Raw genomic sequence first — 57,671 nt, 5'->3', positions numbered from 1 at the left:
AAGTTCAGAGCTTTTCATTTGTATTCCATGAAACAAGCCATTGAAGAAGGCTTCATAATGGATGTTTTACAGAATTATACTACGTATCAAAGTTATTACGCTTTGCTTAAAAAAATTGAAGATGACCCCGAATACGACAAACTTAGAGCCCAAAAGAAATTAAAAGCTTATGTAGAAAGTCACGAACATGCCATAAAAAAGAAAGCTATTTTGATTATAGAGCATTTTATGGAAAATGTAATTCGTAAAAAAAGAATGGGCGGTTTTGCAAAAGCAATGTTGGTAACTAGCACAAGAGCTAACGCAGTAAAGTATAAAAAAATATTTGACAGTTATTTGAACAAGATAAATAGTCCGTACAAGGCTATTGTGGCGTTCTCTGGAGAAATTGATGAACAAACAGAAGCAAAACTAAACGGATTTTCAAGCAGCTCAATTCCTACGGAATTTGAGAAAAACGAATATCGCTTTTTGTTAGTTGCTGATAAATTTCAAACTGGATTTGACCAACCTCTTTTGCATACAATGTATGTAGATAAAAAATTAGGAGGTGTAAATGCGGTTCAAACTCTTTCAAGACTTAACAGAAGTCATCCGCTAAAAAAAGACACGTTTGTTTTAGACTTTGCAAACTCAGTAGATGACATTGAAAAGGCCTTTAAGCCATATTTTGAAAGCACCTTTTTAGGTGAAGCAACAGACCCAAATAAATTGTTTGACTTGCAAGATGCTTTGGATAATCATCAGGTTTACACAAAAGAACAAATTATTGAATTTTCAGAAAAGATTTTGGCTAGTGTTCCCATTGACCAACTTCATGCAATGCTTGACAGTTCATCAGCAATTTTTAAAAAAGATTTATCAGAGGAACAACAAATAGATTTTAGAGCAAAAGTTAAGACTTATGTTCGCTTGTATATTTTCCTTTCTCAAATTGTAGAATTTGAAAACCCATACTTAGAAAGACTTTACATTTTTTTGAATCACCTGCAAAACAAGTTAGGTGGCGATACCCCAAATGATTTAGGAAAAGGTATTTTAGATAATATTGACATGGATAGTTATCGACTTCAGTTGCAAGGGACAACGGAAATTGCATTGGGGAAAGGAAAAGATTTGAAGCCAATCCCCACCGACATGAGAGGTGGAATAAATCAAGCTGAGACTGATAGACTATCAAATATTCTACAGTCATTCAATGACCGTTATGGTACTCAGTTTGAAGATGCTGATAAGGTTCGGCAAATGGCTGAAAACATTGCAAGTAACGTAGCTAAAAATCAAGAGCTAATTACTTCAATCAAACATTCAGATGATCAAAATGCCAGAATAACTAGCGATAAAGTAGTTAGTGAAGAGTTATTGAAACACGTTACAACGAATTTTGATCTCTATAAACTATATTCGGACAACAAGGAATTTAAAGAAGATTTTTCAGCAATGATGTTTGGAATGGTAAAGGAGATTTTTAATAAAGGTTTGAAAAATCTTAATTAGGCCGACTGATCCTTGATGTTTTGGCACTATAGATTATTGATAATATCGAAGCTGGCTTGGCTAGTTTTGAAGAGATAGTAAGTGAGTTTGAGAAAACGGAGAATAAAACTTAAATTTTTTTAAAAAAAAATCGACAGGGAATGTTTAAGATTGGAAATTTTTATTATCCTGATGGTGGAGGTACATTTTGGGAAAATTTGTTTATCTCTGTCCTATCAGCAGCTATTGGGGTTATCATTGCTTGGAGAATCTTTACGAAAACTATAAGACATGAGAAGAAAGTCGATGAAGATAAAAGGCGAGATTACTTAATTGGTAGAATGAAATTTTTAGCAATTTTGTTGAAAGAAGTAATATCTACAACAGAAAAACAAGTTGAAAATTTTCTCTTACAAGGAGAAGAAATTTTAAACAACCCTTATGAATACCATCTGGTTAAAATACTCGCATCAAATCAGCTTAAACGACTAACAGACATAGATAACCAAGATATCTTTGAGGCCTATATATTTCTTTTTGAAAATGATCAAATAACAATTAGAAAATATATTAGTCTATTAAATTATTTTGACTTTTTAGAGCAAAGACTAAAGCAAGCATTTGCGTCAAATGAAAGCAATATCAGGGCTATAGGAAAAAGGCAAGATCAAATGAAAATATATGTTGATGAACTATATTCAAATTTTCCCAAATTTTGTCATACAGATCCTTCGATGAATGTTATTTGGGCGGATTATTTTCCTGCTTTTGAAACCTACGTAGGAAGTGGTAGAGTAGATGTTCAAAAGCTTCATAATGATTTCTTGATTCCTCTATTTAAAAAGGTAAAATCTATAAATGCTAATGATAAGGTAAATCAAAATTCCTTCATCGCTAATATAAGAAATGCGACGACCACCATTGAACATTACAAGCTTAACAATTTTCGTTATGGAATTGAGGACGCTCTAATTTTGAAGAGTGATTTAGAAGGTTGCTTGATTCAACTAAAAAACTATAGTAAAGAAATCGAGGAAAAATTGGTTAATTCTATCATTTAACTATTCTTCAAAGCCTTTAACTACCTTTTATTTATTCTTTAATATCTCCACTTTCTCTTTTTCGCTAGCCAATAATCTTTCGTACAATTCTTTGTTTGCATCTAGTGCTTTGATTAATTCATCAAGTGGATTAAAATTACAAACGTTGTTTGAGCCTATTTGCTGTCCTTGATTAGTACTGTTATCATGGAAGTTGTTGATAGAAGTAAACATAGCCTCATCAGAGTAATTCTTAATCGCTTCCGCACTTACCCCCAACACCTTTGCCACTTTTTCTAAAGTGCTATCTTCAATTTCTTCGCTTTGTTCTAATTTACTAATGGCCTGCTGGCTAATGCCGAGTGCTGTAGCAAGGCTTTCCTGTTTCATTCCACGCAATTCGCGGATGCGGCTAATTTTACGGCCTATATGTGTGCGGTTGGGTTTTTGAGCAGTTTCCATAGCCAAATATATCTAAATTTTTCGTGTGGTAAGAAACAACTACCTAATTGTTTTAAACAATTGCCTGTAGTTCGGTACCCGGTTTTTCTGTCGGAAATTGCGTGTATTAAGCATGAAGATATGAAAAATAACCTATTAAAACCAGTAGAAAAGGCGAAAGAGGAGCCTGCGCTAGTTACAGGGAAACCGCTGTCGCGGTTTTATCAACTGCCTTTTGAAAAGGGGAGCAGGGTGTTAAGATTAGCGGTGCTGGAACGGATAGCTATCGATCCGATAGTAATCGGATTGCACAGCACCTTTAGTGTAGGCAAAAAACCTGAGCCGTTGGCCATACAATCGCTTTCTTTTGACCAGGGTTTGTTGATCGTTACCGTTAAATTGGAAAATGAGGCGCCAGAAAGGGTTTACATTGCGGTAGAATACGATCATCTGCTGGTGAGCTGTAGTGTTGATACTGATGAAAGCTACCTTGGGCGTCACGCTTACCTTACTTTGCAGGCTATGATGCGGAGCGGTTACTGCGATTTTCAGGAATATTACTGGCCGGCATGTTTTGCTTTGGGTAACAAGCGGTCGAGCTATGTAGATGTGGTTAAAAAACCTGGCGGTTTCGCTATTACCTTGAAGAAAAAGTTTAGCGGTTTGTTTAGGCCTGGTGATGATTTGCCTGATGTTACGGAACGGGTGGTGGTACCGCGTGAAAGGCTGTCGGGTAAACATGCGATGGCACGGTTGGCACCGGTGAGCATTGGTTATTGTTTTGCTAATACCGATCTGCAGCATTTCAACAGCAACCATTATCCTTTTTTAATTCCTTATGTTTTTGCGGCTACGGCTTACCTTAAAACGGTAAAATCTTTTAAACGTTTCGTGTTGAATCCGAACGATGTGGATGGCATCAGCTTCTCGCCACAACAGGAGGAGCTGAACAGCATTTGCTTCGCCATGAAACCGCTGGTGGCCATACGGTTTAGTGCGAATAGTCACCAGCCCGAAACTGCGGCTAAAGTTAAAGCGGTTAACGATGCCAATCAACTCGCCCTGTTTAAGTTATGGCACAAAGCTTTGCCTTTATTGATGCAACAGCGTTTTACGCATTACTTTTATACTTATGGCCTGCGCAATGTTACGGGCAAACCTGTAATGCGGGATATGAAACTGGTTGATTTTACGATGGAGGTGCCTGTTTTAAGATTTGTGTTAAAAGATGAGGGTGATTATTACGAACTGCAGCTAAAGCTTAAAGTAAAAGGTAAACTGCTGCACATGAATACCGATAAGTCTAGCTTGTTTTTGGTTTGCGACAGGGCTAAACCTTATTTATGGTATTTGCTTGAGGCGGAAATGGATTATAAACTGGTTTGGTTTTTTAGCAGGGTTAATTTTAGGGTACAGGTGCCGAAAGGGTATTATAGCGAGTTTTTTGAGAGGTTTGTTGAGGGGGTTGAGAGGTGGTATGAAGTGAAGAGGGGATAAGTTTTTTTTCGCTCTATGCCGCGGGGGCATGGTACTTTGTCGCGCCAAAGTACCCAAAGCGCTTCGTCAATCCAGCAATGGGCCTTTTGCGCAAGCTGATGCCCATCAAAAAAACAGCGGCACTTTGTTTTGTGTCGGGTTGTGGTTAGTGAAAGTTAGTAGGTTCCCCGTGACACAAAACTCACTGCGTTTGAGGTTTGGTAGTGCTGGTAGTGCTGATCTGCAACTGTTTTTTTGATTTTTCTGGCCCTTGGGATTGACGGGCGTACTTCGGTAAGGGTTGTGGGGGGGTGAAAGGGAGTTGGCAAAGCGCTTAAAGAACTAGCTGTTTAAGGTTTAGTAGTGGTCTTCATCCGATGACTACCGGATCCCGCACAGGTGGGATCCTTAATGCTAAGGTACGTTTTCATTGTCTTTTTTAGTTCCTGTCATCCTGAGGTACGAAGGATCTTTTGATTGAAAGATTTGCTTCGCAGAGCCTACGGGTTCTTCACTGCGTTCAGAATGACAATCAAAGATTTTCTTGCCCTTCGCGCAGTCTTGCCTCGGCTCACCGCCGCCGAAGGGCTCTTTCTTTTGGCTTGGCCCAAAAGAAACAAAAACCCAAGGCTTGCATCCTTCCTTGTAAAAACCTACGGAAATCTTTATTGCGGCAGCATCGAGGCTCTTACCTTGGCTTTGTATCCCCCGCGCTCGCTTTGATCCTGCCTTGGGTTGTGGGGTTATGAGGGGGAGTGCAAAGATTTCCGTGCTTTTTCCGGCGGAAATCTGTGAGGCCGGTAGCAGGGTGCAGATAGCGTGGATCATAAGGATAGGTTCTAATATGGTCGTCATCCGATGACTGCAAACATGAGACACAAAACTCACTGCGTTTGAGGTTTGGTAGTGCTAGTGGTGCTAGTCTGCACCTGTTTTTTTGATTCAGCCGGCCCTTGGTCCCGATTGCTATCGGGAGACGGGCGTACTTCGGTTAAGGTCGTGGGGGTGGTGAGAGGGAGTTGGCAAAGCGCTTAAAGAACTAGCTGTTTTAGGTTTAGTAGTGGTCTTCATCCGATGACTACCGGATCCCGCACAGGTGGGATCCTTAATGCTAAGGTACGTTTTCATTGTCTTTTTTAGTTCCTGTCATCCTGAGGTACGAAGGATCTTTTGATTGAAAGATTTGCTTCGCAGAGCCTACGGGTTCTTCAATGCGTTCAGAATGACAATCAAAGATTTTCTTGCCCTTCGCGCAGTCTTGCCTCGGCTACCGATGAAAAATCGGTACAGGTCCACCGCCGCCGAGGGGGCTCTTACTTTTGGCTTGATCCAAAAGTAACAAAAACCCAAGGCTTGCATCCTTCCTTGTAAAAACCTACGGAAATCTTTATTGCGGCAGCATCGAGGCTCTTAGCCCTTGCTTTGTTCCACCGCTCCCGCTTTGATCCTGCCTTGGGCTGTGGGGTATGAAGTGGGGGTGCAAAGATTTCCGTGCTTTTTCCGGCGAAAATCTGCGAGGCCGGTAGCATGGTGCCGATAGCAGAGAGCAGATCGCATGAAGCACAGGATCTATAAGCTGTTGCATTAAGATCCCCGCCTGCGCGAGGATGACGGATTTTCTTTCCGTAAATCATTTCTAAACAATGAGGGGAACTCCCCTCCTAATTTAGGAGGGGCGGGGGTGGTAATTAGTTCTGATTTAAAAGATCCTTCGCTTCGCTCAGGATGACAAAAAAGCAGCTTTTGTTTTATTATAAATCTAAACTTATTTCATGATTTATAGGGTGTTGCATTAAGATCCCCGCCTGCGCGAGGATGACGGATTTTCTTTCTGTAAATCATTTCTAAACGATGAGGGGAACTCTCCTCCTGATTTAGGAGGGGCGGGCGGTTAGGAATAGAATTCTCTTTCAGTCCTTTCCCTTTCAGGGGAAAGGTGCCGATACGCGGATAGGGGCGCTGTGTTCCTCCGTGTTTTACTTTGTGGCCTCTGTGGTTAATTTTTGAGCTTTGACCGATTTCAAAAACACAAAACCCACCACACCTGATAATATCGAAGCTGTTAATATCGCAAACTTCGCTTCTGATACATGGAGTGCTTCGCTGAAAGAAAGCAATGAAATAAATATCGACATGGTAAAGCCTATTCCGGCGAGCATGCCCAAGCCCAGTACATGTTTCCAGCCTGCGCCGGTGGGTAAGTCGGCCCATTTCAGTTTCACGGCTAACCAACTGAAAAAGGTTACGCCAATGGTTTTACCTGCAAATAAACCTACGATAATGCCGAATCCCAGCGGTGAAACCAATCCGGTAAGCATCTCTATCTGGAAAGTGATATTGGTATTCGCTAAAGCAAAAACGGGCATAATGATGTAATTAACGGGAGTGGTTAAAAAATGCTCCAGTTTTTCTAAAGGCGATTTTTCGTCCGTTTCGTTGGTTGGGATGGTGAAAGCCAGCAATACCCCGGCAATGGTGGCATGGATACCGGAGTGGTGGATGAAATACCAGAGGAATACACCGGGGATGAGGTAAAATACGAGTTGCTTTACACCGAAGTAGTTCATTAACGCTAAAAGCAAAAGAATGCCTCCTGCCATGGCCAGGTATTCGAAATGAATCTGTTGGGTGTAGAAGATGGCGATGACGAGAATGGCACCAAGATCATCTACAATGGCTAATGCGGCCAGAAATATTTTTAAACTGGTGGGTACGCTTTTACCGAGCATGGCAATAATGGCAAGGGCAAAGGCAATATCGGTAGCCATGGGGATGCCCCAGCCACCTGCAGTTTCTGTATTGTTATTGAACAGGGTATAAATGAGGGCGGGTACGAGCATGCCTCCTAAAGCGGCGATTACAGGTAGGGCTGCACTTTTAATGGAGGAGAGCTCGCCCTCCAGGAGTTCGCGTTTGATTTCGAGCCCGACCAAAAGGAAAAATATAGCCATTAAGGCGTCGTTGATCCAGGCGAGGATGCTGTAGTTTACATCACCAAAGCCTAATTTGGTAGCTAAAAAGCTTTCGAAGCTTTCTTTGGATGCGGTATTCGCAATAATCAGCGAGATGACTACGCAGATCAGTAATAAAAAACCGCCCACTTGTCCGGAGCGGAAGAAACGCTGAAATACTTCTAAATTGATGAGTTTAGGCATAGGGGTAAAAGTAGTGAAAAGTAGGGTAACGGACGTGCTTTTCGTAGGGAATCGTTCGTCTAATTTGGACTGCAATCCATTTTATCAGCTTAATCTATCGCGATCGTTATGCTGAATTATTTCAGTATCTATCCTGCGAAGTCGCACTTGTTTTCCTTTCTTTTCTGTCATCCTGAGGTACGAAGGATCTTTTGCTGAGATTCTTCACTGCGCTCAGAATGACAATTGAAGGTTTGTCCTTGGCTCGGGCTTGCCTCGGCTCACCGCCGCCGAGAGGCTCTTTCTTTTCTCTTGATAGAAAAGAAACAAACCTGAGCGCAGCGAAAGCATGCCTGCCATTAAAAACAATAAATACCAAGGCATAACTTAAAGGCTTGCATCCGTTTTTTATGGGTTCATATTGTTTTTTATAGGTATAAAAGATTGCTGCGCAATTCTTGTAAAAACCTACGGAAATCTTAATTGCGGCAGCATCGAGGCTCTTACCTCGGCTTATTCCACTACCGATGTAAAATCGGTACGGCTACACCGCCGCTTTGATCCTGCCTTGGGTTGTGGGGTTATGAGGGGGAGTGCAAAGATTTCCGTGCTTTTTCCGGCGGAAATCTGCTAGGCCGGATTGCAGGGAGTAGAGGGAATTCTTCTCTAGCTGTCATCCTGAGGTACGAAGGATCTTTTGATCTGAAGATTTGCTTCGCAGCGTCTACGGGTTTTTCACTGCGTTCAGGATGACAATGTAGGTTTTGTCCTAGGCTCGATCTTTTCTCGGCTCACCGCCGCCGAGGGGCTAGTCCTTTTTCCTTGATGAAAAAGGGACCAAAAAATCAAGGCTTGGATCTGATGTCGGATAAATTCGTCAAAGCTTTGAGGTCGTCAGCACAAGCCCCGATGAAGGATCGGGGAGGGCGTGCTGCCTCTGGGCAGTGGTAGGTTGAAAGGAGGTGCAAAAGCTTTAACGTCCTGAGCGTAGTCGAAGGATCTCCTTCCATCATCTCCTAGGCCGCTAGCAGGGTGCAGATAGCGTGGTGCATAAACAGCATACATGGATTGAGCTTTGAAACTTTGAGGGGCAACTCCCCTCCTGATTTAGGAGGGGCGGGGGTGGTTATGAAGAGAATGCTCTTTAAGTCCCTCGTTTTGGGCTTGCCTCGGTTAGCCACCGAAGGACCCTTACTTTTGGCTTGGCCCAAAAGTAACAAAAGCCCAAGGCTTGCATCCTTCCTTGTAAAAAGCTACGGAAATCTTATTTGCGGCAGCATCGAGGCTCTTACCTCGGCTTATTCCACCGCTCCCGCTTTGATCCTGCCTTGGGCCGTGGGGTATGAAAGGGAGTGCAAAGATTTCCGTGCTTTTTCCTGCGAAAATCTGCCAGGCCGGTAGTAGGGTGCAGAGGGAATTCCTCTCTAGCTGTCATCCTGAGGTACGAAGGATCTTTTGATCTAAAGATTTGCTTCGCAGAGCCTACGGATTCTTCACTGCGTTCAGAATGACAATATAGGTTTTGTCCTAGGCTCGGTCTTTTCTCGGCTCACTGCCGCCTGGGCTAGTCCTTTTTCCTTGATAAAAAGGTAACCAAAAATCAAGGCTTGGATCTGATGTCGGATAAATTCGTCAAAGCTTTGAGGTCGTCAGCACAAGCCCCGATGAAGAATCGGGGAGGGCGTGCTGCCTCTGGGCAGTGGTAGGTTGAAAGGAGGTGCAAAAGCTTTAACGTCCTGAGCGTAGTCGAAGGATCTCCTTCCATCATCTCCTAGGCCGGTAGTAGGGTGCGGATAGCATGGAGCATAAACATTATCCGTGGATCGATTCCTTTGAAACTATGAGGGGAGCTCCCCTCCTGATTTAGGAGGGGCGGGGGTGGTAAGGAGAAGGGTTTCGAAAGATCCTGAGCGCAGTAAAGGATCAAAGAATAATAAAAGCCAAAAAAGCCACAGACCTTTCGATCTGCGGCTTTTAGTTTTAACATCAATCTAAATTTGTTTCAGAATCTGTTAAACGTTGTATTAAGATCCCCGCTTGCGCGAGGATGACGACAGTCGCTTAAATTATGGTTTCTTGCCAATATTTACTCTGATATTCACTTCGAAATCGCCATCGGTATAACCGCTGATCGCTGAAGTGGCGGTATTGTAATACGCCATGAAATATAAAGTCGACTTGTAATTCATGCCAAAACCAACCGTAGCATTCTGCGTGTTGTGGTACATGGCCATCACATACAGTTTATCGTTAGCGAAATTGGCATTTAGACCGGCATCCCATAAATTTTTGTAATTTTTGATGCCCCTGAATACGCCTTTAGGCTCCAGGCTGATGCCGTTTATGCCCGAACCCAGCATAAACTTATAGCCAATAGCTGAATAAAATGTAGGTTTATCAGCGTAGTTTAAATCATCTTTCCTGAAAACAGAACGCATATTGGGCACAGCACCTTCAACCGTTAATCCTTTTGAGGTATAAGAAATCCCGAAATCGCCATCCAGGTAATAACCCCTGTCGTTAAAACGGGCAATGGATGGGTCATTGATATCGCTGTTTCTTACGCTGCTCATATCCAGTTTATCCTGACTGGCACCAAAGGAGATCCCGAAGTTTAGTTTCTGATCGTCACTGCTTAAGGGCAGGTGGTAGGCAAAAGTTCCAACAGCTTTGGTGCGCTGGATGCCTCCTGATTTTTCGTTGTAGATGTTTACACCCCAACCCACTTTGTTTACCTGCTGATCTAGCGTTACACTTTGGGTAATGGGTGCCCCCGGAATGTTCGACCACTGTTTGCGGAAACTTCCGTTGATGTTAAAACCTTCGCTGATACCCGCCATTGATGGGTTAACCAGGTAACGGTTTTGAAAGTATTGCGCATTGAGCGGAAGAATCTGTGCCTTTACGCTGCAGGCTAATACTGTACTGGCTGCAAATAGAAACGTTACGCGACGCATTTGCTTTATGTTTTTAATAATTGCTTTCATGTCTGTAATTAGTCTCTAATGATGTTGATATAACCTTTAAATGTACCAATGCCCTTACCGAGATCGATAATGTAATAGTAAGTACCTTCGTTTAAAGGACTACCGTTTATGGTTCCGTCCCAATCGTTTGCATAGGTTTGTTTGGTGTATAAAATCCGTCCGGCTTTATCGAATATTTTTAAGGTATTGTTGGGATAATAATCGATGTTTTTGACGATAAATTTGTCATTATACCCATCACCATTTGGTGTAATTACGGTACTGGCTTCCAGTTTATAATCTTCGGTTACGGTTATCGAAATGGTCTGATCGCTTACACAACCGCTGGCGTTGGTTACGGTTACTTTATAAGTGCCGCTTTGTTTTGGCCTAATGGTTGCCGATGCCGTGTTTTGTCCGCTAGTGATATCGGCACCTGTCCAGCTATACTGTCCACCGCCTGTTGCCGTTAACACAATAACATCGCCTTTAGAGATGGTTAGCCCTTTATTGCTGCTGATGGAAACTACTGGTAAAACATTTACGGTTATGGTAGCCGTTCCGGTTTGTGCCTGACCACAGTTTGCATCTTTAACGTTTACTAAATTATAGGCAAAGGTACCAGCTACATTAGTGGGTGCCGAAACCGTTACCGATGCATTTGCTGCGGTAGTACTTACCATTTGGTTGGCGCCACCATTAATATTGTAGGTAAATGTATAAGGTGCAGTTCCGTTTGCACCGGTAAAGGTGATGGTTTGTGGCGTTCCGCTCACACAAACTGCGGCTGTACCCGAAATGCCGGCCGTAGCTGTTGAAATTACCGTTAACTTAAAAGTTTTGGTGGTTTTATCTACTCCTCCAAAATCTGTACCTCCATTATCCATTACGGTAACCGTGATATTGGCTACCCCACTCACATTGTTTTTTAAGTGATAAGTAATGGTTCCTTTATCGGCACCGTTTGCTGCTATGGTTAACACATCGAACAGGTTGGCATTATCTGAAGAAACAGCAAGGGTGGTATTTTGCGTAGTTTCCGGACCGGCAGAAATTCCGCTTAAGGCAATCGTTTGGTTAGCCGGGCTATAACAAACAGACTGGTTTTGTAGCGCATCGATTGTAGGGGCGCCATTGCCAAATAAATATCTCGTTCTAATCGGGTAATGATCGGTTGTGGTAGAACTGTAATTGGTAACCAGGTTTTTAACTGCATCCAAAACCTCGGCCGATGCCGGGATGTAGTTGAGGTTAAGGTTTTTGCTAATAATCACGTTATCAATTACGGTATTAAAGCCAGCGGTTGACTGTTTTCCGGCTAAACTTAAAGGCAGGGTAACCGGGAAATAATTGGCTGCATCCTGCGTAAAATCAGAGTAGGACGTACCGGTACCTGCAGGCATAGGCGCAATGGTTTTATCGGCATCCAATACATCGTTAAAATCGCCCAGGATGATGATTTTTTTGCCCGCAAGGTTGGCATCCAGCCAGTCTTTCAATTGTTTGTTCCCCGCTTTTCTGCGATTGTAGGAATCAATCTGATCGGCAGTGGTACCGGTATTGGCCTTGGCATGAATCTCTACGAAATAAACCGTATCTAGTTTATTATTGATCTTCACCTGCGCCTGCATCATATAAGGGAAACGGCCTGAAGACCAGTTTTTGTAAGGCGTACCATCGGCACTGGTTGAAGGTGCGGCCGGGTTATAGGTGTCTCTTAAAATGCCAAGGGTAGAAATGGGTTTAATCAGGTCGCTGCGGTACATAAAAGCCAGTTTTTGTGCCAGCGGATAATCGGCATCGGTTTTATTATCGGCGTATGATCCGAACTCGCTGAACACCACGTTATAGCCTGCCGGTAAAACCGTATTTCTGAACAAAGTGGTATCTACTACCTCTGCAAAACCATAAATATCTGCATTGATATTGTTGACCACTGTTTTAACATTTGCGGCCTGTAAGGCATCGTTTGATGGATCCTGTGCCGGGCTGCCAAACCATTCGATGTTCCAGTTGACCACTTCAAGCGTACTGGCAACATCGAAGGTGTTTCCGCTTAAAGCAATGGTTTTATTTGCAGAACCGGAAGTGGCAATAGTTACATTACCGGTATAACTGGTATTCGCCGCTGCTGGCGAAAATTTCACATAAACAGTTGACGAAGTATTGTTAATGTCGGCTTTTGGATAAGAGATGGTATTGCTATAGGTTCCACTACTGGTTTTAGATAGCGAGAAGTTAGCAGGAGCAGTTAAGGTAACATCGCCCGTTAGGTTGCCTGCAGAAAAACCAAATGTATTTGCTGCTGAAGTGGTATTGGCCGCCTGGAAGCCAAAATTGATGCCCGAAGGCGAAGTGCTAATATCAACCGCTGGAGGTGTGTTCGAATTGGTTACGGCAAAATCATCAACGGTCCAGCGGCTGGCCGATGAAGTGGTAGAATTATACACAATAGCTACATAAACAGGTGTAGCTTTGTAGGCTGATAAATCGATATTATCTGATTTGGTCCATTTATCGCTACCGGTTTCAGGGAATTTACCATCCAGGTTGGTCCAGGTGGCCAGCGCAGGATTACCTGAACCCGTATAGTTGGTCGAGATTTTTAACTGCAGTTTATCTCCTGCGAAAGCAGATCTGGTCCAGAAGGATAAAATGGCGTAATTGAATGATGAAATATTTAAGGCCGGAGAAATTAACCAGTCTTCGTTAAGGATGTTTCCGCCTGAGTAACCATTAATCTGCAGGGCGTTACCTGCACTGCCCGCACCGGTTGGATCGGAAGCATCGTGACCAAAAGTAGTGGTGCAGCCCCAGGTTTGCGGACCAGTTACGCTGTATTGATAAAAACCATCTGATAAGGCTGCACTGCCTACCGTGGTACAGTTTTCGAAATTGAAGGCAGTTTGGTTAGGATCTACGGCCGGACCGGTTAATGACAGAGAAACAGCAGTTGCACCTGCGCTGCTGTGTAAAACGGCACCGGTTGAATTGCCTACCGCCGTTGGACTGAATTTTACATACACCGTTTGGTTGTTGGCTAAATCAGCCACACTATAACTTAAGGTAGTAGAAAAAGTAACGTTATCTTTGGAAATAGAATAAGGTGCGGCAGTGGTTAACGTAGTGGCATTAGTTAAGTTACCTCCAGCCAATACATAACTTTTTGAAGCTGATGTAGTATTGATGGCCTGATTGCTGAACGCCAAAGTTTTTGGCGTAACCACCAGGTAGGGACCTGAAGTTGAAACAGGTTCTGTTACCGAACTGTTCTGTGGATTCGGTGTTCTTACAATAAAATCGGCAGCATTTTGATCGCTATCGTATCCGTTACCGGCAAACTCTTCTGTTCCGCCAGTGCCCATGGTGGTGACATCAGAGGTGGCACTTGCTTTTCTTTCTATAGATGACGTATTGCTTGGCGCAGGTGCAGGGGCGGTGCCTTCGAAGCCGTTGGCTGTAGCGCCAAAACCTACCAGATCGATCACTGCTGATCCTGTTGGTAAAGCGCCGGTTTGTGCGGTTGTACTATTGCTCAATAATACTTTACCTGCGGTACCACCCATGGTAATGGTACCGATTTTATCAGGTGTTGGCAGGTTGGTGGTACCTCCTGTACCTGCCGATTGCTGAATGAGGTAAAATCCTTTTGGTGCAATGGAACCAGATAATGTTGTTACTGTCCAGTTGCCTGTACCTGTTGCGCTGGCGTATTGTACGCTCCAGCCTGTTAAATCTACCGCGCTAAGTGTTGGATTGTATAACTCGATGAAATCGTTTTTATAAACTGCGCCCGAGTTGCCACCGCCACCATAAACTTCAGAAATAACCACATGGTTAGCACCAGTTGGTTCTTTGATGCTGCTATTTTGAGGATTAGGAGCAGTAACCACAAAATCGGTACTGTTGTTATCGGTATCGTAACCATTACCGTTAAATTCTTCTGCTCCCCCAGCCGCTAAAGTAGCCGCTGTTGAAGTGGCGCTTGCTTTACGTTCAATAGAAGTGGTATTTGAGATTAATGGGGTAGGTGCGGTTTCGAAACCTGTGGCCGTTGGACCAAAACCCACTTTATCTACCACTGCCGCGGTTGATGGATTGGCACCTGTTAAAAGCACGTTCGAATTGCTTAAAATTACTTTTCCGGTTGTACCCGATAGGGTTAAGGTTCCGATTGCATCTGGTGCAGGTAAATTAACCGTTCCGCCCGCGCCAACAGCTTCCTGAACTAAATAGAAACTTTTTGCTGGTATACTGCCGGTTAAATCTGTTTTGGCCCAGGTACCTGTACCGGTAGCATTTAAATACTGCACACTCCAGCCGGTTAACTCAACCGCGGTATTACCCGGGTTATATAATTCGATAAAGTCGTTTTTATAAGTCGCGCCGGTATTTCCGCCACCGCCATACACTTCGGAGATTACAATATGTGTAGCTGCGACAGGCGGCGTGGTGCCTATACCTGTTGTGGTAATGCTCTGCGTGCTTGCACCAGTACTCGAAATACTGATATTACCTGATGCCGGGCCTGTTGTTGTAGGGCTAAAACGAGCCGATACCGTTTTGCTTGTGGCCAGCTCAGTCGCAGTATAAACTAAAGCGGTGCTATAGGTTACATTGTCTTTCGAAAGATAAAAAGGTGCTGTTGTGGTCACATTTACCACATCAGTTAAACCTGTTGCGCTGAGGTTAAAAGTTTGCGCGGTAGTATTGGTGCCCGTATTTTGGGAACCAAAATCGAAAGCGGTTTGGTTTACCGTTAAAATAGTTGATAAGCCGTTTCCGCTTACCGTAACGTTAACAGGACTGGCACCGATGCTGGTATTGGCAATATTGCCACTGGCGTTGCCCGCAACTGTTGGACTAAAACGTACATACACCAATGGTGATGCGGAAACTTCGCCCGCAGTATAGCTGATGGAATTGCTAAAAGTAATATTGTCTTTCGAAACAGAAAAAGGTGCTGTTGTGTTTACAGAAACGCCAGCAGTTAAATTGGCGCCTCCTAAAGTATAACTTTGTGAGGCAGCATTTGAATTGATGTTTTGATCGCCAAAAACCAATGTCGTATTTGAAGCTGAAAGAACCGGTGTTGCGGTAGCGCTGCCTTTTGGGGTGATGCTAAAGTCGTCAATCGTGTAAATGCCGTCGCTTCCTAAATCGTCGGTATCTGTCCAGCGGATATAAAGCGTAGCACCATTTGCCCAGGTAATGGCAGTAATACTTCCTGAAATAGCCGTTTGGTTAGCTGCTAGGTTCCCATCAACACCAGCTGCTGAGGTAGTGGTAGTTAACTTCTCGTTAAGGTCCATATCGGAAAGCGGTAGCCAGGTAGCCGAAGCATCGGCAATGCCAGTGGCATTAAAGCTGTATTCGAAATTTAGTTTTTCGTTTACGGTAGCGTTTGAACCCGATCTCCATTGTTCCATAACGCCCGACAAATCAATTGAGGTTACTGTTGTACCTGTATTGTTCTGGAATGCGGCACCAAATCTGGGTACTAAAGCGCCGGAAGCCAGACTTCCAAAGGAGCGATCGGCAGCCCCGGCTGTGCCAGCATTATAAGCGGCACCGCTATTTGACGAAGTGGTGTAAACTGCTAAGGTTAAGGCCGAACCAACGGCAGCGGCGCTGGTGCCGCTGGCTTTAACGGCGCTCCATCCGGTAACTGTTGAATTCCCGGTTGCCGTCATACCATCAAAATTTTCTGATTTAGCTGTGTTTATTGCCGTTAATGAAACCTGGGCAGATAAATAGTTAACAAAAACCAGAAAAAATAAAATGAGAAGTAAAGGTTTTTTCATATAGTTAGTTTTGTTTATAACAAATGTATATGCAATTGCCTTATTATCAGATTAACTTAATGTTAATTTGAACGAATGTGGAAAAATAAATGTAATATGATGTAATTTTTTGTTTTTGTAGACGTTTGCGGTTTTTTTTAATATTTAGGTTTGAAGATTCGAACTCCGCCATGATTAACAGATTAGAGTAAAAGGGGCGTCATCTCGACTGGAGTGTGACGGAATGGAGAGATCTTTTGACTATGTTAAAAGATCTCTCCACTACGGTCGAGATGATACTTCGAGGCTGTTTTCGCTTTAAAATCTACTGTTTTTATGAAACAAACCATCATCATGGCTTTGGTTGATGGCATGCTATTGATATTTCCCACTGATTTAACAGATAAACGCAGATCTTATCATACAAAGGTTTGTATCTGGTAGTTATAAACCTGCTTACAAAGCCTGATCCAATCCTTCATCGGATGAGGACTTGGCGTTTAAAGCAGGGCAGGGGGCAGCCATATCGCATCGGATCGCTCACTTTCAAAAAATAATACCACTTAGCTGAATACTTAAATTCGGCTAACAGGTTGTTTTAAGGTGGTTGATGAAAGCTTTATTTGCTGATCGTCAACCCCGATCTGATAGCCATCGGATTTCACTCAATGGATTACTGCTATTTTAGATGCTGAAACAAGTTCAGCAGGACGATTTGGTGGTTGGTGTAAGATCAATAAAATATGTGGGTTAAAGATATTCCTCGATATTTCCTTTTCCCTCACGAATAACTTCGAACTCGCCAGTAGTACAATCGATTACGGTAGAGGCCTCATTGTCGCCATAACCGCCGTCAATAATAATGTCCACCAGATTTTCATATTTCTCATGAATCAATTCCGGATCGGTAGAATACTCAATTACGTCATCGTCATCTTTAATGGAGGTTGAGAGGATGGGGTTACCCAGCGCTTTTACAATACTGCGGGCAATATTATTATCGGGTACACGTATCCCCACCGTCTTTTTATTGGAACTTAATAATTTGGGTACGTTGTTATTGGCATTGAAAATAAAGGTAAAAGGACCTGGAAGTGCCTTCTTTAAAACCCTGAAAGTGGTATTGTCAATGGGTTTTATGTAATCAGAAATGTGTTTTAAATCGTGGCAGATGAAAGAGAAATTGGCTTTCTCGGGTTTTATCCCACGTATTCTGCAGATTTTTTCGATAGCCTTAGGATTGGTGATATCGCAGCCCAAACCATATATCGTGTCGGTCGGATAGATAATCAGGCCTCCTTTTTTAAGTACTTCAACAACCTGTTCTATAGCCCTTTCGTTAGGGTTTTCTGGATAAATCTTAATAAGCATAGCGTAAAAATAACAATTTAGTAGTGTCAGTTGTTTAATAATCTTAATCTTTGTATTTACAAAACATACGCTAATCTGATTTTATGAGAAAAGCTTTCGTCGCGATCGCCGCATTTTTAATTGCCCTAACCATTATGCTTGGGCTTTATCATCCCTTTTTATGGTGGACTTTTATTTTTACAGGTCCTTTTGTACTGCTCGGTATTTACGATTTATACCAGCCTAAGCACAGCATTGTAAGAAATTATCCTGTTTTTGGGCGTTTAAGGTATTTTATGGAAGAGTTGAGACCTAAAGTATACCAGTATTTCGTAGAAAGTGATACCAACGGTACACCTTACAACAGGTTAAACCGTTCGCTGATTTACCAGCGAGCCAAAACCGATAACGATACAATTCCATTCGGGACACAGTTAAATGTTTACGAAAATGGTTATGAGTGGTTGAGCCATAGTATTGCTGCCATTTCGCATCATGAATTAAATCTGGATCCGCGTGTTACCGTCGGCGGACCAGATTGCAAGAAACCTTACTCTGCAAGCATTTATAATATCTCAGCCATGAGTTTTGGTTCGTTAAGTCAGAATGCCATTCTGGCTTTAAATGGCGGTGCCAAACTCGGTAATTTTGCGCACAATACGGGCGAAGGCGGAATCAGTGATTACCACCGACAGCCGGGAGGCGATTTAATCTGGCAGATTGGTACAGGTTATTTCGGTTGCCGAAATGCCGATGGTACTTTTAATTATGATGCGTATGCCGAGCGGGCACAGGCAGACCAGGTAAAAATGATCGAGATTAAACTTTCTCAAGGTGCCAAACCAGGGCATGGGGGGATGTTGCCAGCTAAAAAAGTAACACCAGAAGTAGCCAGGATCCGTTTGGTGCCGGAAGGTAAAGATGTACTGTCGCCACCCGCACATTCAGCCTTTAATACGCCTATCGGTTTGTTGGAGTTTGTGAAAAAATTACGTGATTTATCTGGCGGTAAACCCGTAGGGTTTAAACTGTGTATTGGTCGTAAAAGTGAATTTTATGCCATTTGTAAGGCCATGATAGAAACCGGAATTTATCCTGATTTTATCACCGTTGATGGCGGTGAAGGCGGAACAGGTGCCGCGCCACAGGAGTTTTCGAATTCGGTGGGTATGCCATTGCGCGAAGGGGTTGCTTTTGTGTATGATGTTTTAAATGGTTTTGATCTGAAAAAACACATCAAAATTATTGCTTCGGGCAAAGTGGCCACCGGTTTCGATCTGGTTAAGAATATTGCCCTCGGCGCTGATATGTGTAATGCCGCACGCGGAATGATGTTTGCCCTTGGCTGCATTCAGGCTTTAGAGTGTAACAGCAATACCTGCCCAACAGGGGTGGCTACGCAGGATCCGAGTTTAATGAAAGGTTTGGTGGTAGAAGATAAAACCGTTCGTGTTAAAAACTTCCACAACCTGACGGTGGCCAGCGCGGTAGAATTGCTTGGGGCTGCGGGTTTAAGGGAAACGCATCAGTTAACCCGGGCCTATATCAACAGAAGGGTGAGTCCGAGTGTGATGCAGAGTTATTTAGAAACCTTTCCGTATATCCCGGCGGGTAGTTTATTGCAAACGCCTTATCCAACCCGTTACGAATTAGGCATGGCACTAAGTACTTCAAAAAGTTTTGCCCCAACTGATTATAAAGTATCTGCAGTAGATTATTCGCATGCCAATCCGTACGGAGATACCATACATGAGGATGGAAGATAGGATTCTTGCAAAGTTTAATAGGTTGAGCGTCGACATAACTTCGTAAGCTTAGCTGGAGTAAAGCATGGTTTGTAGCGGAATGGCAGTTGTAGGGTCGGCTTGTAAGGTCTCAGGGTATATGAGTATTGATAAAGCATTGGAAATATAGCGTCAGTTTTTGGAAAGCACGGGTAGCAGTACTTAGGATTGTTCAGTCCTGCTTTTTGCTACAAGCCTCACTCGTTCCTCGCTTCGGGCTTTTCGCGTCAATCAGGTTTAGGTGGCCAAAACAGGGAAAGAATCAATGTTAAAATCACCAAACGTTCCTACGGAACGAAAACGCCAATTTTACAATTGGCTACCGATGAATCGTCCCGCTGGGACGGTCAGGAGATAAATTTTCCAAAGGCAATATTGTTTAGATATACTTAAATTTTGTCGATCTGAGCTACCAAGGCCGTTCAAAGCATCAGCGATATCCTTTGGGTATACATAAATGTTGTCGGGTTGAGTATAATCGAAATCTTTCAAAGGTTAAAAACAATATCATTCACCTGTTACTCCCTTTCGGATGCTAAAGATCGGCGTTATCTCTCCGCTTTAGAAGTTTCTTTTAGAGCACGGCGATAGAGAAGGTTTCAGTTGGCGATATTTAACAAAAAAAAGGTTTCAAATTATTAAAATTTGAAACCTTGAGTAGGGCTATTTGTTCTTCCCTAAACCCTAAACCCTAAACCCTAAACCCTAAACCCTAAACCCTAAACCCTAAACCCTAAACCCTAAACCCTAAAACTCCGCGTTTTTCGGGAATCTTGGGAAAGCGATTACATCGCGGATGTTGGTCATTCCGGTTACGAACAATACCAAACGTTCAAAGCCTAAACCGAAACCTGCGTGTGGTGCGGACCCGAAACGACGGGTATCTAAGTACCACCACAATTCATCCTGCGGAATATTTAAAGCTTCCATGCGTTGCGTTAAGCGATCTAAACGCTCTTCACGTTGCGATCCGCCGATCATTTCGCCAATGCCCGGGAATAAGATATCCATGGCGGCAACCGTTTGTCTTCCTTCGACATCCGGCTCGTTCTGGCGCATGTAGAACGATTTGATATCTGCAGGATAATCGGTTAAGATTACCGGTTTTTTAAAGTGTTTTTCTACCAGGTAACGTTCGTGCTCGCTTTGTAAATCAGCTCCCCACTCATCAATCAGGTATTTAAACTGTTTTTTCTGGTTTGGCTTGGAAGATTTTAAAATTCTGATGGCTTCTGTATAGGTTAAACGTTCAAAATCATTTGCCAGGCAGAAATCAAGTTTTTCTAATAAACCCAATTCACTGCGCTCGTTTTGTGGTTTTTGTTTATCTTCTTCAGCTAAGCGGTTATTTAAAAATTCTAACTCCTCTTTGCAGTGATCCAAAGCATATTTTATGACATACTTCATCATGTCTTCTGCAAGCTGCATATTGTCTTCCAGGTCGGCAAAAGCAAATTCGGGCTCAATCATCCAGAATTCGGCCAAATGGCGTGTGGTATTTGAGTTTTCGGCCCTGAATGTTGGCCCGAAAGTATAAATTTTACCGAAAGCCATGGCTGCCAATTCACCTTCTAACTGACCCGATACGGTTAAGTTGGTGGCGCGGGCAAAGAAATCCAGCGAGAAATCTACTTTACCATCTTCAGTACGGGGCGGGTTATCGAAATCGAGAGTGGTTACTTTAAACATTTCGCCTGCGCCTTCGGCATCACTGGCTGTAATTACCGGCGTGTGCATATACACAAAGCCACGTTCGTTGTAAAACTGGTGGATGGCAAAAGCCAAAGCATGGCGCACCTTAAAAACGGCATTAAAGGTGTTGGTGCGGAAACGCAGGTGTGCAATTTCACGTAAAAACTCTAAACTGTGTTTTTTAGGCTGTAAAGGAAATTTTTCAGGATCGCTATCGCCAAGGATTTCTACATTGGTGGCTTTAATCTCTACGGTTTGACCTTTACCAAGCGATTCGATCAATTTGCCTGTTGCAGAAATGGCTGCGCCGGTTGTGATTCTTTTCAAGAGCTCATCAGGTAGATTATTAAAATCGATCACTACCTGGATATTGCCCATGCAAGATCCGTCATTTAAAGCAATAAACTGATTATTACGGAAAGTTCTTACCCATCCCATAACCGTTACTTCTGTGTCAAATGCTGTCGAATTTAATAAATCTTTAATTTGCTGTCTCTTAATCATACTGTTATTTGTGAAAGGGGCAAATTTAGAAAAAAAACTGGTATCGGTTATCGGTTTGCGATTTTCGGTTTGCAGTTTTTTTAAAAGTGATTTGATACCTGCCTTAAATGTTTTTTTTCTGGTAGCTTTTGAATATTGTGATATGATCTGGTGACTTCATCGGTTTTTGATGAGATGGCTTCATAAACTTTGTAAGTTATTGTTCTTTTTGACTTTATTTCCTAAATAATTTATTATTATGGAGTGTTTAAATTTAATTATCCGATTAATTTCTATTTTTTATTGTTAAAATATTGTTTGTATGTGTTAATATTTAGTTGATATTCCATTTTTATACGTTTTTCTAAGTGTAAATCTCTTTTTTTTAAGTTTTTTTGGATTATTTTAAACTTTTTTAATAAAAACACTTGTTATTTTGATGAGATTTAGTACTTTTGTAATGCTCGTTAATTATTATTATATATTTGGTTTAAAAAAAGCGCTGGCAACGGCGCTTTTTTTATAAAAACTTCAAGACTTATTCATAATCAACATAAACCAAACAACCTAAAACCAAGAAAGCTCCGGAAAACCGGGGCTTTTCTTTTTTATTAGATTATCATCCCGGCGGAAATAGGTGAAATGGAGGGTTCTCAAGGAAAAGTCGTCATTGCGAGAAGGCTTTTTCAGCCGACGAAGTAATCTTATAACTATAGATTTTAGCGATCGTTGTAAGATTGCTTTCCTGAACTTTCGGGACAATGACGATCCTTCACAGGGATTCTAAGTGAAAAAAAAGCTACCCTTTTCAGGATAGCTTTTCAATATATGTTTTGTTGTTGTTATTCTTCTGAGTAAGAAATTTTGTTAACGTGTTTATCAATTTCCCATCTTCCGGTACCTTCTTCGCCAATTACTTCGAACAACTCTAAAGCTCTGCGTGCTTTGTATTCTTCTTCGCGTTGTTCTTTCAGGAACCAGTTCAAAAATTCCATGGTTACGAAATCCTGTTCCTTATGGCATTTTGCTGCAATATTTTTGAAACTTTGGGTGATGGCAATTTCTGCCTCCAAAGCATCTTCAAAAACTTCTCTGAAACTGGCGAAGTCTGTTTTAATTCCGCTCACTTCAGGAGAGATGGCGTTTCCACCCATATCCAATACATATTTGAATAATTTAAGCTGGTGTACTCTTTCTTCTTCAGATTGCTTTAGAAAATAATCTGCTGAATAATCGAAGCCATTTTGATCGCACCAGGATGACATGGATAAATATAATGATGAAGAGTGAGCCTCTTTTTTAATTTGCTGGTTTAATAATGTTTCGATATCCTGAGATATTAAACATTTGATACGCATTAGATCTTTCATATTTCTGTACTTTAATAACAATACAAATGTAAACTGAATTTGTTCTGGATTCTAATTTATTTGCAATATGAAATTAGTCTAAATTGCTGATAATTAATTATTTGTAATCAGTTTAAATAAGCAGGGTGGATGATGTAAGATATAAAATGGAGGATGAAAAATTGAAGGATAATGGCAAACGGATAGGAGTTGAGAATCAGCGGGATAATGATTGGTTTTCAGTTGGCAGTTTTCAGTTCGCAGTTTGCAATTTTCAGTTGACAGTTTCCAATTGATGGTTTTCAATTTCCCATGCAATGTCATCTGAGTTGATCTCAGAATTTTTTTAGATAGATATTGAAACAAGTTCTATATGACGTATTGAGTTGATTTGTGGCTCTAGTTTCGAGTTTTCAATTTTCAATAGCAATTTTTGGTTAGCAGTTTTCAGTTCCATAGGCAATCGTCATCCTGATGGATAATTTATTGTATAAAAATCGATATAAATGACGTAACTGATTTTTTATGCCAAACAGCTTAGTCTTGCCTCGACTTACCGCCGCCGAAGGGTTTTTAATTTTGACATCGAAAAGTAACAAAACCGAGGCATTGCCGAGCTCATTAATACAGATAAAAAACAGTAGACAGCCATTAATAAAATGCCGGCTGAAAATTTATTCATTTGTTGTTATATTTTTCAGCTGCATTCATGAGGGCTACGCCGTTTTCTTTCAAAGCCAGTAGCTAGGCCTGGTCAGTGGAACCCGAAAAATTTGTTAGGCCGGATTTAAGTAGAACGTAGATTCAGTGGTATGGCCTTGCGGGATGGAAATGCATAGTTCCATAAGTCGATCATTAATAAATGATTTTGAAATAACGTCAGTGGTAGTTTATCTCAGGATCTTTTTAGATAGATATTGAGACAAGTTTACTATGACGTATTGAGTTGCCAATGGCCAATGAACCAACAATAAACTAGTAAACCAATCTGTAAAGGCAGTCGCTAATGATATGGTTAAGCTTAAACATGGTAAATGTGCCTTGCAGTAAATCTTTTAATGCAATGATTTCGAGGGCACTTAATAAATAGATATGTTCGCAGCCGTTAAAGGTAACCAATTCGAAATCTGCTTTTTGAGTATTTAAAAGGAGTGCTTCAACATCAATCTGTTCTACAACAGCTTTTAATTTTTGAAGCGTAAGGCAATTATAGCGTGCAAACTTCCCCCCAAAATCTACATAAAAGCAGTTTAACTTATCTGACTGATAAATTGAACCGTGGGTATTTGAGAATACGTTAACGAGTTGGTTAATATCTATACACGCTTTTTCCATCGGCTACAAAAATTGGCATTATTTAGATTAAATACAAATAAATTGTGAAAAAAAGTTTGGCGTTTGGCGGATGGCGTTTAGGGTGTGGTGGGAAGGAAGGAAGGAAGGATACAAGGAGATGCTGATCGAACCATTGTTATTGATAATTTAATGTCGCCATTTCTTCCGCGGTTTTAATATTTGAGAAATTCGTCATGATAAGCAGGTTTTTCAGCCTGAGAAACAACTTTATTACGATCGCTAGTCGCTTACACTTAAAAATTGCTTCGTTGTCCGAAAACGGCGATTTCTGATGTAATTTACCTTTTGCTATTTAACGTTAAATACCATATGGTGGTAGCTGCCGCCCATAAACTCCTTTTCATTTTGGATTTTAAAGCCCATTTGCTGGTAGAGCTTCAAGGCCCGCGCATTATTTTGCTCAACTAATAAGCCAATTTTCTGATGCCCCGATTGTTTTCCCCAGGCAAGGCCTGCCTTAATTAATTGTTTGCCTATACCTTTGCCCTGGGCACTGGCATTTACACTGATACTGTCGAGATAAAACTCTCCGCTTTGTGTCTCTGTATCCAGGTGATCATCCGTAATATCAGGCTGACCCAGATAAGTTAAAAATGGCTTTCTGAGTTCAAGCAGCTTTGCTCCGTCATAAGCAGTTAATGAGCCGAGTACTTTGTCAGCTTCTTCAAAAACCAAGGTGTTTTCGTAGCTGTACTGATTGCCTGATTGTTGAAAAAAATATTCAAAGATGCGGTTAATGGTGTTCTGATCTTGAGTTTGGGTTAGCTTTGGCGCAAGCTCAGCCATGGCTTGAAGTAACAGCGGTACAACTTGCGTTGCATCTTCTGGTTTGGCGCGCCTGATCATGAAATCTCACTTAGCTTAAAGGTTTCTGACACACGTATTCCTTTTTCGGTACGTTTTAAAGTGCAGCACTCGTTAATGGGATCGTGCTCCAGGAATAGGATATAATTGTTTTCTACCGCTTCTTCCAAAAACGCCTGCTTTTCTGTTAAGGTTTTTAAAGGAAACATGTCGTAGGCCATTACATAAGGCAGGGGCAGGTGACCTACTGAAGGTAACAAATCAGCCATATATACAATGGTTTTGCCATTGTAGCTTATTTTTGGCAACATCATGGCATCGGTATGGCCGTAAGCGAAAGTGATATTGATATCTTTCTGCCATGCTATATTCTCTTGTTCGGCCACAAAATTTAGCTGTCCGCTTTCCTGTATCGGTAAGATGTTTTCCTTTAAAAATGAGGCTTTTTCCCTTGCGTTGGGTTCAACTGCCCATTTCCAGTGCTTTTCGTTGCTCCAATATCTGGCATTTTTAAAAGCTGGTATCAATTTTTCACCTGCTCTTATAATTGCCCCGCCAACATGGTCAAAGTGAAGGTGGGTAAGGAAAACATCGGTAATATCTGTTGTTCCGAAACCCAACTGTGCCAGTGATTTTTCAAGGGAATCGTTTCCATGCAGGTAATAATGGCTAAAAAATTTCTCATCCTGTTTATTTCCGATCCCGGTATCAACTAAAATCAGTTGATTGCCTTCTTCTATCAGTAAGCAGCGCATGGCCCAGGTGCAAAGATTGTTTGCATCAGCAGGATTGGTTTTTTGCCAGATGGCTTTAGGTACAACTCCGAACATGGCGCCACCATCTAATTTAAATAAACCGGTATTTATGGTATGGAGATTCATTTAGGGTTTAGGGTTTAGGGTTTAGGGTTTAGGGTTTAGGGTTTAGGGTTTAGGGTTTAGGGTTTAGGGTTTAGGGTTTAGGGTTTAGGGTTTACGAAAAATGGACTATAAAAATACAAAAACCCTTTAGGATTAACTAAAGGGTTTTTAGGATATACCGGTTTTACTTAGGTTTTTGGCACCTTACGCCTTTTACCTTTAAACCTTCTACCTTATAAGTGGATCACTTCTCCGTAGGCATCAGCTGCAGCTTCCATAATGGCTTCGCTCATGGTTGGGTGAGGGTGAACAGATTTGATCATTTCGTGTCCGGTAGTTTCCAGTTTACGTGCTACCACAATTTCGGCAATCATTTCGGTAACGTTGGCGCCGATCATGTGCGCGCCTAATAACTCTCCGTATTTGGCATCGAAAATCAATTTGATAAAACCATCTTTGGCACCTGCAGCACTAGCCTTACCCGATGCCGAGAAAGGGAATTTACCGATTTTTAATTCATAACCTGCGGCTTTAGCTGCCTTTTCGGTATATCCTACTGAAGCAATTTCAGGTGTGCAATAGGTACATCCAGGGATATTGTTGTAATCTAACGGTTCCACATGCTGACCCGCAATTTTCTCTACGCAGATAATACCTTCTGCAGAAGCTACGTGTGCTAAAGCTTGTCCGCCAACTACGTCACCTATGGCGTAATAACCTTTAACCGAAGTATTGTAGAACTCATCGGTAACGATTTTGCCTTTTTCGGTTTTGATACCTACTTCTTCTAAGCCGATGTTTTCGATATTGGCTACAATACCAGCTGCTGAAAGCACGATATCAGCTTCGATGGTTTGCATGCCTGAAGCTGTTTTAACCGAAACTTTGCATCCTGCGCCGCTGGTATCAACAGATTCCACACTTGCAGAGGTCATTACATCGATACCGGTTTTCTTTAAGCTACGTAGCAATTGTTTTGAAACGTCTTCGTCTTCCACAGGAACCACGTTTTCCATAAACTCCACAATGGTTACTTTAGTTCCCATGGTAGCATAGAAATAAGCAAACTCTACACCGATGGCGCCAGAACCTACTACTACCATACTTTTTGGTAATTCAGGGAGTACCATGGCCTGGCGGTACCCGATAATTTTTTTGCCGTCCTGTTTCAGGTTAGGCAATTCTCTTGAACGGGCACCCGTTGCAATGATGATATTTTTTGCACTCAGTTCTTTTTGAGAACCGTCAGCACCTCTAACTTCTAATTTGTTTCCTGGTTTTACTTTACCAGTTCCCATAATCACGTCAATTTTATTTTTTTTCATTAAAAATTGAACGCCTTTACTCATGCCATCGGCCACACCACGGCTGCGTTTTACCACAGCAGCAAAATCTGCGGTAGCACCTGCAGTAGTAATTCCGTAATCAGCAGCATGATTAATATATTCGAAAACCTGAGCACTTTTCAAAAGCGCTTTAGTAGGGATACAGCCCCAGTTTAAACAAATACCACCTAATGATTCACGCTCAACAATGGCTACTTTTAGTCCCAATTGAGAAGCTCTGATTGCAGCTACATAACCACCAGGGCCGCTGCCTAAAACAATAACGTCGTAATTCATCTGTTTTTTCTATTTTGTTATTTATCCTTCAGACGGGAGTTTGCCGGAATATAATGGATATTAATTTGGCCTGCGCTTCCGATCCGTTTAAAGATATTTGTTTCTTAATGTTCAGTTTTTATAACGTGCATAGTGAAGAGGTCTGTTTCAATCTTGATAATCGGGCTTTAAACTTTTACATTACCAAAAATTGAATGAGGCTACTCCGTTAACCATCGTCCAAAACTAAAAAAAAAATGTCAATTGACTAAGCCAATATTCAGATATCAGTTAAAATTTACAATGGTTGAATATGGTTAACCTCATTCTCTTTGGAAACGAAAGACATAATCGCCCTGATTTACAAAATTATATTTGGGTAGCTGAATAAAAAGTTAAATAACAGCCATGTTATTGCTTAAAAAATAATTGTTGATATGTATTATTAGAAAAATACCAACGTTAATTTAATTTTTGTGTCGAAATATTAAGCAACTATTGGTTTTGTTGTTAAAAATTTAGTTTTCCAATCAATGTATTGATAAACTGAAAGTTGTAATTGATGTCATATATGTTAAATGTTGAAAAATTATGACCGACTTAATAATTATTTAACATTGAATGTTAAAATCTGTTAAATTTTATTAGGACATTTGCAGCTACAAAATCCCTTTTGATTATCATTAACAACAAAAAAAATTAAAAATCAAAGTATGAAGAAATCTTTACTTTTAAGATTAGTACTGGTTATTGTTGCATTTGTAGGTATTGCTTTTGGTGCAAACGCACAGGTGACTACATCATCAATGACCGGAACAATTAAGGATGCCAAGGGCATCCTACCAGGTGCAACGGTTAAGGCAATACACACACCTTCCGGAACAACCTATACTGTTTCGACGAGCAATGATGGTCGCTTTGCAATAAACAATATGCGAGTAGGTGGCCCTTATTCTGTAGAAATTACTTACATAGGGTTCAAACCTGGTAAAGTTTCAGATATTTTCCTGAAATTGGGCGAGAACTTTACGCTGGACTATAAACTGGATGACTCAGGTAACACCTTAGCTGAAGTTAGTGTTCAAGGTACAAAAAAAGTAAATGCTCAGAAAACAGGTGCCAGTACGAATATTTCTAGTCGTGAGTTAGCATCATTACCGACAATTTCAAGAAGTATTTCTGATTTTACGAGATTAACTCCTCAAGCTGGTTCTGGTTTAGCAAGTAATAGTTTCGGTGGACGCGATGCCCGTTATAATAATATCCAGGTTGATGGTGCAAACCTAAACAACAACTTTGGCTTAAACACTGATCCACTTCCAGGTGGGGGATCTCAGCCAATTTCTTTGGATTCATATGATCAGATTTCGGTGAATATCGCTCCATATGATGTTCGTCAAGCTGGTTTTACCGGAGCTAACATTAGTGCGGTAACAAAAAGCGGTACAAATTCCTTTCATGGCAGTGCTTACGGTCTATACAGAGATCAAAGTTTTTTAGGTAAAAATGTTAAAGGTACTGATATCAGTTCTCAAATAGTGGCTTCTAAATCAAAAACTTATGGTTTTACTTTGGGTGGTCCGATTGTAAAGAACAAGTTGTTTTTCTTTGTAAACGCTGAAAAAGAAGAAAATTTAGCACCGGGTATTGCATTTTATCCAACCAACGGTTCTGGCTCAGGTACGGTTTCTTCTACAACTGTTGCTGATTTGAAAACTGTTTCTGACTATCTAAAATCTAAATTTGGTTATGAAACTGGCAGCTATCAAGATTTTCCTGCTTTTGCAAGAGATAACCATAAAATCTTAGCTAAAGTTGACTGGAACATTAACAACAGTAATAAACTGACATTAAAGTTTAGTGATTTTAGAGGTACTGATGATCAGCAACTAAACTCTACCAGTATCCCGAATGGTGGCGGTTTCAAAGTTACAGGTCAGTCTAGTACCATTTCAAGAGCTCCTAATAACAGATTTGGTCCAAAATCTTTTTCATATGCCAACTCTAACTATGGCTTCTTAAATACTACCAGAAGCGGAACTTTAGAATTAAATAGTAGATTGAATAATAAATGGTCTAATCAGTTATTGTTAGCATTTACCAAAAACAAAGCTACTCGTGGATATCCTGGTGAAATTTTTCCAACTATTGATATCTATGATGGAGCGACAGGTAGTAATATCATAACTGCTGGTATGGATCCTTATACACTAAATAACGATGTTGTTAATGATGTGTATAACTTTACTGATAACATTACTTATAATGCAGGTAGACATAATTTTACCGCAGGTTTAACTTATGAATATCAAAAAGTTGGTAACATGTTTATGGCACCGGCTAATAGTTACTATGTATTTAATTCTATCAATGATTTAATCACAGATAAGGCGCCTGTTTATTTTGCATATACTTATTCACTTATACCTAACACACCAGCGGTTTATTCTGCCCAACTTAAAATTGGACAAGCTGGAGCATATATCCAAGATGAATATAATGCAAGCGATAATGTGAAATTTACTTTTGGTTTGCGTGCGGATATGCCGATTTATCACGAAGATCCGTTAAATAATCCAGCAACATCTAAGCTGAATTTTTATGCTGATGACAATACAACATTAAGAAGTTATAGTACAGCTAAATGGGCAAAAAGTAGCGTCATGTTATCGCCAAGAGTAGGCTTCAGGGCAACTTCTAACGATAAATCTTTGGTATTTAGAGGTGGAATGGGAGTTTTTACCGGGAAAATTCCGTTTGTATTCTTAACTAATATTCCTACCAACACAGGTATGTATCAGTTTGGTGGTGCGATCAATAACAATACAGCTGCAGGTGTCGCGCAGTTAGCCAATATCAAATTAAATGCTAACCCTAATGCTTATGCTAATCTATTTCCAACTACTGCCGGAACATCATCTCCAGCTAACGTTGTTTTCATGGATGAGAACTTTAAGTTTCCGAAAGTTTTTAGAGTTAATTTAGGTATTGATAAAAATATTGGTGATGGTTACATGTTAACTTTCGATGGATTATATACTAAAGATATCAATGCGGTTAAGATGCGTAACGCAAACTTGGCAAATCCAAATGGGGTTGTTTTAGAAGGCGATTTAACTCGTCCTCGCATTATTGGTTCTAATCGATTAAACAGTGCAATAACTTCAGCAATCGTTCTTGAAAATTCAGCCAGAGGTTACGCTACTTCATTAACAGCCCAAATCAGTAAATCTTATTCAAATGGATTTTCTGGTTCTGCAGCGTATACTTACTCTATGGCTAAAGAAATCACTGCCAATCCTGGTAGCCAGGCTTCTTCTGTTTGGAATACAAATCCTAACGTAGCAACGTCTAACTTTCAAGAGTTAGGAAATTCCGCATATGCTATTCCTCATCGTGTTGTAGCTAACTTATCTTATCGTAAGGAATATCTTAAGCATTTAGCAACAACGTTATCTATCTTTTACGAAGGATCTAACCAAGGTGTTTATAGCTTTGTTGTAAATGGTGATATTAATGGCGATTCGAACAGTTCATCTGATTTAATGTATATACCAAGACCTGGTGAAACCATTTTTCAACAATACACTGTTGGAAGTGGTACTTCAGCAAAAACATTTACTGTTGCACAACAAGAGGCAGCTTTAAATCAGTTTATAGAAAGCTCTCCATATTTACGCAAAAACAGAGGTAAATTTGCGGAAAGAAATGCTGCCTTATTGCCATGGTTTCATAGAGTTGATGTTAGGTTTTTACAAGATATCTTCATCAACACTGGTAAATCAGGCAAACAAACACTTCAGTTTAGTGCTGATATTATCAACGCTGCCAATTTGGTTAATAAAAACTGGGGAACCTATCAACGTTCTGTGCTAAACAATCCGTTGGTTTCTCAAGGTGTTAACGCCACTACTAATAGGCCAACATATAGAATGGCCAATATCAGTAATGAATTGGTAACTGATGCATTTCAAGATTTAGTAACTCCGACTAGTACTTACAGTATCCAATTAGGATTACGATATACTTTTTAATCAAAAAGCAAGTTAAGAGAAAGCCCCAATCAAACGATTGGGGTTTTTGCGTAAAATTCGTCCGGATTAGATGGCTAGAAATCTGAAATATACTTTGTTAAGTTCGTGCATCTACTTATCATCTACAATTTAATAGCGCATAGGACCTAAACCAGAAGCTCACAAGAACTTACAGTATCATTATAATAGTGGTCTGAAAGAATATCGCAAAGGGTTATCTACTAAATGATAGTTTTAAGTAGTATTGCGTGTAATAATAATTATCTCATTTAATATAACTATTTCTTAATAGTAAATCTGTATTTTTAGAATGGAAAACAAAAAAATGATGAAATGCACGCTCTCTCTGAAATATTCTTTTCACTGATTAGATTGTCATCTGCTTTAAGCAGTTTTTCTCTCCTGATCTAATTGAATTCCATAACCAACTTTCGTGCTTTTCAAGAAGAACTTTACTGTTTTACCGTTTAACATCAATTAATATGAATTAATTTTTAAAACAATTAAACATGAAAAAAATCTATTACGCCCTTGCAGCGCTCGTTATTTTGATCAGCTCTTGTAAAAAAGAAACTTCCGTGCAGCAGGAAAAATCTCAAAACACTCGGGGAAAAGTTATTACCTATCATTTGAAGAATGGTGGACAGGTCACAGTTCAAATTAACAGCAGAGGAGAATATGTTGTTGGAGGAGATGTAATTTTATCCAAAGACCAAATTGCTTATTTAGAATTTAATAAGGTTGGTAATAATAAGGTTGCAACAACAGAAAGCACATTTACAGCTGATTTTCAAAAACTGTGGCCAGGTGGTATTGTTTACTATGTCATCAATGATGCCACACATAGTTCAGATATTTTAAATGCGATGAGCGATTGGGAGGCTAGCACGCCAATACATTTTGTACAGCGCACAAACCAAGCTAATTATGTGAATTTTCAAGGAGCTCCACCCAATGGAGGAGGAGATTCACAATTAGGTATGGTGGGTGGACAGCAACTTATTAGATTATCCACTGGTGCAGATAAATCTACGGTTATTCATGAAATTGGTCATGCCGTGGGATTAATGCATGAACAAACCAGAACTGATCGAGATCAATATATTAACATTGATTTCAATAACATTAATAATGATTGGATAGATCAATACAAAACCTATGATGTACTTGGAAAGTCTGGATCTCAGATAGGAACATTTGATTATAATTCCGTAATGTTATATCCTTCGAGTGTGTCTGAAGCTAGAGTCGGCTCAAATACAGCGCCACAAATGACCAGAAAAGATGGCTCTACGTGGGGTTACAATAGTTTTCTTTCACAAGGAGATATAGAAGGGGTTAATGCTTTATATAAGCTTATATATTGTAAGGTAAGCACCTCCCGAGGTGAGATTTATCAAATGGACGATTGGAATGAATCTTATGATGATATTGTAAATATTGAATTTTTTAGTGACTCATCGTTAAGCACCCCCTTACCTTTACCGAGAAATGTTATTATCCGAGTTTCTTATGTTAAAGTAAGTTATCCGATCTCCGAACAAGCAGTTACCAATTATATGTATTATGATGTTGAAATTCCTCAAGGATATAATAGCTATAGTGCTGGTATGGAAAACCGTATACACTATAATGGAAATATGGGAATACAGGCCGGAAGTTACACCATGGGTTTAACCTCTATTGGCATTATGAATGCCTTTAGCTCCGTATCTTACCATTAAATATTTGTAACTGATACTGAGATTAACGACATCCAAATTGTCCCAGCTGAAAGGTTGGGGCTTTTTTTATAAACCTAAAACCATTTCCGCCTGAATGCGATTTTATAGTTAGCCTATTTATTCAAAACTAATTTATAAACGATGAGAGGTTTAAAACAAGCCCATAACCATGCCACCATTAAAGCATGAGCGGAAGAACATAGTGGTGTACCTGCTATAGTTTCAGATCCAGCTAAAAAAAGTGAGGGAGGTGTTTAAAGGATACATTTTCCTAAACATAGCGATAGAAAATCTGATTTAGAAGAAACAGATTGGGATACTTTCTTCAAAACTTTTGATGAACATAAGCTCGATTTTCTTTATCAGGAAAAGAAAGCTGATGGAGAAGAAAGTACCTTTCATAAATTTGTGGCAAGATTAAAAAGCAAGAAGCCTGATTTTTGATCAGGCTTCTTGCTTTTAATAGTATTTTTTTATTGACCATATTTTTATTTCGCTGGTTCAGTTTTACCATTATGGCAGGTGATACAGGCGATTTTTGCAATAGTGTTGCCTTCTTTCATGGCCTCGTGAAAATATTTCTTATTGATCTTAGCGGTCATGCGCATCATCTCCCGGGCAGTTTCCTTTTCAGGTTTTTCATCACTGGCAAAATCAAGCTTTCTGGGATTGTCTTTCATCGGCGCGTGGCAATGGCTGCATCGCACGCCTAAGGCAAGCTTAAAATCGTCCATTACTTTATCCAGTTCTTCCTTGCTGATATCTTTGGGCAATACCTTTAAATTCTTTGCTTTTGGTTCCGGTTCGGGTTTAGGCATAAAAGCGCTCAGGCTCAATATAAAGCAAGCCATTAGGCCTATTACGATGGTCTTTTTATAATTCATGTTCTGTTGATTGGTAGAACTAATATAAATCTTTTTATGATACAGATATGACTTTTGCAGATTGTAATAGATTTATTGCATTATTGATGTTTCAGCGATCGTCATCCGACTATTCTTAGACCCGCTCAGGTGGGAACCACGGTTGCTCAGCAAAGCTAATCATAATGATTTGATCGACTCAAAGGCAACGACTTCCAATCGACTTTCCAACGCTTCAATATCCCGAATATATAACAATTGAATTAAGTTGGGGACAACGCATAAATCGACCGAAATGGAGTATTCAGACCAGGGATGAGAACCAAAAAAAAAGCCCTAAACGATGTGTTCAGGGCTATAGTTGATGGAATAATTTAGTTTAATTGTAAACAAATGTTCCTTTTTCGCTCTCAATGGTTACCTGCTTTTGGTTACCTTTTTCTACACGGCCAATAATTCTGGCATCGATATTAAAACTTTTTGAAATTTCGATCAGGTTATCTGCAATTTCCTGTGGAACATAAAGTTCCATTCTGTGTCCCATATTAAACACTTTGTACATTTCTTTCCAATCGGTGCCTGATTGTTCCTGGATCAGCTTAAACAGCGGGGGAACAGGGAATAAATTGTCTTTTATAACATGGATATCGTCATTGATAAAGTGAAGCACTTTGGTTTGGGCACCACCACTGCAATGTACAATACCATTAATCTGATTGCGGTGTTTCTCTAAAATCTGCTTAATCACGGGCGCATAGGTACGGGTAGGCGAAAGTACCAGTTTGCCAACGGTTATTTTACCATGGCCTTCAATTTCAATTTCATCGGTTAATTTTTTGCCTCCTGAGAAAACCAGGTCAAATGGCACTGCCGGATCGAAACTTTCAGGGTAGGTATTGGCGATTGATTTTTCAAAAACATCATGACGGGCAGAAGTTAAGCCATTTGAACCCATACCGCCATTGTATTCGGTTTCGTAAGTCGCTTGCCCCGAAGAGGCTAATGCCACAATGACATCGCCAGGTTTAATGTTATCGTTGCTGATGATGTCTTCACGCTTTAAGCGACAGGTTACGGTAGAATCGACAATAATGGTACGAACCAAATCGCCCACATCGGCTGTTTCACCACCTGTTGAGTAAATGGTAATGCCCTGTTCACGTAAATCGGACAGAATTTCTTCCGTACCGTTAATTACGGCGGCAATTACCTCACCGGGAATGAGGTTTTTATTACGCCCGATGGTTGATGACAAGAGGATGTTATCGGTAGCACCTACGCAGATCAGGTCATCAATGTTCATGATAATGGCATCCTGTGCAATTCCTTTCCAGACCGAAATATCGCCGGTTTCTTTCCAGTACACATAAGCTAACGATGATTTGGTACCTGCGCCATCAGCATGCATGATGTTGCAGTATGCCTCATCACCACCTAAAATATCGGGAATGATTTTGCAGAATGCTTTTGGGAAAATTCCTTTATCGATGTTTTTGATGGCATTGTGCACATCTTCTTTTGAGGCAGAAACGCCACGTTGATTGTACCTGTTATCACTCATGTTGCCGCAAAGATAGTTGTTTAAGGTGGAAGGTAAAAGGGGAGAAGATAGAAAGTCTGAAGTCGGGAGTCAGAAGTCCGGAGTCGATACATCCAATATCGGTATGGAGTAGGGGTTTTTACTTGCACGGCTTTTCTTATTAGTATAATTGAAAAGTTTTGGAAGTGAAAGGTAGGTTTTCATAGGAGCCAGCAGCCCCGCTTTTCCTCCTGCCGTTTTAATTTATTGGATAGAAAATAATTATTGGATAAAACGGCATCCGTACATCCGGTACCTATCGGATCGGGCTTATGATACTAAGTTTGGTTCGTTGTTGCTGGCTTTTTCTTTGCACCGCCTTATGTTAAATAAACCTGATTGAATGGATGCTGTTAAGGATGAATTTGAGTCGTTGAAAGATTCTACAGCAGGAAGGAAAGCAGGACTATCTGAACCGATGAGCAGGGGTATTGCTTTCCAAAAAAATGCCTTTTGTAATTATACGTTTTAGATCCTGAAACAAGTTCAGGATGACGAGACGAGGGAGGATGCTAATTTTTAGCATTTCCTAAATCTTTAACCGCGTTCAGGATTTAATGACATATAAGTTAATGGATATATGTATAGCGATCGTCGTAAGATTGCTTCATCGTCCCTCTTCGCAATGACGGATTTATGAAAACAAAAAAAGGCGTAGAGTAAACCCTACGCCTTAAACCTTTAAGCTTAAGCCTTTCTTATTTCATGAATAATAATTCTCTGAATTTTGGTAAAGGCCAAACGCTATCATCAACAATTTGCTCCAGCTTATCAGCGTGGTAGCGGATGGTATCGAAGTAAGACTTAACTTTCTCATCGTAAGCAATCGCTTTTTCACGGGTATCTTCCAATTTGTTGGTTACTTTACGTTCTTCTAACATCGCATCGATATTGGTTTTCACGATATCTAAGTGCTCAGATAGTTTTTTAGCGATTTCTAAAGAAGACTTACTGTCTATACCCAATTCTTTTAATCCTTTAATGTTTTCGATTAATGAATTTTGGTAAGCAATTACAGCAGGGATGATAGACGTATTGGCTACTTCGCCCATTACGCGTGCTTCGATCTGTAATTTTTTGTAGAAGTTTTCTAACATGATTTCATGACGGGCATGAATTTCACGCGAGCTGTAAATACCGGTTGTTGCAAATAACTCAGCCGATTTTTCAGTTAAATAAGCATCTAGCGCTTTTGGTGTGGTTTTGATGTTTGATAAACCGCGTGCAGCAGCTTCATCTTCCCACTCCTGACTATAACCATTACCTTCGAAACGGATTGATTTAGATTCTTTGATGTATTTTTTGATCACCGTTAACAAGGCGATGTCTTTTTTATCACCTTTTTTGATCAATTTATCTACTTCAGCTTTGAATTTAATCAACTGCTCAGCCATAATCGCGTTTAAGATCGTCATCGGGGCAGAAGAGTTTGCAGAAGAACCTACCGCTCTTAACTCAAATTTATTACCTGTAAAGGCGAAAGGAGAGGTACGGTTACGATCGGTATTGTCCAGTAAAATCTGAGGGATTTTAGGGATACCTAACCAAAGTGCATTATCTTCTTTAATTTTTTTGCTGATACGTGAGTGCTCAATCTCATCTAATACATCGTTCAATTGTGAACCTAAGAAGATAGAGATAATTGCCGGTGGCGCTTCGTTTGCACCTAAACGGTGGTCGTTGCTTACCGATGCAATACTTGCACGTAATAAATCTGCATGCTCGCTTACTGCTTTAATGGTATTCACAAAGAAAGCAAGGAACATTAAGTTGTTTTTCGGCGTTTTACCTGGTGCCAATAAGTTTTTACCGGTATCGGTAATTAACGACCAGTTGTTGTGTTTACCTGATCCGTTGATACCTGCATATGGTTTTTCGTGTAATAAAACACGGAAGTGGTGACGACGGGCAACTTTTTCCATCAAATCCATCAACAATTGGTTGTGGTCGATCGCCAAGTTGATTTCTTCATAAATCGGTGCGCACTCGAATTGAGAAGGAGCAACCTCATTGTGACGGGTTTTTAAAGGAATACCTAATTTCAGGGCTTCATTTTCAAAATCTACCATGAAAGTGAATACACGCTCAGGGATTGAACCGAAGTAATGATCTTCTAATTGCTGACCTTTGGCAGACATGTGTCCGAATAATGCACGGCCGGTTAACAATAAATCAGGGCGGGCGTTAAACAACGACTCATCAACAAGGAAATATTCCTGCTCAATACCCAAAGAAGCATTTACTTTGGTGATGCTTTTATCGAAGTATTGGCAAACATCAACAGCAGCTTTATCTAAAGCAGCTAAGGCTTTTAATAAAGGTGCTTTATAATCTAAGGCTTCGCCTGTATAAGATACGAAAACGGTAGGAATACAAAGGGTTTTACCTGCTTTGCTTTCCATAATGAAGGCTGGAGATGAAGGATCCCAGGCAGTATAACCACGGGCTTCGAAAGTGTTACGGATACCACCGTTAGGGAAACTAGATGCATCCGGTTCTTGCTGAACTAAAGCGCTGCCTGAAAATTTTTCAATTGCACCTTCACCGCTAGGCTCAAAAAACGAATCGTGTTTCTCGGCTGTAGTGCCGGTTAAAGGCTGGAACCAGTGTGTATAGTGGGTTGCTCCGGCAGCCATTGCCCATGATTTCATGGCAGTAGCAATCTGGTTTGCGTCGTCTGCATTAATTAACTCACCTTGATTGATAGATGAAATTAATTTCTCATACACGTCTTTAGATAAGAAATCTCTCATTTTTTTCTTATCAAATACATTAGCGCCAAAAAAGTCAGAAATTTTAGCAGAAGGAGATTTAACTTCAGGCGAAATTCTGTTTTGAGCCTCTTTTAATGCGATGGTTCTTAAGCTTTTCATTAATTCGTTATGTTTTTTGTCAAAAATAGCATATTTTATCAATTCAAGTAAAATAATCACAAAAATTATATCAGTTTTATTGAAAATGAAATAAAAAAATGTTTTTCAGGTGAGAAATTTCATTTTTTGTAACGAAAATAGATTTTTCGGATGTTTTATGGAATTGAAGATTTTGTTGCATCATGCTATAAAAATAAAAGCTATGTTCAACTCTTCAATTAACGTATACAAGACCGAGTGGCTTGATCTTGTATTTGCAGACCGCAACAAAAACTATGGTGCTTACGATTTAAGATCCAAATCATCGTCGATTATGACGAGGGTACTTTTCGTATCAGGCAGTTTATTTGTACTGGCCTGTTTTTCGCCTTTGATTTATAACAAGGTTTTCCCTAAAGAAGATGTAGTGGTAGAAAAGGCAAAGGTTATTGATTTAACTCAGGTGATTCACCAAATGAAACCGAAAACGCCTGAACCTGAGAAAAAGGTTGAACCCGCAAAAGCTGATCCGGTTAAAGTCAAAACCATTGCACTTCCATCACAGGTAGTTGTAGTGAATAAAGTAGATCTTCCTGATCCGCCAACCATTAAAGAGATTGAAAATGCAGTGATCAGCGATAAAACGCAAGATGGTATTGTTGCACCTCATTTGGTCATCAGCGATAATAAAGGCAGTAGCGATGGTACGGGTACAGCAAAGGATGGAGAAGGTACCGGTGATCCAAATGCGATTATAGATGCTATAGGAGTTGATGAATACCCGGAGTTTAACGGCGGTGCCAAAGCCTGGTCTAAATATATGGAGCGTAACCTAAGGTATCCGTATCAGGCGCAAGATGAAAATATTCAGGGCAAGGTATTTGTAAGCTTTGTGGTAGAAAGAGATGGCTCTGTTACAGATGTTAAAGTACTCAGGGGGCTCGGGTTTGGTTGTGATGAAGAAGCAATAAAAGTGATCAAAAAATCGCCGCTTTGGAAACCTGGCAAAAACAAAGGTGTTCCGGTACGGGTACGGTATAATATGGCTATTAATTTTCAGATTTCTAATTAAAACTTACCATTTATCTCATGAAAAATTACATTTTAATTTTGCTGATTCTATGTTTGATTTCAGTACGCTTCAGTGCCAAAGCCTCGTTGATGGTTGATGGCATTAAAACAGAAAGCATTAAACAGGCCAATGCCGATATTAAAAAGGGAAAACCTAAATTCCTGATTCAGGGTGGGATTGCATCAATACGCATTAAAGGCCAGGAGTTGTTTGAGCAAAAATATGGTGTAGTCTATCAGGATTTGGGTTGTGTAGGACCTTCGGCCATCAGGATTGAAGATTATAATAAAGTAGTCGCTTCTTTTATGGATAAAAAATATGGGAAAGCCTGGAGAAAAGAAGTGAGGAAGGATGTGAAGGGGATATGATGGGGGATGGATGATGTAGGATGGATGATGTAGGATGGAAGATGTAAGAAGATGGATAATGTGGGGTGGAAAATGGATGATGTTTATCTCTCGATCTTACCTGTGCTATCTTACATCATTCCTTAACAACGCTCTTTTTTTGAGTTAGATGTAGGTTTAGGTGAACGGTTTGTGCATTGCTCAAGCCGTTTTTTTGTTTCATTTCCCTGCCTAGATCATAGTGGAATAGAAGTGTTTTAGCATGATAGATTTTGGAAAGCAAATACAGTGCTTTTCGGTTCCGATTGTCCCGCCCTTTGTTTCAAATCCTCGCCCTCGTACCTCTGGCTCCGGGTTTTTCACTTCGGTCGGGTTTAGGTGGCAGGGTTGGTAACCGTATTAATGGTCTATCGCCAACGCATAAACAGGCTTTGTGTTAAATCACCGGCTTTTGTACAATAAACCCGACAGAGCGGTTAGCCCGCAGTGGAGTGCAGCGAAACGAGGACTATGAGCGATGGCGGGAGTACAGTTGCGATGAAAAGCAAAACGCTCATTTCCTAATAAAAAAACATTTAGGATATAGTTGTTAGCAGATGATCTCCATATTTTTATCAGTATTGAGCATCTTCGAGCCTAATCATCTTTTGGAAAGCAAATACAGTGCTTTTCGGTTCCGATTGTCCCGCCCTTTGTTTCAAATCCTCGCCCTCGTACCTCTGGCTCCGGGTTTTTCACTTCGGTCGGGTTTAGGTGGCAGGGTTGGTAACCGTATTAATGGTCTATCGCCAACGCATAAACAGGCTTTGTGTTAAATCACCGGCTTTTGTACAATAAACCCGACAGAGCGGTTAGCCCGCAGTGGAGTGCAGCGAAACGAGGACTACGAGCGATGGCGGGAGTACAGTTGAGATGAAAAGCAAAACGCTCATTTCCTAATAAAAAAATAGGATTTAGTTGTTAGCAGATGATCTCCAGATTTTTATCAGTATTGAGCATCTTCGAGCCTAATCATCTTTTGGAAAGCAAATACAGTGCTTTTCGGTTCCGATTGTCCCGCCCTTTGTTTTTTCAAATCCTCGCCCTCGCGCCTCTGGCTCCGGGTTTTCCACTTCGGTCGGGTTTAGGTGGCAGGCTGGTAATGCTGTTAAAGTTTAAGACGGGTGCAGAACGAGCCAGTATGTAGATGAAGAGGCTTTGTTTAATAAACCTAAGGGACAGCACAAGTAGCACAGGGTGGAGCGAAGCAAAATGAGGACTACAAGCAATGGCGGGTCTACATTAACTATAAAATGCTGTTTACTGCTTTCACAGTAAGAAAAAATATACTTCAATCGCTAATTTTATCTGGATATTAACACCGCATCTATCCGGGCGAAGTTAAAGTTTTAACGCTTGTAGCTGTTCTGCAAGTGCCGTGTCTGATGGCCGTTTGGCATTATTGTCAACAATTAAACCATTAGTATCAATCAAAATAAACCTCGGGATTGAATTGATTCCGAATTTTTTAATAAAATCAGATTCGAAATCCTGATCAGCCATTAGCTGAATACCTTGTAAATTATTTTTTGCGACGAAATTTAACCAATCCTCTTTTTGCGCTTTCTTATCCACAGAAATGCTAACAAAATAAATGTTCTTATTTTTGTATTTCTCCTCCAGCTTTTTCAGTTCAGGTATCTGTGCGATACAAGGTGCACACCATGTTGCCCAAATATCGATGTAAACGTATTTTCCTTTAAGGCTCTTTAAACTGACCATGTTGCCAGCCGATGAGATAAAGTTAAAATCTGGTGCCTGGGCATTGTTTACGGTAGCTGCTAAGTTTTGGTAACTGGAAGTTATCTCTGAAATATATTTTTGATTTTTCGAATTCTTTACGAAAGAATCATATATATAGGTAACATCAGCGGGCTGTTTCGCTTTTTTGATCGCCTGATTGCTATAGATGTAAGTAAAATATTCCTTTATGAAACTGTTATTTATTAAATTATCGGCAACTTTTAATTTAATGAGATCACCACTTTTTATTGAATCCCTGATTTTTTGATTTTCCGGCTGGATGGACAGGTGATCGATCAGGTAGCCGATCATAGTTTTGTAGTAGTTTGAGTTTTTATAAAATATTTCATCATTTACATCCCAGCCCGTATAAATACTTTTATTTAATAATGCTTTCTCTTCAGCAGATAATCTTTTAGAAAACTGGGCTTGATAAGCTGCCATGAGGTCTTTTTTGTAATTCTCGTTACGTTCTGCAATTGGAATACTCAGTAATTTTCTTAAAGTGGCCATTCTTGATGAATCAAGGCCATAAAATCTTGAGTAAGCATATAGTACATATCTTTTGCTAAAAGCCGCTTCTGACTTGATAAAGTCTTTAAAGAATTTATTATTTGACTTTTCTGATTTGATATTGATCATTTTAACATATTCATCAAGCATTGGTATAAAAACAGCTGGTTCGGTTATCAGATATTTAAAATCAACATCATAGCCCGAATTGCCTAAAAAGGCATGCAATCTTTTTCTTGTATCTTTCAGAATATTATTTTCGAGTGCACCATCGCCTTTTATACGGTAGATCTTATCCACGCAATCAATAGTGGTTTTATAAGCTGGTGCCAGAAAGATTTCTCCCATTTGACCAAAATTATAAATACCTTGCTGCAACCTGCTTATATTCAGGTTGAAATACCCGCTTTTATCGCCTTTTACTTCTATACTGATACCTGAGTTGTTACTTAAAGTCCATGCGGTATCAGCGAGCGAAGAAATTTTACCCTGTAGTTGCGCATTTGCTTTAAAGGCAATCAATGCCAGCAACAACAGAATGATTTTCGTTAGGTTTTTCATGTTTGACTAAAATTTTAGTTAAATATAGAAATAACTAACTAATTAAATAGTTTTATTTATGAAAAAAATAGTGAACGGGATAGCTATGGGTTGATTACGAAAGCTATAGGTTTTGTAAAGGTTAATTCCATCATCATTTACATCAATTTTTAAGAGTTGTCAACTTTTTTGCGGCTGTGCTATTAAAGTTGAAAACTGTATTCGTGATGATAAAAAAAATGGATGATGGGTTTTAATTCCATCATCCATTTTACCTCTTCCATTCGAATATTACCCTTGATTTTCAATCCACTTCCTGGCATTTACAAAGGCTTCCATCCATGGTGAAACTTCGTCTTTTCTGCCTGCCGGATAATTTGCCCAGTGCCATTGGAACAATGAACGTTCAATGTGTGGCATCATTACCAGGTGACGGCCGGTTTCATCGCATAACATGGCGGTGTTGTAATCGGAACCGTTCGGACTGGCCGGATAGGTTTCGTAAGCATATTTGGCTACAATTTTGTACTGATCTTCTGCGTATGGTAAAGAGAATCTTCCTTCACCATGCGATACCCAAACCCCTAAAGTGCTGCCGGCGAGGCTCGATAGCATTACCGAATTGTTTTCCTGTAAAGTTAACGAAGTGAAAATACTTTCGTGTTTGCCGCTTTTGTTGTGCAACATTTTAGGTTTATCGGTATGGTCTTTATTAATCAAGCCCAGCTCAATAAACAATTGACAGCCGTTACATATCCCTACAGATAAGGTGTCAGGACGGGCAAAGAATTTCTCCAAAGCAATTCTCGCTTTCTCATTATATAAAAATGCACCTGCCCATCCTTTCGCCGATCCTAAAACATCAGAGTTAGAGAAACCGCCCACCGCACCGATAAACTGGATATCTTCTAAAGTTTCCCGGCCGGTAATTAAATCGGTCATGTGTACATCTTTTACGTCAAAACCGGCCAAATACATGGCGTTTGCCAGTTCGCGCTCAGAATTACTTCCTTTTTCGCGGATAATAGCGGCTTTTGGCCTTGGCTTCGTTTCGTCGATAACCGGTTTTTTACCATCAAAAGTAAGCGGGAAACTGTAATTTAAAACATGGTTTTTATAATTATCGTAGCGCGCTTTGGCTAAGCCGTTGCCGGTTTGTCTGCTGTCTAACAAGTAAGAAGTTTTAAACCAAACATCGCGTAAATGGTCGATATCAAAACTAAAGCTGTCGCCAGCATTTTTAACTTCCAGTTTGGCCGTAGTGTTTACTGTACCAATTTTGTGGAAAGAAACGCCATTCTCAGTTAATGTAGCTTCTGCAGCAGCATCAGCCTGGAAAAGAACGGCAATATTCTCTGCAAAAAGTAATTTAATGCTATCCTGCTCGGCTAAAGCTGATAAATCGATTTGGGCGCCTAAGTCACGGTCGGCAAAACACATTTCCAACAGCGTTGTAATTAAACCACCGCTGCCAACATCGTGTCCGGCCTGGATGTGACCTGCCTTAATTAATTGTTGTAAGGTATTGAATGCGTTTTTAAATTTTGCTGCATCTTTTACGTCAGGTGTTTCGGTACCTACTTTGTTTAAAATCTGTGCAAAAGATGAACCGCCCAGCTTATAGCTGTCGGTAGACAGGTTGATGTAGTAAATGGCGCCACCATCTTTTTGTAATACCGGTTCAACCACTTTGGTGATATCATCGCAGTTGGCTCCTGCAGAAATAATTACTGTTCCGGGCGCAATCACATCACCCTTCGCATATTTCTGTTTCATCGATAAGGAATCTTTTCCGGTTGGGATGTTGATTCCCAAATCGATTGCAAAGTCAGAACAGGCTTTTACGGCAGAATATAACCTGGCATCTTCACCTTCGTTTTTACAGGCCCACATCCAGTTGGCAGAAAGCGAAACGCTTTTCAAACCTTCTTTTAAAGGTGCCCAAACAATATTTGAAAGTGATTCGGCGATGGCGTTGCGGCTACCTGCAGCCGGATCAATCAGTGCGGAAACAGGTGAATGGCCAACTGAAGTGGCAATACCTTCTTTACCCTGAAAATCTAAAGCCATTACACCGCAGTTGTTTAACGGTAATTGTAACGGGCCGGCGCACTGCTGCTTGGCTACGCGTCCACCCACACAGCGGTCAACTTTATTGGTTAACCAATCTTTAGCAGCAACGGCTTCTAACTGAAGCACCTGTTCTAAATAAGTATTTAATTCGCTGTTGTTATAGGTGATGGCCTTGTATTTACGGTCAACTGTACTGTCTTCCATTACAATTTTAGGCGAGCTGCCAAACATGGCGGCCAGTTCTAAATCCATCGGCTTTAAACCGGTAGTGGCCGATTTAAAAGTGAAACGGTGGTCGCCGGTAACTTTACCAACGGTATACATCGGTGAACGCTCGCGATCGGCAATTTTTTGAAGGGTTTCGATATGTTCATTACCGATTACCAAGCCCATTCTTTCCTGCGATTCGTTACCGATAATTTCTTTGGCCGAAAGGGTAGGATCGCCCACCGGAAGTTTATCTAGGTTAATCAAACCACCGGTTTCTTCAACCAGTTCTGATAAACAGTTTAAGTGGCCACCTGCACCATGATCGTGGATGGAAATGATCGGGTTATGATCGCTCTCTACCAAACCACGAACGGCATTGGCCGCCCGTTTCTGCATTTCAGGGTTTGACCGCTGAATGGCATTTAATTCGATGCCGCTGCCGTGCTGACCAGTATCAGCAGATGAAACTGCTGCGCCACCCATTCCAATTCTATAATTTTCGCCACCTAAGATTACGATATTATCGCCCTCCTGTGGTTTAAGTTTTTGTGCCTGGCTGGCTTTGCCATAGCCAATACCGCCTGCAAGCATAATTACTTTATCAAAACCAAGGGTACGGTTATCTTCTTCGTGTTCGAAAGTTAAAACCGATCCGGTAATGAGCGGCTGGCCAAATTTATTTCCAAAATCGGTAGCACCGTTTGAGGCTTTGATCAGGATATCCATTGGCGTTTGGTACAACCATTGCCTTTCTTCCACACCTTGTTCCCATGGGCGGTTTTCTTCTAAACGGGAAAGCGCGGTCATGTAAACTGCCGTTCCTGCCAAAGGTAAAGAACCCTGGCCACCCGCTAAGCGGTCTCTGATTTCGCCTCCTGAACCCGTTGCAGCACCGTTAAAAGGCTCTACAGTGGTTGGGAAATTATGTGTTTCTGCTTTTAAAGAGATTACGGAATCAAAATCGCTTAAAGTGTAAAAATCAGGCTGATCGGCACGTTTAGGTGCAAACTGTTGTACTTTTGGTCCTTTAATAAAAGCAACATTGTCTTTATAGGCCGAAACGATATCGTTCGGGTTTTCTTCAGAAGTTTTGCGGATCAGTTTAAACAAAGAGGTAGGCTGCTCTACACCATCAATTACAAATTTTCCGTTAAAAATTTTGTGGCGGCAGTGTTCTGAGTTAACCTGCGAAAAGCCAAATACTTCCGAATCGGTTAAGGGCCTTTCTAATTTTTGCGCTAATGTATTTAAATAATCAACTTCTTCGTCGCTTAAAGAAAGACCTTCCTGTTTATTATAAGCAGCAATATCGGTAATTTCTAAAATGGGTTCAGGCTTGATGTTGATGGTATAGATGTCCTGGTCAATCTTGTCATATTTTTGAGAAAGCATAGGATCGTAATCGGCAAAAGCTTCGTCAACCTTTTTAAATTCTTCGATTCTGATTATGCCCTGCATGTCCATATTCTGGGTAATTTCTACCGCGTTGGTACTCCATGGCGTAATCATAGCTGCCCGTGGCCCTACAAAAAAGCCTTTCAGGGCGGTTTCCTGTGAGATCTTGGCGCCGCCAAATAACCATTCGAGTTTAGTAATATCAGTAGTAGAAAGCGCTTTGTCTGTTTGCAAAACAAAAACCGTCTGCGATTGCCCTTCGACAGGCTCAGGATGACTAGAGAAGAAATGAATCATGCTTTTTTTTTGAAGTCGCAAATTTAGCGTTTTTAAATTTAATGAGTGAAGGAATGAGGGATTGAATGATAGAATTTTGAATGATTTTAAAATAATGGACGAATGATTGAGTTTTGAATTCGAGAATGCAGAACTTTGCAAATCATTCAATCATACACTCATTCTTAAATTCAATCATTACTTATGCTACGAATCCACCACATTGCTATTATCTGTTCAGATTACGAAAGATCGAAAGATTTTTATGTGAATAAACTCGGTTTTACGGTGTTGGCCGAAGTATACCGGGCAGACCGGAAATCATACAAGCTGGATCTGGCGGTAAATGGTGTTTATCAGATCGAGCTTTTCTCTTTCGAAAATCCACCGGCAAGGCTGTCGAGGCCCGAGGCTCAGGGTTTGCGGCATCTGGCTTTCGAAGTAAAAGATATTGAGCAGGAGATTGACAGGTTAAATAAACATGGAATTGTTACTGAACCGATCCGGATTGATGAATTTACGGATAAGCGCTTTACTTTTTTTGCCGATCCGGATGGTTTGCCGTTAGAATTGTACGAGGTTTAGGATGAGTATTTTTAAGTTTAAGCAATTTGAGGTCGATCAGACCGGCTGCGCCATGAAGATCAATACGGACGGCGTTTTGATCGGGGCCATGGCCGATCACCATTATCCTAAAAGGATACTGGATGTTGGGACGGGTACAGGTGTGATTGCCTTGATGCTGGCACAACGTTTTCCTGATGCAAACATACATGCGGTTGAAATCGATGAGCAAGCGGCGAAAACTGCTGAACGGAATTTTAAACAATCGCCATTCAATCATCGTTTAACGGTCAGCAATACAGCAATTGAATACTATAATTCGCCTGATAGATTTGATCTGATTGTGTCTAATCCGCCTTTTTTTGTGAATGATCTTAAGAATGAAGAGGTGAGGAAAGGAATTGCCCGGCATGCTACGGAAGTTTTTTTTAGCATGCTGGTTGAAAAGATCAGTAAATTGTTGACGGTTGAGGGGCAGGCATGGCTTGTTTTGCCAGTTAAACAGGCAGATGAGGTGATTGCAATCGCACCTCAATATAATTTATCACTTATGGAGCGGATCAATCTACATTCCGATGAAAGTAAACCGACTTTTAGACAGGTTATCTGTTTAAAAAAAGGCGAAACGTTTTTAAAAGAAAGTGATTTTTATATTTATAAATCTTTAAAAGAACATACCCAAGCCTATCAGCTTTTGCTGAAAGATTTTTTCCTGGCTTATTAGGACTGATTTACTAACAATTATGAACTGCGGGAGATCGTCACTCTCCACATGATTTTGGAATCAGGGAGTGCTGATGGACGTGTCTGAATAAAAAAGCACTCATGAATAATCATTATCCCAGCGTTTTAAGATTAGCTTCGCTAGTTAAGTGAGGCTTCCCTTTACGCTTTAAAGGTTATTGCCCTACAAATGTATTCTGTTAATGTTATAAGCCATTTCAGTGCATTGATAAGCATAAATTGCGTGATCAACGCGAACTCGTTATGTGAAAATATTTTTAAAAGACTTGTACCATTATATTGGCATCTTTTCAAAAAGGAACCGCCGTTTTTGCTATAATTTACAATAATCTCATTATCATTTGTAATTTAGGAGGTGTAATCTCATCTCAATTAAATGAAAAATATCCTAAATGCAATCTTCCTGTGTTTCCTGGCATTATCTTCAATTGCTCAATCGAAAAAACAAAAAAACGACGCCCTTTTATCTGATCTAGACACTTTATTTAACAGGATATTAAAAGATCAGGTTGCCGCTGGTTTCTCGGTAGCGGTTGTTAAAGGAGATGAAGTTATTTACAGTAAAGGTTTTGGCTATCGCGATGTAGAAAATAAAAAGCCGGTTACACCAAATACGCTTTTTGCAATTGGTTCCAGCAGTAAAGCTTTCACGGGTTCTTTGCTGGGTTTACTCAGAAGAGATGGAAAACTGACTTTTGAAGATAAGGCCGTCAGTTTGCTGCCTCAGCTACATTTTTTTAATGAAGAAATGAATAGCCAGATTATCCTGCGCGACCTCATGGCGCATAGAACGGGATTGTCGAGATACGACTTTTCGTGGCTTTTGTTCAATACTGCCAATAGAGATAGCATCATAGCACGGGTAAAATACATGAAGCCAAGCGCAGCTGTACGCGAAAAATGGTTTTATAATAATTTTATGTATCTGGCACAGGGTATGATTGTAGAGCGGTTGACCGGTAAGTCATGGGAGCAGAATATAAAGGAGAAGTTCTTCATTCCATTAGAAATGAATCGCTCTAATACTGATATTAAGGTTTTTAAACAAGATAGTGATGCTGCTTTGCCTTATACGGTTGTTAAAGGGAATGAAATTAAAAAGGTAGATTATTACAATATCAATGGGATGGGACCAGCGGGTAGCATTAACAGTAGTGCAAACGATATGGCTAACTGGTTAAAGGTTTGGGTTAGTGGTGGTTTTTTTAAGAAAAAAGAAATACTGCCCACTGATTATGTTCGTGAGGCTGCAAGTTCTCAGATGGTAATGTCAGCCGATTTGCCTGCTGCGCATGACGATATTTTTTTAGCCAATTACGGTTTAGGTTGGATGATCGGTTCGTACCGGGGACATTATCTGGTAGAGCATGGTGGAAACATTAACGGTTTTTCGGCCAATGTTGCTTTTTTCCCGTCCGATCAGTTGGGGATAGTGGTGTTAAGTAATCAAAATGGTTCACAGGTTCCGGCAGTGGTGCGAAATTCTATCGTGGATAGATTGCTTAATCTTAAAGCAATTGATTGGAATGGTGAGGCAATTGCAAAGACCAGAGCCGGCATGCAGGTTAACAAAGGTGTTAAAAGTGCTCCCGTTTTAAATACAAAACCTTCACATCCGCTACAAGACTACGTCGGTTCATTTGAAAACCCTGCTTATGGTATAATTAAGATTACGTTTGAGAAAAATGACTTATACACCATGCTTAGTGATGAAAAAGTGGTACTTAAACACATGCATTACGACGTTTTTGATCCAAAATCTATTGATAAAAATGGAGTGGTTGATACGGCACAGAGTAACCTGATGTTTAATTTTTCGAGTGGGATAGACGGTAAAATACAAGGCGTAGGCATTTTTTTAGATGGCAGTGATAAACCGGTAATGTTTGATTTTAAGCCCGAAGCTAAAATATTATCACTTAAAGAACTTCAGAAATATACCGGTGAATATGTTTTAGGTCAAGCCACGGTTAAAATCTATATAAAAGGAAATACTTTGATGGTATTTGTGCCCGGACAGCCCGAGTATGAGACAATAGCTTCCGAAGCGGATACATTTAGCCTAAAAGCGCTTAAAGGATTTAGTGTCAAGTTTAATATTGATGCGGAAAAGCAGGTAAATTCGGTTTCTTTTATACAGCCGAATGGCGCATTTAAGGCGGTGAAGAAAAAATAATCATGGTATAAGCTTCCCAAAAATTAAAAAATAAAAACAATTTGAAAAGAATAGGTTTAATTTCGGATACACATGGTTTTTTAGATGATGCGGTTTTTAAACATTTTGAAAATGTTGATGAAATCTGGCATGCTGGTGATTTTGGTCCGGATGTAGCGGTGCCATTGGCCGCTTTTAAACCTCTGCGTGGGGTATTTGGAAATATTGATGATGCAGTTATCCGGAATGAATTTCCGGAGAAAAATCGATTTAGCTGCGAAGGAGTAGATGTTTGGATGACCCATATCGGCGGGTATCCGGGTAGGTATTCATCTTTTGTGAAACCAGAAATATACACTAACCCTCCTAAATTATTCATTACCGGGCATTCGCATATTTTGAAAGTGATGTTCGATGAAAAAATAAAATCTTTGCATATAAACCCTGGTGCGGCAGGAAAACAAGGTTGGCATAAAATAAGAACACTGATCAGATTTTGCATTACTGAAGAAAATATTCATACCTTAGAGGTTATAGAATTATCGGGTAGATAATGTAAAATATACACTAAGCATGGTTTGTGGCGTTAAAACACTAGGACAATTTATTATAGAAAAACAGGCAGATTTTCCCTATGCCAAAGGCGAGCTGTCGAGGCTGCTGAGAGACATTGGTATCGCAGCCAAAATTGTTAACCGCGAAATTAACAAGGCCGGTTTGGTCGACATACTGGGTGATGTGGGAACCACTAATATTCAGGGCGAGGAGCAGAAAAAACTGGATGTGTATGCAGATGAACAATTTATCGCGGCTTTAACCAGCGGCGGGGAATGTTGCATTGTTGCTACTGAAGAGGAAGATAAAATTATCCATATCGACTCTCCGGTTTCTCAAAATGCAAAATACATTGTATGTATCGATCCTTTGGATGGTTCTTCAAATACCGATGTAAATGTTGCGGTAGGTACGATTTTTTCTATTTACAGGAGGAAATCGTTTGAGGGCAGGGCCAGTTTAGCCGATGTGCTGCAGAAAGGTACGGAACAGGTGGCTGCGGGTTACGTTATTTATGGCTCTTCTACTATGCTCGTTTATACCACCGGAAAGGGAGTCAACGGTTTTACACTAGATCCATCAATAGGCGAGTTTTGCCTTTCGCATCCGCAGATGAAAATACCGGAAAACGGATATATGTACTCTTTAAACGAGGGTAATTATGTGCATTTCCCGGATGGGGTAAAGAAATACATTAAATATTGCCAGGTAGAAGATGAAGCCACAAAACGACCTTACACTTCGCGTTATATCGGATCTATGGTTGGTGATATTCACCGCAATTTGATTAAAGGCGGCATTTATATTTATCCCACCACTTCACGCTCGCCAAATGGTAAGTTAAGGTTATTATATGAGTGTAACCCCATGGCTTTTATTATTGAGCAGGCTGGGGGCAAGGCCAGTACCGGTTTCGAACGGATACTGGATATTAATCCAACTGAATTACACCAACGCGTGCCGATTTTTATTGGCTCCAAAAATATGGTAGAAAAAGCGGAAGAACTGATGCTGTTGTATACGGCAAAATCAACCGCTATAGAGAATGATGTAGATGCTAAACTGGAAGATCTGAATGTAATTGGCGGGTTGGATTAAAGCAAGGTAGCTTTATTTCTTTCTGCTTCGAAAATACTGTCTATAGCCAGGTTTGCTTTATCTTGAGAAGCAAATACGGCCAGCCGGTCGCAACGTTCATTTTCAGGGTGGGCGTTGTGACCTTTAATCCAAACGAATTTCACTTTATGGAGCTTATACAGCTCTAGGAACCTTAACCAGAGGTCTTTGTTTTTTTTGTCTTTAAAACCTTTGCTCGCCCAGCCGAAAACCCATTTTTTCTCCACCGCATCAACCACATATTTAGAATCGGAATAAACGGTCACTTCCTGGTTTAAGCTTTTTAATGCTTCTAATCCTTTGATTACAGCTAACAATTCCATTCGGTTATTGGTGGTCATCCTGAAGCCGCCACTTAATTCCTTATAGTGTTGCCCTGCTCTTAAAATGGTACCCCAACCACCTGGTCCGGGGTTTCCGCTAGCTGCTCCGTCTGTATAAATTTCGATCATAAACGTGGTAAAGTTATGTTTTTAGGTTTAAAATCGCCTATTTTATCTGTTGTCGAAATTTTTTTTCAAATTCAAATAATTGAATGTTAAGGAATTAAAAATTTCTTGTAAAAACATTGAAAAAAATATTTGCAGGGAATGTGAAAAGTCGTACTTTTGTGACATCAAAAAAAACACGGTGGCTGTAGCTCAGTTGGTTAGAGTATTGGTTTGTGGTGCCGAGGGTCGTGGGTTCGAGCCCCATCAGCCACCCCGTATGGGACAAAGACATTTTCGAATGATTTTGTCCCATTTTTTTTGTTCGTAACTCGCTGTTTTTCAGGTAAATTACGTTTGCGAAAAAGTTCGACTTCTGGGTTCGACCTATGCCTTCAGAGTAGTACAGTTTTTGCGGAAAAATGGTACTTATGATCTCTTTTTTCATTTCTAATCTTGCTAAGTCATAATATTTGTCAATATTTTTGAGGCATTCAAAGGCTTGTTCAATAGTACGTTTTACGGAGGCCAATTTGTTTTTTTCTGGCTCGATACTAAAAAGTTCTGTTTCTAAGGTCTCAATCTCAAGATTTGTCTCTCCCTTGATCTTACGAAATTCAGATGGCTCGATTTCATCATCCAGCATCCTTTCTCTTGAAGTTTCTATTCTTGCATTGAGCGCAGCAATTTTATCTATCAACGTTTTACGATCTTTCTTTTTATTCTTCATTTGCTGCTCGAAAGAATCAATAATTTCATTTTTCCATTCATCGGGCTTTCTCGGGATATACATTGTTAACAAATCCTTAAATGAATCATTAGCTTCTAGAGCCCTAAATCTGACACCGCATGATGACTTGCAATGGTAGTATAGACTATAGCTGGTTTTGCCCTTTGATGCACTTCCAGTCAAAACTCTGGTACATTTTGGACAATTGATAAATCCTCTCAAAGGGAGATCATTAGGGTCAAATACCTTGATAGCATTGACTTCTTTTGTTTTTTGTCCTAAAACGACTTGTACTTGTTCAAATATTTCTTCAGTAACTAAGGAAGGGTGGAGGGCATCCACTAATCTTTCCGGCTCATCTCTTTCTGCTGGAACTCTGATCTTTCCCATATACATGGGATTCTTTAAAAGATGATAGAAGTTGTTTTTGCTGCATCTCAACCCCTTATCGTTCATTTCCTTTAATATTTGCTCTCCCGAATAATTCCCTTTGGCATATTCCTCGAATACCCATCTCATTATCTTCGCCTGTGGCTCTTTTGGTGTTATATATTTTCTGCCATCTTCATAACTTTTGTTGATATATCCAAGAGGTGCCTTTCCGGTACAACGGCCTTCCTTTTTGGCTTGCCTGATGCCTGATTTAGTATTAAGCCCTCGTCTATCATTCTCCACCTCAGGTGCGGTAAGGTAGATTGCAAGCATCATCTTATTCTCAGGAATACTGAGGTCCAGTGGTTGCTCAATGGCCTGAGGGTCGATTCCCTGCCTGTTGAGCTTTGTGATCATCTGATAAGCGTCGCTGGTATTTCTACTAAAGCGATCCCATTTGGTGAACAGAAGTAGTGCTGATTTTTTTTTGTTTCTTTTCAAATAAACCAGATATTTCTGCCATATAGGTCTTTTGAATGTTTTGGCTGAATGGTCCTCTATAAAGATTTCCCTGATAGCAATAGAATGTAGGTCGCAATATTTTCGCAATACTTCCTGTTGACTTCGCAGGGAATAGCCTTTTTCCGCCTGTTCATCAGTACTAACCCTGATGTATAGATCTGCTGTTTTCATGCTTCTGCAGTTTTTGTAAATGATTTTCTAGCTCCTATAAGATAAGAAAAATTTCTTTTTTTTTTAAAAATCGGACTGTTTTGTCATATGTTTTTTGCTATAATTTGCTTTTGGTCAAGTCTAATTTAATTTTCTATCCGTTTAATTAGTTTAGTGTTTTACAGTCACAACAATGAAATAAGTTGCAAAAGAGAAACCAAAGCCGAGGATTGTCTGTTAAAATTTCTGTTTATAAACTATGCTATTCAAGTATTGATATAGCAGCTAAATAAAAAAAATGAATACAGAATTAAAGGAGCATATCGAAAAAGTCTTTCAGAACCAGAAAAGGTTCTTTGCGGAAAGAAATACTCAATCAATTGATTTTAGAATTTTGCAGTTGAAAAATCTGAAAAAATCTTTTGTAGGCCATACAAATGCCATCTGCAAGGCAATGTTTACCGATCTTGGAAAAAGTAGGGAAGAGACTGAATATGCTGAAATCGAAATCGTAGTTGATGAGCTTGACTATTGTCTAGAAAATTTAGAAAAATGGGCTAAGCCCATTGAAATGCCAGCCAAACAACATTCCTCAGGAGCTGAGATTACTTGTAGAGTCACCTATCAGCCATATGGCGTTAGTTATATTGTAGGTCCGTTTAACTACCCTGTTCAATTGACCTTTAGTCCCTTGCTGGGTGCGATAATGGGCGGAAACACTGCTATAATTAAACCATCTGAAAATACACCTAATGTTGCTGGGGTAATTGCGGATATTGTTCAAGATGCTTTTGATGAAGAATATATTTCAGTGGTACAAGGTGGAGTTTAAGAAAATACACTTTTGCTAAGTTTACAGTTCGATTATATCTTTTTTACCGGTAGCGCTAATGTTGGAAAGATCGTAATGAAGGCTGCTGCAGAAAACCTGATCCCGGTAACCTTAGAGCTTGGTGGTAAATCTCCGACAATTGTGCACAGTGATGCTGATCTCGACAAGGCTGTTCAAAGGGTTGCGAGGGGGAAATGGATGAACTGTGGGCAAACCTGTGTAGCACCAGATTATGTATATGTTCATGAATCGATAAAGGATGAATTGATAGAAACGTTTAAAGATCACCTGGAGAAAACATATTCGGGAGATTCAATGGGGAAGATTGGCAAAATCGTTTCTGCTAAACAGGTTGAAAACCTTGCGGGCTATCTCGATGCTGCCAAAGAAAAGGTCGTGTATGGAGGCAGCCATAATATAGAATCCAGATATTTTGAAGCTACCCTGATGGATAATGTGGTTTGGGAGGATTCAATAATGCAGCAGGAAATATTTGGACCAATACTTCCATTTTTGAGTTATAGTGATATCGATGTCGTTCTAAATGAAATCAATTCGCGTCCAAAGCCACTTGCCCTATATGTTTTTTCTCAGGATAAAAACTTTGCCAATCAAGTGTTGGAAAAAACGACCAGCGGTGATGCAGAAATCAATAGTACATTAATCCATGTGGGTACACATACTCTTCCATTTGGCGGGGTTGGAAGTTCAGGGTTAGGCAAATATCACGGGCAATATAGTTTCCAGACCTTTAGCCATATGAGGTCTGTTTTGGAAATGAAATAATCTATGCTTAGCCAAGTTAGCACCAAATCTAAAAAAAGCATTAATTTCTTTATAAAGGTTTTTCGAAAAGCCTTTATAAAGAAATCTATGAAGAGTTAAATATTATCTGTCCTGCTTTATTGAAGTCACGATAGCTAAATTTTTCATATTTGTAACTTATTCCCTCTGGATAGAGATGACTAATCAACAATCTTTTCTCTTCGATATCTGATTCTGCAAAAAGCAAGTTTAGATTCTTAACAGAACCTAGAGCGTGTCCGATTATAAATTCCCTGTCGAGGATGATTTTGTTTTTGTTCTTTAGCTCTTGTAGTAAAGTATTGAGCTTCTCAAGCTTCACAGTGTTTTCCAATTTAATGCCCCTGAAATCTGAACTATCCAACGTACCTTCCAAAAGCATTTCTCTCGATTGTTGGATTCTATATTGAGTGCCTTCGATCTGTGCTTTAAGTTTTTTCTTTTCTTCCAAAAGGTCTTTCAATTGGTTTTGGTAGGCGTCGTTTAAGGCAATTGAGAATAACGGAACAAATTTACTTTCCAATTTAAAATTTTCGATGTGCTCAACAAATTTGGCATTTAATACATTCGCCCTAATTCTGGCTCCACATTTGGAATGACAATGGTAGTAATAAATGCGAGTAACCTTAGCGCCAGGAGCACTTCCTGTAAGTTTTCTTGTGCATTTTGGGCACATAAGAAATCCCCTTAGAGGCATCTGCTCCGGAACAGAAACCTGCCTGCCATGTACCTTCCCCCTCGCTGCTAGGATTTCCTGCACTTTATGGAATTGCTCTTCGCTTATTAATGCCTGGTGTTTCCCATCTACTAGTTCCTCTTCTTCATCCTTGAACCTTGGAACAATAACCTTCCCATAATACATCGGGTTTTTTATAACGCAATAAAAGTTGTTTTTACTGCATTTAAGCCCTTTTTCTCGGGCTTCGATCAATATCTGCTCCCCTGAAAAAACGTTTCTTGCCAATTGGTCGAATATCCATTTGATGATCGCAGCTTCCGGAAATTTGTGGCAAATGTATTTAGAGCCGTCCTCTTTGGTTTTATTTACATATCCCAAAGGTGCGGGACCAGTCCAACGTCCTTCCTTTTTAGCCTGACGGATACCCGCTTTTGTACTCAATCCCCGCCTGTCATTTTCAATCTCTGGTGTAGTCAAATAAACCGCAAGGATCATCTTATTTTCGGGAACGTCCAAGTTCAGTGGTTGTTCTATAGCTTGTGGTTCAATCCCGACCTTACGAAGAAATGCAATCATCTGGTATGCATCGCTGGTATTGCGGCTGAACCTGTCCCATTTAGTGAATAGGAGTAGGTCTGATTCGCGCTTGGATCTTTTTAAAAACGTAAGCAGTTGTTTCCATTGCGGCCGATTAAAGGTTTTTGCCGAATGATCTTCGGTAAAGATTTTTCTAATCCTAATTCCGTTTATATCACAGTATCTTTCTAGTACATCTTTCTGGCTTCTCAATGAATACCCTTTCTCAGCCTGCTCATCTGTACTGACCCTGATATATAAATCTGCTAATCTTGCCATTTTCTTTTTTTTATTTAAGATCTTTTTTTAATTATCCGTTGTTTTTTCGGTCTTCCTTTTTTCAATTCTATTTTTACTGCCAGGTTTGCCAGGGCATAAATAAAGTCCAGGGTTCTATTGAGAGTTTCATCCTCAGTAATTTTCAACTCTTTTCCCAAGAGCCGGATCACCGTATCTTTTGTCAAACTCCGTTTTTCTTTGATTCTGAAATAATCTGGATAAACCGCTTCAAATTGACCCCTCTTCGCCACTTTAAAAAGCCCCCCTTTGCCGAGTTAATTTGATAAGGTCCGCCAAAGCAAAGAGACCC

33 protein-coding genes, 1 tRNA gene and 2 pseudogenes (1 of these 36 running past the window's edge) are annotated in these 57,671 nt (G+C 40.3%); 16 read left to right on the top strand and 20 right to left on the bottom strand.

The features are described from left to right. A protein-coding gene (locus ACIQXP_RS00180; protein ID WP_387504482.1) for a type I restriction endonuclease subunit R crosses the window boundary here: on the top strand, nucleotides 1-1,497 show its 3' end. It extends 1,548 nt beyond the left edge of the window; 1,497 of the gene's 3,045 nt are visible here — the last part of the coding sequence; its start codon lies beyond the left edge, outside the window; it ends in the stop codon at nucleotides 1,495-1,497. 140 nt (nucleotides 1,498-1,637) lie between these two features. After that, a complete protein-coding gene (locus ACIQXP_RS00175; RefSeq protein ID WP_387504483.1) occupies nucleotides 1,638-2,537 on the top strand; it encodes a hypothetical protein in 900 nt (299 codons plus the stop codon). Between the two features lie 27 nt (nucleotides 2,538-2,564). Here ACIQXP_RS00175 and ACIQXP_RS00170 read toward each other — a convergent pair whose 3' ends face one another. Beyond that, nucleotides 2,565-2,978: a helix-turn-helix domain-containing protein gene (locus ACIQXP_RS00170; protein WP_387504484.1), complete on the bottom strand. Its 414-nt coding sequence runs from the start codon at nucleotides 2,976-2,978 to the stop codon at nucleotides 2,565-2,567. Nucleotides 2,979-3,098: 120 nt separating this feature from the next. Here ACIQXP_RS00170 and ACIQXP_RS00165 point away from each other — a divergent pair, with 120 nt between their 5' ends. Then, entirely contained in the window at nucleotides 3,099-4,454 is a 1,356-nt protein-coding gene (locus tag ACIQXP_RS00165; RefSeq protein WP_387504485.1) for a hypothetical protein, read from the top strand. Between the two features lie 393 nt (nucleotides 4,455-4,847). On the opposite strand, the gene ACIQXP_RS00160 is transcribed toward ACIQXP_RS00165, so the two are convergent. The 5 genes from ACIQXP_RS00160 to ACIQXP_RS00140 all read right to left on the bottom strand — a co-directional run bounded on the left by ACIQXP_RS00160 (nucleotide 4,848) and on the right by ACIQXP_RS00140 (nucleotide 17,687). Then, nucleotides 4,848-5,261 (bottom strand): hypothetical protein, encoded by a 414-nt coding sequence (locus tag ACIQXP_RS00160; protein ID WP_387504486.1) that lies wholly within the window; start codon nucleotides 5,259-5,261, stop codon nucleotides 4,848-4,850. A gap of 1,148 nt (nucleotides 5,262-6,409) precedes the next feature. After that, nucleotides 6,410-7,588, bottom strand: a complete 1,179-nt coding sequence (nhaA, locus tag ACIQXP_RS00155; protein WP_387504487.1) for a Na+/H+ antiporter NhaA — start codon at nucleotides 7,586-7,588, stop codon at nucleotides 6,410-6,412. 2,045 nt (nucleotides 7,589-9,633) lie between these two features. Further along, entirely contained in the window at nucleotides 9,634-10,554 is a 921-nt protein-coding gene (locus ACIQXP_RS00150; protein ID WP_387504488.1) for a PorP/SprF family type IX secretion system membrane protein, read from the bottom strand. An 8-nt stretch (nucleotides 10,555-10,562) separates the two neighbouring features. Next, nucleotides 10,563-16,337: a lamin tail domain-containing protein gene (locus ACIQXP_RS00145; RefSeq protein WP_387504489.1), complete on the bottom strand. Its 5,775-nt coding sequence runs from the start codon at nucleotides 16,335-16,337 to the stop codon at nucleotides 10,563-10,565. Nucleotides 16,338-17,066: 729 nt separating this feature from the next. Next, nucleotides 17,067-17,687, bottom strand: a complete 621-nt coding sequence (locus ACIQXP_RS00140; protein WP_387504490.1) for an L-threonylcarbamoyladenylate synthase — start codon at nucleotides 17,685-17,687, stop codon at nucleotides 17,067-17,069. 83 nt (nucleotides 17,688-17,770) lie between these two features. Here ACIQXP_RS00140 and ACIQXP_RS00135 point away from each other — a divergent pair, with 83 nt between their 5' ends. Further along, entirely contained in the window at nucleotides 17,771-19,432 is a 1,662-nt protein-coding gene (locus ACIQXP_RS00135) for an FMN-binding glutamate synthase family protein (protein ID WP_387504491.1), read from the top strand. 765 nt (nucleotides 19,433-20,197) lie between these two features. Here ACIQXP_RS00135 and asnS read toward each other — a convergent pair. The 6 genes from asnS to lpdA all read right to left on the bottom strand — a co-directional run bounded on the left by asnS (nucleotide 20,198) and on the right by lpdA (nucleotide 27,616). After that, a complete protein-coding gene (gene asnS / locus ACIQXP_RS00130; protein ID WP_293743096.1) occupies nucleotides 20,198-21,646 on the bottom strand; it encodes an asparagine--tRNA ligase in 1,449 nt (482 codons plus the stop codon). Nucleotides 21,647-22,467: 821 nt separating this feature from the next. Then, a complete protein-coding gene (locus ACIQXP_RS00125) occupies nucleotides 22,468-22,995 on the bottom strand; it encodes a ferritin (RefSeq protein ID WP_387504492.1) in 528 nt (175 codons plus the stop codon). Nucleotides 22,996-23,949: 954 nt separating this feature from the next. Beyond that, complete coding sequence (locus ACIQXP_RS00120; protein ID WP_090985352.1) at nucleotides 23,950-24,309, bottom strand: hypothetical protein; 360 nt, start codon at nucleotides 24,307-24,309, stop codon at nucleotides 23,950-23,952. A gap of 309 nt (nucleotides 24,310-24,618) precedes the next feature. Then, complete coding sequence (locus tag ACIQXP_RS00115) at nucleotides 24,619-25,176, bottom strand: GNAT family N-acetyltransferase (RefSeq protein ID WP_387504493.1); 558 nt, start codon at nucleotides 25,174-25,176, stop codon at nucleotides 24,619-24,621. Beyond that, nucleotides 25,173-26,015, bottom strand: coding sequence for an MBL fold metallo-hydrolase (locus tag ACIQXP_RS00110; protein WP_387504494.1), 843 nt, complete (start codon nucleotides 26,013-26,015; stop codon nucleotides 25,173-25,175). Before ACIQXP_RS00110 ends, ACIQXP_RS00115 begins: the two co-directional genes overlap by 4 nt. A gap of 212 nt (nucleotides 26,016-26,227) precedes the next feature. Then, nucleotides 26,228-27,616, bottom strand: a complete 1,389-nt coding sequence (gene lpdA, locus ACIQXP_RS00105) for a dihydrolipoyl dehydrogenase (RefSeq protein WP_090985358.1) — start codon at nucleotides 27,614-27,616, stop codon at nucleotides 26,228-26,230. 692 nt (nucleotides 27,617-28,308) lie between these two features. Here lpdA and ACIQXP_RS00100 point away from each other — a divergent pair. Beyond that, nucleotides 28,309-31,629: a TonB-dependent receptor gene (locus ACIQXP_RS00100; RefSeq protein ID WP_387504495.1), complete on the top strand. Its 3,321-nt coding sequence runs from the start codon at nucleotides 28,309-28,311 to the stop codon at nucleotides 31,627-31,629. A 509-nt stretch (nucleotides 31,630-32,138) separates the two neighbouring features. Beyond that, complete coding sequence (locus ACIQXP_RS00095) at nucleotides 32,139-33,353, top strand: M12 family metallopeptidase (protein WP_387504496.1); 1,215 nt, start codon at nucleotides 32,139-32,141, stop codon at nucleotides 33,351-33,353. A gap of 488 nt (nucleotides 33,354-33,841) precedes the next feature. Here the strand turns inward: ACIQXP_RS00095 and ACIQXP_RS00090 are convergent, their stop codons facing one another. Both ACIQXP_RS00090 and ACIQXP_RS00085 read right to left on the bottom strand, forming a co-directional pair. Further along, nucleotides 33,842-34,237, bottom strand: a complete 396-nt coding sequence (locus ACIQXP_RS00090) for a c-type cytochrome (RefSeq protein ID WP_387504497.1) — start codon at nucleotides 34,235-34,237, stop codon at nucleotides 33,842-33,844. 358 nt (nucleotides 34,238-34,595) lie between these two features. Then, on the bottom strand, nucleotides 34,596-35,777 hold the full coding sequence (locus ACIQXP_RS00085) for an AIR synthase-related protein (RefSeq protein WP_387504498.1): 1,182 nt from the start codon (nucleotides 35,775-35,777) through the stop codon (nucleotides 34,596-34,598). Nucleotides 35,778-36,138: 361 nt separating this feature from the next. Here ACIQXP_RS00085 and ACIQXP_RS00080 point away from each other — a divergent pair, with 361 nt between their 5' ends. Beyond that, nucleotides 36,139-36,267 (top strand): hypothetical protein, encoded by a 129-nt coding sequence (locus ACIQXP_RS00080; RefSeq protein WP_387504499.1) that lies wholly within the window; start codon nucleotides 36,139-36,141, stop codon nucleotides 36,265-36,267. Between the two features lie 226 nt (nucleotides 36,268-36,493). On the opposite strand, the gene ACIQXP_RS00075 is transcribed toward ACIQXP_RS00080, so the two are convergent. Beyond that, nucleotides 36,494-38,668 (bottom strand): glutamine synthetase III family protein, encoded by a 2,175-nt coding sequence (locus ACIQXP_RS00075; RefSeq protein WP_293743583.1) that lies wholly within the window; start codon nucleotides 38,666-38,668, stop codon nucleotides 36,494-36,496. 202 nt (nucleotides 38,669-38,870) lie between these two features. Here ACIQXP_RS00075 and ACIQXP_RS00070 point away from each other — a divergent pair, with 202 nt between their 5' ends. After that, complete coding sequence (locus tag ACIQXP_RS00070; protein ID WP_293743582.1) at nucleotides 38,871-39,719, top strand: energy transducer TonB; 849 nt, start codon at nucleotides 38,871-38,873, stop codon at nucleotides 39,717-39,719. A gap of 17 nt (nucleotides 39,720-39,736) precedes the next feature. Then, nucleotides 39,737-40,087 carry an FEKKY domain-containing protein gene (locus tag ACIQXP_RS00065; RefSeq protein ID WP_387504500.1) on the top strand — a complete coding sequence of 117 codons (351 nt, stop codon included), beginning with the start codon at nucleotides 39,737-39,739 and terminating at the stop codon, nucleotides 40,085-40,087. A gap of 1,359 nt (nucleotides 40,088-41,446) precedes the next feature. Here ACIQXP_RS00065 and ACIQXP_RS00060 read toward each other — a convergent pair. Both ACIQXP_RS00060 and purL read right to left on the bottom strand, forming a co-directional pair. Beyond that, on the bottom strand, nucleotides 41,447-42,922 hold the full coding sequence (locus ACIQXP_RS00060; protein WP_387504501.1) for a TlpA family protein disulfide reductase: 1,476 nt from the start codon (nucleotides 42,920-42,922) through the stop codon (nucleotides 41,447-41,449). Nucleotides 42,923-43,192: 270 nt separating this feature from the next. Beyond that, nucleotides 43,193-46,876: a phosphoribosylformylglycinamidine synthase gene (purL, locus tag ACIQXP_RS00055; protein ID WP_387504502.1), complete on the bottom strand. Its 3,684-nt coding sequence runs from the start codon at nucleotides 46,874-46,876 to the stop codon at nucleotides 43,193-43,195. 183 nt (nucleotides 46,877-47,059) lie between these two features. On the opposite strand from purL, the gene gloA2 reads away from it, so the two are divergent. The 5 genes from gloA2 (at nucleotide 47,060) to fbp (ending at nucleotide 51,971) form a co-directional block, all read left to right on the top strand. Continuing rightward, entirely contained in the window at nucleotides 47,060-47,440 is a 381-nt protein-coding gene (gloA2, locus tag ACIQXP_RS00050; protein ID WP_387504503.1) for an SMU1112c/YaeR family gloxylase I-like metalloprotein, read from the top strand. A 1-nt stretch (nucleotide 47,441) separates the two neighbouring features. Beyond that, complete coding sequence (locus ACIQXP_RS00045; protein WP_387504504.1) at nucleotides 47,442-48,143, top strand: tRNA1(Val) (adenine(37)-N6)-methyltransferase; 702 nt, start codon at nucleotides 47,442-47,444, stop codon at nucleotides 48,141-48,143. A gap of 396 nt (nucleotides 48,144-48,539) precedes the next feature. After that, nucleotides 48,540-50,339 carry a serine hydrolase gene (locus tag ACIQXP_RS00040; RefSeq protein ID WP_387504505.1) on the top strand — a complete coding sequence of 600 codons (1,800 nt, stop codon included), beginning with the start codon at nucleotides 48,540-48,542 and terminating at the stop codon, nucleotides 50,337-50,339. A 41-nt stretch (nucleotides 50,340-50,380) separates the two neighbouring features. Continuing rightward, nucleotides 50,381-50,872: a metallophosphoesterase family protein gene (locus tag ACIQXP_RS00035; RefSeq protein WP_387504506.1), complete on the top strand. Its 492-nt coding sequence runs from the start codon at nucleotides 50,381-50,383 to the stop codon at nucleotides 50,870-50,872. 19 nt (nucleotides 50,873-50,891) lie between these two features. After that, a complete protein-coding gene (gene fbp / locus ACIQXP_RS00030; RefSeq protein WP_387504508.1) occupies nucleotides 50,892-51,971 on the top strand; it encodes a class 1 fructose-bisphosphatase in 1,080 nt (359 codons plus the stop codon). Here the strand turns inward: fbp and rnhA are convergent. After that, a complete protein-coding gene (rnhA, locus tag ACIQXP_RS00025; RefSeq protein ID WP_387504509.1) occupies nucleotides 51,968-52,441 on the bottom strand; it encodes a ribonuclease HI in 474 nt (157 codons plus the stop codon). The two genes, fbp and rnhA, sit on opposite strands and share 4 nt — an antisense overlap. Before the next feature lie 178 nt (nucleotides 52,442-52,619). Between rnhA and ACIQXP_RS00020 the strand changes: the two genes are divergently transcribed. After that, nucleotides 52,620-52,693 (top strand) — tRNA-His (locus ACIQXP_RS00020). 748 nt (nucleotides 52,694-53,441) lie between these two features. Here the strand turns inward: ACIQXP_RS00020 and ACIQXP_RS00015 are convergent. Then, nucleotides 53,442-54,212: pseudogene (locus ACIQXP_RS00015) on the bottom strand (recombinase family protein); the annotation flags it as partial. A 277-nt stretch (nucleotides 54,213-54,489) separates the two neighbouring features. Here ACIQXP_RS00015 and mdlD point away from each other — a divergent pair. Then, a pseudogene (gene mdlD, locus ACIQXP_RS00010) lies at nucleotides 54,490-55,809 on the top strand (NAD(P)-dependent benzaldehyde dehydrogenase MdlD). A gap of 85 nt (nucleotides 55,810-55,894) precedes the next feature. On the opposite strand, the gene ACIQXP_RS00005 reads toward mdlD, so the two are convergent. Next, nucleotides 55,895-57,361: a recombinase family protein gene (locus ACIQXP_RS00005; RefSeq protein WP_387504510.1), complete on the bottom strand. Its 1,467-nt coding sequence runs from the start codon at nucleotides 57,359-57,361 to the stop codon at nucleotides 55,895-55,897. Nucleotides 57,362-57,671 lie beyond the last annotated feature (310 nt).

The sequence above is a fragment of the Pedobacter suwonensis genome, from assembly GCF_044762335.1.
GTDB lineage: Bacteria > Bacteroidota > Bacteroidia > Sphingobacteriales > Sphingobacteriaceae > Pedobacter.
Note: the sequence above shows the minus strand (reverse complement) of the source record. Positions and strands in the feature narration are given on the sequence as shown.

What these genes read in the sequence shown, in the direction of transcription:
- ACIQXP_RS00175 (WP_387504483.1), top strand. Translation starts at nt 1,638, where the DNA reads ATGTTTAAGATTGGAAATTTTTATTATCCTGATGGTGGAGGTACATTT.
- ACIQXP_RS00170 (WP_387504484.1), bottom strand. Translation starts at nt 2,978, where the DNA reads ATGGAAACTGCTCAAAAACCCAACCGCACACATATAGGCCGTAAAATT.
- ACIQXP_RS00165 (WP_387504485.1), top strand. Translation starts at nt 3,099, where the DNA reads ATGAAAAATAACCTATTAAAACCAGTAGAAAAGGCGAAAGAGGAGCCT.
- ACIQXP_RS00160 (WP_387504486.1), bottom strand. Translation starts at nt 5,261, where the DNA reads ATGATCCACGCTATCTGCACCCTGCTACCGGCCTCACAGATTTCCGCC.
- nhaA (WP_387504487.1), bottom strand. Translation starts at nt 7,588, where the DNA reads ATGCCTAAACTCATCAATTTAGAAGTATTTCAGCGTTTCTTCCGCTCC.
- ACIQXP_RS00150 (WP_387504488.1), bottom strand. Translation starts at nt 10,554, where the DNA reads ATGAAAGCAATTATTAAAAACATAAAGCAAATGCGTCGCGTAACGTTT.
- ACIQXP_RS00145 (WP_387504489.1), bottom strand. Translation starts at nt 16,337, where the DNA reads ATGAAAAAACCTTTACTTCTCATTTTATTTTTTCTGGTTTTTGTTAAC.
- ACIQXP_RS00140 (WP_387504490.1), bottom strand. Translation starts at nt 17,687, where the DNA reads ATGCTTATTAAGATTTATCCAGAAAACCCTAACGAAAGGGCTATAGAA.
- ACIQXP_RS00135 (WP_387504491.1), top strand. Translation starts at nt 17,771, where the DNA reads ATGAGAAAAGCTTTCGTCGCGATCGCCGCATTTTTAATTGCCCTAACC.
- asnS (WP_293743096.1), bottom strand. Translation starts at nt 21,646, where the DNA reads ATGATTAAGAGACAGCAAATTAAAGATTTATTAAATTCGACAGCATTT.
- ACIQXP_RS00125 (WP_387504492.1), bottom strand. Translation starts at nt 22,995, where the DNA reads ATGAAAGATCTAATGCGTATCAAATGTTTAATATCTCAGGATATCGAA.
- ACIQXP_RS00120 (WP_090985352.1), bottom strand. Translation starts at nt 24,309, where the DNA reads ATGGAAAAAGCGTGTATAGATATTAACCAACTCGTTAACGTATTCTCA.
- ACIQXP_RS00115 (WP_387504493.1), bottom strand. Translation starts at nt 25,176, where the DNA reads ATGATCAGGCGCGCCAAACCAGAAGATGCAACGCAAGTTGTACCGCTG.
- ACIQXP_RS00110 (WP_387504494.1), bottom strand. Translation starts at nt 26,015, where the DNA reads ATGAATCTCCATACCATAAATACCGGTTTATTTAAATTAGATGGTGGC.
- lpdA (WP_090985358.1), bottom strand. Translation starts at nt 27,616, where the DNA reads ATGAATTACGACGTTATTGTTTTAGGCAGCGGCCCTGGTGGTTATGTA.
- ACIQXP_RS00100 (WP_387504495.1), top strand. Translation starts at nt 28,309, where the DNA reads ATGAAGAAATCTTTACTTTTAAGATTAGTACTGGTTATTGTTGCATTT.
- ACIQXP_RS00095 (WP_387504496.1), top strand. Translation starts at nt 32,139, where the DNA reads ATGAAAAAAATCTATTACGCCCTTGCAGCGCTCGTTATTTTGATCAGC.
- ACIQXP_RS00090 (WP_387504497.1), bottom strand. Translation starts at nt 34,237, where the DNA reads ATGAATTATAAAAAGACCATCGTAATAGGCCTAATGGCTTGCTTTATA.
- ACIQXP_RS00085 (WP_387504498.1), bottom strand. Translation starts at nt 35,777, where the DNA reads ATGAGTGATAACAGGTACAATCAACGTGGCGTTTCTGCCTCAAAAGAA.
- ACIQXP_RS00080 (WP_387504499.1), top strand. Translation starts at nt 36,139, where the DNA reads ATGGATGCTGTTAAGGATGAATTTGAGTCGTTGAAAGATTCTACAGCA.
- ACIQXP_RS00075 (WP_293743583.1), bottom strand. Translation starts at nt 38,668, where the DNA reads ATGAAAAGCTTAAGAACCATCGCATTAAAAGAGGCTCAAAACAGAATT.
- ACIQXP_RS00070 (WP_293743582.1), top strand. Translation starts at nt 38,871, where the DNA reads ATGTTCAACTCTTCAATTAACGTATACAAGACCGAGTGGCTTGATCTT.
- ACIQXP_RS00065 (WP_387504500.1), top strand. Translation starts at nt 39,737, where the DNA reads ATGAAAAATTACATTTTAATTTTGCTGATTCTATGTTTGATTTCAGTA.
- ACIQXP_RS00060 (WP_387504501.1), bottom strand. Translation starts at nt 42,922, where the DNA reads ATGAAAAACCTAACGAAAATCATTCTGTTGTTGCTGGCATTGATTGCC.
- purL (WP_387504502.1), bottom strand. Translation starts at nt 46,876, where the DNA reads ATGATTCATTTCTTCTCTAGTCATCCTGAGCCTGTCGAAGGGCAATCG.
- gloA2 (WP_387504503.1), top strand. Translation starts at nt 47,060, where the DNA reads ATGCTACGAATCCACCACATTGCTATTATCTGTTCAGATTACGAAAGA.
- ACIQXP_RS00045 (WP_387504504.1), top strand. Translation starts at nt 47,442, where the DNA reads ATGAGTATTTTTAAGTTTAAGCAATTTGAGGTCGATCAGACCGGCTGC.
- ACIQXP_RS00040 (WP_387504505.1), top strand. Translation starts at nt 48,540, where the DNA reads ATGAAAAATATCCTAAATGCAATCTTCCTGTGTTTCCTGGCATTATCT.
- fbp (WP_387504508.1), top strand. Translation starts at nt 50,892, where the DNA reads ATGGTTTGTGGCGTTAAAACACTAGGACAATTTATTATAGAAAAACAG.
- rnhA (WP_387504509.1), bottom strand. Translation starts at nt 52,441, where the DNA reads ATGATCGAAATTTATACAGACGGAGCAGCTAGCGGAAACCCCGGACCA.
- ACIQXP_RS00005 (WP_387504510.1), bottom strand. Translation starts at nt 57,361, where the DNA reads ATGGCAAGATTAGCAGATTTATATATCAGGGTCAGTACAGATGAGCAG.